At 71.1% G+C, this 57,671-nt stretch carries 44 protein-coding genes and 1 pseudogene (2 of these 45 cut by a window edge); 29 read left to right on the forward strand and 16 right to left on the reverse strand.

The genetic code is table 11. The features are described 5' to 3' along the window. The 4 genes from rlmN to MMA15_RS21625 all read left to right on the forward strand — a co-directional run. Positions 1 to 10: the end of a dual-specificity RNA methyltransferase RlmN gene (gene rlmN / locus MMA15_RS21610; RefSeq protein WP_241061769.1), read on the forward strand. The gene continues 1,124 nt to the left of window position 1, outside the view; the window shows 10 of its 1,134 coding nt (coding positions 1,125-1,134); its start codon lies beyond the left edge, outside the window; it ends in the stop codon at positions 8 to 10. A gap of 308 nt (positions 11 to 318) precedes the next feature. Then, positions 319 to 1,398 carry a thiamine ABC transporter substrate-binding protein gene (locus MMA15_RS21615; protein ID WP_241061770.1) on the forward strand — a complete coding sequence of 360 codons (1,080 nt, stop codon included), beginning with the start codon at positions 319 to 321 and terminating at the stop codon, positions 1,396 to 1,398. Between the two features lie 128 nt (positions 1,399 to 1,526). Continuing rightward, positions 1,527 to 3,215 carry an ABC transporter permease gene (locus MMA15_RS21620; RefSeq protein ID WP_241063349.1) on the forward strand — a complete coding sequence of 563 codons (1,689 nt, stop codon included), beginning with the start codon at positions 1,527 to 1,529 and terminating at the stop codon, positions 3,213 to 3,215. Then, positions 3,216 to 4,382 carry an ABC transporter ATP-binding protein gene (locus MMA15_RS21625; RefSeq protein ID WP_241061771.1) on the forward strand — a complete coding sequence of 389 codons (1,167 nt, stop codon included), beginning with the start codon at positions 3,216 to 3,218 and terminating at the stop codon, positions 4,380 to 4,382. Between the two features lie 299 nt (positions 4,383 to 4,681). Here MMA15_RS21625 and MMA15_RS21630 read toward each other — a convergent pair whose 3' ends face one another. The 5 genes and pseudogenes from MMA15_RS21630 to MMA15_RS21650 all read right to left on the reverse strand — a co-directional run bounded on the left by MMA15_RS21630 (position 4,682) and on the right by MMA15_RS21650 (position 11,834). Then, on the reverse strand, positions 4,682 to 5,791 hold the full coding sequence (locus tag MMA15_RS21630) for an LOG family protein (protein WP_241061772.1): 1,110 nt from the start codon (positions 5,789 to 5,791) through the stop codon (positions 4,682 to 4,684). Positions 5,792 to 5,962: 171 nt separating this feature from the next. Further along, the gene (locus MMA15_RS21635) at positions 5,963 to 7,252 is read right to left on the reverse strand and encodes a hypothetical protein (RefSeq protein ID WP_241061773.1); all 1,290 of its coding nucleotides are present in this window, start codon (positions 7,250 to 7,252) and stop codon (positions 5,963 to 5,965) included. Then, positions 7,234 to 8,127: an ABC transporter ATP-binding protein gene (locus tag MMA15_RS21640; RefSeq protein WP_241061774.1), complete on the reverse strand. Its 894-nt coding sequence runs from the start codon at positions 8,125 to 8,127 to the stop codon at positions 7,234 to 7,236. The genes MMA15_RS21635 and MMA15_RS21640 overlap by 19 nt, the downstream gene beginning before the upstream one ends. Before the next feature lie 352 nt (positions 8,128 to 8,479). After that, a pseudogene (locus MMA15_RS21645) lies at positions 8,480 to 10,145 on the reverse strand (thiamine pyrophosphate-binding protein). A 123-nt stretch (positions 10,146 to 10,268) separates the two neighbouring features. Next, positions 10,269 to 11,834, reverse strand: a complete 1,566-nt coding sequence (locus tag MMA15_RS21650) for a sodium:solute symporter family protein (RefSeq protein ID WP_241061775.1) — start codon at positions 11,832 to 11,834, stop codon at positions 10,269 to 10,271. A 224-nt stretch (positions 11,835 to 12,058) separates the two neighbouring features. On the opposite strand from MMA15_RS21650, the gene MMA15_RS21655 reads away from it, so the two are divergent. Continuing rightward, the gene (locus tag MMA15_RS21655; RefSeq protein WP_241063350.1) at positions 12,059 to 13,780 is read left to right on the forward strand and encodes a PucR family transcriptional regulator; all 1,722 of its coding nucleotides are present in this window, start codon (positions 12,059 to 12,061) and stop codon (positions 13,778 to 13,780) included. A 78-nt stretch (positions 13,781 to 13,858) separates the two neighbouring features. On the opposite strand, the gene MMA15_RS21660 is transcribed toward MMA15_RS21655, so the two are convergent. Both MMA15_RS21660 and MMA15_RS21665 read right to left on the reverse strand, forming a co-directional pair. Next, positions 13,859 to 15,220, reverse strand: a complete 1,362-nt coding sequence (locus MMA15_RS21660; protein WP_241063351.1) for an aspartate aminotransferase family protein — start codon at positions 15,218 to 15,220, stop codon at positions 13,859 to 13,861. 2 nt (positions 15,221 to 15,222) lie between these two features. Further along, on the reverse strand, positions 15,223 to 15,711 hold the full coding sequence (locus MMA15_RS21665) for an Lrp/AsnC family transcriptional regulator (protein WP_241061776.1): 489 nt from the start codon (positions 15,709 to 15,711) through the stop codon (positions 15,223 to 15,225). A 177-nt stretch (positions 15,712 to 15,888) separates the two neighbouring features. On the opposite strand from MMA15_RS21665, the gene MMA15_RS21670 reads away from it, so the two are divergent. Further along, complete coding sequence (locus MMA15_RS21670; RefSeq protein WP_241061777.1) at positions 15,889 to 17,322, forward strand: gamma-aminobutyraldehyde dehydrogenase; 1,434 nt, start codon at positions 15,889 to 15,891, stop codon at positions 17,320 to 17,322. Positions 17,323 to 17,600: 278 nt separating this feature from the next. Continuing rightward, positions 17,601 to 17,999 (forward strand): zinc ribbon domain-containing protein, encoded by a 399-nt coding sequence (locus MMA15_RS21675; RefSeq protein WP_241061778.1) that lies wholly within the window; start codon positions 17,601 to 17,603, stop codon positions 17,997 to 17,999. A 163-nt stretch (positions 18,000 to 18,162) separates the two neighbouring features. On the opposite strand, the gene MMA15_RS21680 is transcribed toward MMA15_RS21675, so the two are convergent. Then, positions 18,163 to 19,212 (reverse strand): adenosine deaminase, encoded by a 1,050-nt coding sequence (locus MMA15_RS21680; RefSeq protein WP_241061779.1) that lies wholly within the window; start codon positions 19,210 to 19,212, stop codon positions 18,163 to 18,165. Between the two features lie 98 nt (positions 19,213 to 19,310). Here MMA15_RS21680 and MMA15_RS21685 point away from each other — a divergent pair, with 98 nt between their 5' ends. The 9 genes from MMA15_RS21685 to MMA15_RS21725 all read left to right on the forward strand — a co-directional run bounded on the left by MMA15_RS21685 (position 19,311) and on the right by MMA15_RS21725 (position 30,709). Next, positions 19,311 to 20,186: a DUF4190 domain-containing protein gene (locus MMA15_RS21685; RefSeq protein WP_241061780.1), complete on the forward strand. Its 876-nt coding sequence runs from the start codon at positions 19,311 to 19,313 to the stop codon at positions 20,184 to 20,186. Between the two features lie 157 nt (positions 20,187 to 20,343). Further along, entirely contained in the window at positions 20,344 to 21,858 is a 1,515-nt protein-coding gene (locus MMA15_RS21690) for a gamma-aminobutyraldehyde dehydrogenase (RefSeq protein ID WP_241061781.1), read from the forward strand. Positions 21,859 to 22,037: 179 nt separating this feature from the next. Beyond that, complete coding sequence (locus MMA15_RS21695) at positions 22,038 to 23,291, forward strand: polyamine ABC transporter substrate-binding protein (RefSeq protein ID WP_241061782.1); 1,254 nt, start codon at positions 22,038 to 22,040, stop codon at positions 23,289 to 23,291. Positions 23,292 to 23,308: 17 nt separating this feature from the next. Further along, positions 23,309 to 24,463, forward strand: coding sequence for an ABC transporter ATP-binding protein (locus MMA15_RS21700; RefSeq protein ID WP_241061783.1), 1,155 nt, complete (start codon positions 23,309 to 23,311; stop codon positions 24,461 to 24,463). Further along, the gene (locus MMA15_RS21705; RefSeq protein ID WP_241061784.1) at positions 24,460 to 25,473 is read left to right on the forward strand and encodes an ABC transporter permease; all 1,014 of its coding nucleotides are present in this window, start codon (positions 24,460 to 24,462) and stop codon (positions 25,471 to 25,473) included. The genes MMA15_RS21700 and MMA15_RS21705 overlap by 4 nt, the downstream gene beginning before the upstream one ends. Then, positions 25,473 to 26,300: an ABC transporter permease gene (locus MMA15_RS21710; RefSeq protein ID WP_241061785.1), complete on the forward strand. Its 828-nt coding sequence runs from the start codon at positions 25,473 to 25,475 to the stop codon at positions 26,298 to 26,300. Before MMA15_RS21705 ends, MMA15_RS21710 begins: the two co-directional genes overlap by 1 nt. Positions 26,301 to 26,458: 158 nt before the next feature. Continuing rightward, complete coding sequence (locus MMA15_RS21715) at positions 26,459 to 27,826, forward strand: NAD(P)/FAD-dependent oxidoreductase (protein WP_241063352.1); 1,368 nt, start codon at positions 26,459 to 26,461, stop codon at positions 27,824 to 27,826. A 234-nt stretch (positions 27,827 to 28,060) separates the two neighbouring features. Continuing rightward, a complete protein-coding gene (locus tag MMA15_RS21720; protein WP_241061786.1) occupies positions 28,061 to 28,768 on the forward strand; it encodes a C39 family peptidase in 708 nt (235 codons plus the stop codon). 408 nt (positions 28,769 to 29,176) lie between these two features. Next, on the forward strand, positions 29,177 to 30,709 hold the full coding sequence (locus tag MMA15_RS21725; RefSeq protein WP_241061787.1) for a peroxidase family protein: 1,533 nt from the start codon (positions 29,177 to 29,179) through the stop codon (positions 30,707 to 30,709). Here the strand turns inward: MMA15_RS21725 and MMA15_RS21730 are convergent. Together MMA15_RS21730 and gabT are read right to left on the reverse strand one after the other, a co-directional pair. Beyond that, the gene (locus MMA15_RS21730; protein ID WP_241061788.1) at positions 30,646 to 31,266 is read right to left on the reverse strand and encodes a phosphatase PAP2 family protein; all 621 of its coding nucleotides are present in this window, start codon (positions 31,264 to 31,266) and stop codon (positions 30,646 to 30,648) included. The genes MMA15_RS21725 and MMA15_RS21730 overlap by 64 nt on opposite strands. A 333-nt stretch (positions 31,267 to 31,599) precedes the next feature. Continuing rightward, complete coding sequence (gene gabT / locus MMA15_RS21735) at positions 31,600 to 32,949, reverse strand: 4-aminobutyrate--2-oxoglutarate transaminase (RefSeq protein WP_241063353.1); 1,350 nt, start codon at positions 32,947 to 32,949, stop codon at positions 31,600 to 31,602. Positions 32,950 to 33,352: 403 nt separating this feature from the next. Here gabT and MMA15_RS21740 point away from each other — a divergent pair, with 403 nt between their 5' ends. From MMA15_RS21740 to MMA15_RS21750, 3 genes are all read left to right on the forward strand, one after another. Then, positions 33,353 to 35,704, forward strand: coding sequence for a type IV secretory system conjugative DNA transfer family protein (locus MMA15_RS21740; protein WP_241061789.1), 2,352 nt, complete (start codon positions 33,353 to 33,355; stop codon positions 35,702 to 35,704). A gap of 72 nt (positions 35,705 to 35,776) precedes the next feature. Further along, the gene (locus MMA15_RS21745; RefSeq protein ID WP_241061790.1) at positions 35,777 to 37,564 is read left to right on the forward strand and encodes a PucR family transcriptional regulator; all 1,788 of its coding nucleotides are present in this window, start codon (positions 35,777 to 35,779) and stop codon (positions 37,562 to 37,564) included. A 345-nt stretch (positions 37,565 to 37,909) separates the two neighbouring features. Next, on the forward strand, positions 37,910 to 39,364 hold the full coding sequence (locus MMA15_RS21750) for an aldehyde dehydrogenase family protein (protein WP_241061791.1): 1,455 nt from the start codon (positions 37,910 to 37,912) through the stop codon (positions 39,362 to 39,364). A gap of 155 nt (positions 39,365 to 39,519) precedes the next feature. On the opposite strand, the gene MMA15_RS21755 is transcribed toward MMA15_RS21750, so the two are convergent. From MMA15_RS21755 to MMA15_RS21765, 3 genes are all read right to left on the reverse strand, one after another. Then, positions 39,520 to 40,113, reverse strand: coding sequence for a hypothetical protein (locus MMA15_RS21755; RefSeq protein ID WP_308290575.1), 594 nt, complete (start codon positions 40,111 to 40,113; stop codon positions 39,520 to 39,522). Positions 40,114 to 40,233: 120 nt separating this feature from the next. Then, positions 40,234 to 40,824, reverse strand: a complete 591-nt coding sequence (locus MMA15_RS21760; RefSeq protein ID WP_241061792.1) for a hemerythrin domain-containing protein — start codon at positions 40,822 to 40,824, stop codon at positions 40,234 to 40,236. Between the two features lie 46 nt (positions 40,825 to 40,870). Continuing rightward, positions 40,871 to 42,094, reverse strand: a complete 1,224-nt coding sequence (locus MMA15_RS21765) for a hypothetical protein (RefSeq protein ID WP_241061793.1) — start codon at positions 42,092 to 42,094, stop codon at positions 40,871 to 40,873. Between the two features lie 252 nt (positions 42,095 to 42,346). On the opposite strand from MMA15_RS21765, the gene MMA15_RS21770 reads away from it, so the two are divergent. The 8 genes from MMA15_RS21770 (at position 42,347) to MMA15_RS21805 (ending at position 53,335) form a co-directional block, all read left to right on the forward strand. Beyond that, on the forward strand, positions 42,347 to 43,114 hold the full coding sequence (locus MMA15_RS21770; RefSeq protein ID WP_241061794.1) for a metallophosphoesterase: 768 nt from the start codon (positions 42,347 to 42,349) through the stop codon (positions 43,112 to 43,114). Between the two features lie 213 nt (positions 43,115 to 43,327). Next, positions 43,328 to 45,241, forward strand: coding sequence for an acyl-CoA dehydrogenase family protein (locus tag MMA15_RS21775; protein WP_241063355.1), 1,914 nt, complete (start codon positions 43,328 to 43,330; stop codon positions 45,239 to 45,241). A gap of 347 nt (positions 45,242 to 45,588) precedes the next feature. Next, positions 45,589 to 46,842, forward strand: a complete 1,254-nt coding sequence (gene dxr, locus MMA15_RS21780) for a 1-deoxy-D-xylulose-5-phosphate reductoisomerase (protein WP_241061795.1) — start codon at positions 45,589 to 45,591, stop codon at positions 46,840 to 46,842. Beyond that, a complete protein-coding gene (locus MMA15_RS21785; protein ID WP_241061796.1) occupies positions 46,839 to 48,143 on the forward strand; it encodes a M50 family metallopeptidase in 1,305 nt (434 codons plus the stop codon). Before dxr ends, MMA15_RS21785 begins: the two co-directional genes overlap by 4 nt. A gap of 246 nt (positions 48,144 to 48,389) precedes the next feature. Next, positions 48,390 to 49,553: a flavodoxin-dependent (E)-4-hydroxy-3-methylbut-2-enyl-diphosphate synthase gene (ispG, locus tag MMA15_RS21790; protein WP_241061797.1), complete on the forward strand. Its 1,164-nt coding sequence runs from the start codon at positions 48,390 to 48,392 to the stop codon at positions 49,551 to 49,553. 325 nt (positions 49,554 to 49,878) lie between these two features. Beyond that, the gene (locus tag MMA15_RS21795; protein WP_241061798.1) at positions 49,879 to 50,724 is read left to right on the forward strand and encodes a GNAT family N-acetyltransferase; all 846 of its coding nucleotides are present in this window, start codon (positions 49,879 to 49,881) and stop codon (positions 50,722 to 50,724) included. A gap of 129 nt (positions 50,725 to 50,853) precedes the next feature. Beyond that, a complete protein-coding gene (locus MMA15_RS21800; protein ID WP_241061799.1) occupies positions 50,854 to 51,426 on the forward strand; it encodes a GNAT family N-acetyltransferase in 573 nt (190 codons plus the stop codon). A gap of 196 nt (positions 51,427 to 51,622) precedes the next feature. Then, entirely contained in the window at positions 51,623 to 53,335 is a 1,713-nt protein-coding gene (locus tag MMA15_RS21805; RefSeq protein ID WP_241061800.1) for a proline--tRNA ligase, read from the forward strand. Between the two features lie 83 nt (positions 53,336 to 53,418). Here MMA15_RS21805 and MMA15_RS21810 read toward each other — a convergent pair whose 3' ends face one another. The 3 genes from MMA15_RS21810 to MMA15_RS21820 form a co-directional block, all read right to left on the reverse strand. Beyond that, complete coding sequence (locus tag MMA15_RS21810) at positions 53,419 to 54,435, reverse strand: aminoglycoside phosphotransferase family protein (RefSeq protein ID WP_241061801.1); 1,017 nt, start codon at positions 54,433 to 54,435, stop codon at positions 53,419 to 53,421. A gap of 291 nt (positions 54,436 to 54,726) precedes the next feature. Continuing rightward, entirely contained in the window at positions 54,727 to 55,209 is a 483-nt protein-coding gene (locus tag MMA15_RS21815; protein ID WP_241061802.1) for a ferritin-like domain-containing protein, read from the reverse strand. After that, the gene (locus MMA15_RS21820; protein ID WP_241061803.1) at positions 55,206 to 55,871 is read right to left on the reverse strand and encodes a hypothetical protein; all 666 of its coding nucleotides are present in this window, start codon (positions 55,869 to 55,871) and stop codon (positions 55,206 to 55,208) included. The genes MMA15_RS21815 and MMA15_RS21820 overlap by 4 nt, the downstream gene beginning before the upstream one ends. 278 nt (positions 55,872 to 56,149) lie before the next feature. Between MMA15_RS21820 and rimP the strand changes: the two genes are divergently transcribed. Continuing rightward, positions 56,150 to 56,698 (forward strand): ribosome maturation factor RimP, encoded by a 549-nt coding sequence (gene rimP, locus MMA15_RS21825; RefSeq protein WP_241061804.1) that lies wholly within the window; start codon positions 56,150 to 56,152, stop codon positions 56,696 to 56,698. Positions 56,699 to 56,700: 2 nt separating this feature from the next. Then, positions 56,701 to 57,671 carry the 5' portion of a transcription termination factor NusA gene (gene nusA / locus MMA15_RS21830; RefSeq protein WP_241061805.1) on the forward strand. It continues 67 nt past the right edge of the window, so 971 of the gene's 1,038 nt are visible here — the first part of the coding sequence; it begins with the start codon at positions 56,701 to 56,703; its stop codon lies off the right edge, out of view.

The following is a 57,671-nucleotide window of genomic DNA, read 5'->3' on the forward strand; positions in this document are numbered from 1 at the left end:
GGAGCGCTGACACTCCCCGCACCAGGCCCCGTACAGGTGGCTGATAATCTTCGCCGCAAGGTCTCTTGTCGCAGGCACATCAACCAGCGCAGGTTTCCCCGACCGGCGACGAACACCAGCCGGACAGCTGCGACAAGCAACCGCAACACCGCGACAACTGACAACTGCAAAACCGCGACAACTGAACAGACCAAGACCGACAGGGGAGCGCACACAGCGCTGAGAGTGCGGCCGTAAGCACGCGAACACACGCGGAGAACGGCCCGCAGACCCTCGAACCTCGCCCGGGTCATGCCGGGTAGGAAGTCGATGAGCCATATGAGCAAGCACGTGCTGCGCGCGGGCGCCGCCGCCACGACCGTCATCGCCCTCGCCGGCGTACTCACCGCCTGCGGAACGGGCCAGGGAGGCGGCGAGGACAGCAAGACCGTCACCCTCGTCACCCACGACTCCTTCGCCGTCTCCAAGCCCGTACTGAAGAAGTTCACCCAGCGCACCGGCTACAAGGTGAAGGTGCTGCGCGGCGGCGACGCCGGTGCCGCCGTCAACCAGGCCGTGCTCAACAAGGGCAACCCGCAGGGCGACGTCTTCTTCGGCGTCGACAACACCCTGCTGTCCAGGGCCCTCGGCAAGGGCGTCTTCGCCCCGTACAAGGCCGACGGCCTCGCCCACGTACCGGAGAAGCTGCAACTCGACGGGAAGCGGCACCGCGTCACTCCCGTCGACTCCGGCGAGATATGCGTCAACTACGACCGCGAATGGTTCGACAAGCACGGTCAGGCGCCGCCCCGGTCGCTGGACGACCTCGCCGACCCCCAGTACAAGGACCTCCTCGTCACCCCCAACGCCGCGACGTCCTCGCCCGGCCTGGGATTCCTGCTGGCCACCGTGGAGAAGTACGGCGCAGGCGGCTGGAAGGACTACTGGAAGAAGCTGCGCGCCAACGGAGTCGAAGTCGTCGACGGCTGGGAGCAGGCGTACAACGACCGCTTCTCCGGCTCCAACGCGGGCAAGGGCAAGGGAGACCGGCCCCTCGTCGTCTCCTACGCCACCAGCCCGCCCGCCGAGGTACTCGGCAAGAAGCCGCTGCCCGCGAAGGCCCCCACGGGCATCGCCGAGCGGACCTGCTTCCAGCAGACCGAGTTCGCCGGGCTGCTGGACGGCGCACGCAACGCCAAGGGCGGAAAGGCCCTGCTCGACTACATGCTGAGCAAGACCTTCCAGGAGGATCTGCCGCTCCAGATGTTCGTCGATCCCGCCCGTGACGACGCCGAACTGCCCGAAGTGTTCACGAAGTACGGGGAGTCGGCGGACGGTGCGGCCACCATGGACCCCGCGAGGATCGACGCCCACCGCGAAGAGTGGATCAAGTCGTGGACGTCGCTCGTCGTGAAGTAGACGGCGTGGGGCGGGGAGCCGGCACCGCACGCGGCGGGGCGACGGAGCAACGGGCAGACGCCGAAGGGGAGTCGGCGACTTCCGCACGGCGCGACGCGCGCGGCGGAACTGTGGTGCGGCTCGCGCTGATGGCGCTCCCCCTCGCCTTCTTCGGGATCTTCTTCGCCTACCCCGTCGCCGCGATCGTCGCCCGCGGCCTGCGTACATCCGCCGGAGACTGGAGGTCGGAGCGCCTCACCCAGGTCCTCTCCGACGCCGACACCCTGCACGTGCTGTGGTTCACGGTGTGGCAGGCCGCCGCCTCGACAGCGTGCACGCTCGCGCTGGCGCTGCCCGCCGCGTACGTCTTCGCACGGTTCGACTTCCCCGGCAAGCAGGTGCTGCGCGCCGTCGTCACCGTGCCCTTCGTGCTGCCGACGGTCGTCGTCGGCTCCGCGTTCCTTGCGCTGCTGGGGCGCGGCGGCGTGCTGGAGGAGTGGGCCGGGCTACGGCTCGACACCGGGGTGTGGGCGATCCTCCTCGCCCACGTCTTCATCAACTACGCCGTCGTCGTACGGACCGTAGGCGGCCTGTGGGCCCAACTCGACCCGCGCCAGGAGGAGGCGGCGCGTGTGCTCGGTGCGAGCCGGTTCACCGCGTGGCGCCGCGTCACGCTGCCCGCGCTCGCACCGTCCGTCGCGGCAGCCGCGCTGATCGTCTTCCTCTTCACCTTCACCAGCTTCGGCGTGATCCAGGTGCTGGGCGGCCCCCGCTACGCCACCCTCGAAGTGGAGATCTACCGGCAGACCGCCGCACTGCTCGACCTGCCGACCGCGGCCGTGCTGACCTTGATCCAGTTCGCGACGGTCATCGCGCTGCTCGCCGTGCACGCCCGCACCGTACGGAAGCGGCAGTCCGCGCTCAGCATGGTCCCCGCGGAGCAGACCGCCCGCCGGCCACGCGGCCGGGCCCAGTGGGCGCTGCTGACGGCCGTACTGACGGTGACCGCGCTGCTGATCCTGGTGCCGCTGACCGTGCTGGCGCTGCGCTCCCTCGACGGGCCCGACGGCTACGGCCTCGCCAACTACCGTGCGCTCGGCCGTACTTCGGACACCGCCACGACCGCCGCCACCTTCACGGTGCCGCCCGTCGACGCCATCGGGAACTCCCTCGCATACGCCGCCGTCGCGACCCTCCTCGCGCTCGTCACGGGGGGCTCCGCCGCACTGGGCCTGACCGTACGGAACGGGACCCGTGACGGGGCCGAAGCTTCGGGGACGGGGGCCGGTTCCGGTACGGGCAGGGGGGCCGGGCGCCTGGTGCGGAGCTTCGACTCCATGCTGATGCTTCCGCTCGGCACCTCCGCGGTGACCGTCGGCTTCGGCTTCCTCGTAGCGCTCGACGAACCGCCCCTGGACCTGCGTTCGTCGTGGATGATCGTCCCCGTCGCGCAGGCGCTGGTCGGCGTCCCGTTCGTCATACGGACGATGCTGCCGGTGCTGCGCGCCGTGGACCCACGGCTGCGCGAGGCCGCGGCGGTGCTGGGTGCCCCGCCGCTGCGGGTGTGGCGGGAGGTGGACCTGCCGATGGTCGGCCGTGCGCTGCTGGTGGCCGCGGGGTTCGCCTTCGCGGTGTCGCTGGGGGAGTTCGGCGCCACGGTCTTCATCGCCAGGCCCGACGCCCCGACACTGCCGGTCGCCGTGGCCCGCTTCCTGGGCCGCGCGGGCGAGGTCAACTACGGGCAGGCGATGGCGATGAGCACCGTACTGATGCTCGTGTGCGCGGCGACGCTCCTCGCGCTGGAACGCATACGCACCCACCCCTCGGGAGAGTTCTAGATGCTGCGACTCGACGGTGTGACGGCCGGCTTCGGCGCCGGACACCGCGCACTGGACGGAGTGGACCTGGAAGTTGCCGACCACGAGACGGTGTGCGTCCTCGGCCCCAGCGGTAGCGGCAAGTCGACGCTGCTGCGCGTCGTCGCGGGACTGCACGAGCCGGACTCGGGGCGGGTGCTGCTCTCCGGCCGCGACCAGTCGGGGGTGCCGCCCCATCGGCGCGGCGTGGGGCTGATGTTCCAGGACCACCAGCTCTTCCCACAGCGCGACGTGGGCGGCAACGTCGCCTTCGGCCTGCGCATGCGCGGCACGGGCGGTTCGGACAGTACGGATGGGACGGGCAGTACGGGTGGGGCGGCTAGGACGAGCGGTACGGGTCGAACGGGCCGTAGCGGCACGGGAGTTCGCCGTGGCCGTGGCGCCGGGCGGCGCGAAGTGGACGCCCGCGTCGACGAACTGCTCGACCTCGTCGGCCTGCCCGGCGCCCGTGGCCGCGCCGTCAACTCGCTCTCCGGCGGCGAACAGCAACGCGTCGCCCTCGCCCGAGCGCTCGCACCGCAGCCGCGCCTGCTGATGCTGGACGAGCCACTCGGCCAGCTCGACCGGGGCCTGCGCGAACGCCTCGTCGTCGAACTCCGCGCGCTCTTCCGCCGGTTGCGTACGACCGTCCTCGCGGTCACACACGACCAGGCCGAGGCGTTCGTGCTCGCCGACCGCGTCGTGGTGATGAAGGAGGGCCGCATCGCACAGGCGGGTACGCCGCTGGAGGTGTGGCTGCGGCCCGCTTCGGAGTTCGTCGCCCGCTTCCTCGGCTTCGACAACGTGGTCGACGCTACGGTCCACGGCGCCGCCGCCGAAACGCCGTGGGGCAAACTCCCCGTGGAGGACGGCACACCCGAGGGCCGCTGCCGACTGCTCGTACGTCCCGGCGCCGTGCGGCTGACCGAACCGGAGGACGGACTGCCCTGCACCGTGGAGGCGCGTACCTTCCGCGGTGGCGACGCCGCGGCGGTGACACTGCTGCTCAGCCCTGACAACGGCCCGCGTCTGGAAGCCACTTGCGCCCTGCGCGAGGCCCCGGAGCCCGGGGATCGCGTCGGGGTGACCTTTCCCGACGGGAGGGATGTGGTGCGGCTGGGGGCGGGCGGGGTGACGGATGACGGCTGACAAATGCCGTCATCTGTTATCTGTCATCCATCAGCCGTTATCCGTCAGTCGTCAGCTGATAGTCGTCAACTGATCGCTGTTAACTGAAAGTCGTCACCGGGAATTGGATAGCTGATAGCCGTCAGCCGTCAGCCGTCAGCCGTCAGCCGTCAGCCGTCAGCCGTCAGCCGTCAGCCGTCAGCCGTCAGCCGTCAGCCGTCATCTGACATCCGTCAACTGCTGTCTGTCCTCCGCCGGTTGTCATCCGACACCCGTCACCATCCAGCCGCGACACGGCAACGCCCGACGCCCGACGCCCGTCAGCCCCCGTCCCCACCACCCGCCAGCCGTGCCAGCGTCTGCGGCACCTCATCGACCGAGGCGGCCAGGGCGATACGCGAGGCCATCGGCCGCTCGCCCGCCAGCGCCTTCAGCAGCGGCCAGCACGGCAGCGTCCGCGTCCAGTGCTCCTCGTCCACCAGCACCATCGGGGTGGGAGCGCCGCGCGACTGGTAGTAGTTCGGCGTCGCGTTGTCGAAGATCTCCTGCACGGTGCCCGCGGCGCCCGGGAGGAAGACCACGCCCGCGTTCGAGCGTGCCAACAGCCCGTCCTCGCGCACCGCGTTGACGAAGTACTTCGCGATGTGCTGGGCGAACGCGTTCGGCGGCTCGTGCCCGTAGAACCAGGTAGGGATTCCCACGGACGCCCCGCCTCCGGGCCAGCCCTCCCGCACGGCGAAGGCAGCACGCGCCCACTCGCTCACCGACGCCTCGAAGTCCGGAGCCGTCGACAGCATCTCAAGCGCCTTCTCCAGCATGCCGTCGTGGAACGGCGCCGCGTACGCACCGAGGTTCGCCGCCTCCATCGCACCGGGGCCCCCGCCCGTCGCGACGGTGTGCCCGGCGCGGGCGAGGGCGCGTCCGAGCCGGGCCGCGCCCGCGTAGGCGTCGCTGCCGCGTGCGAGTCTGTGCCCGCCCATGACGCCGACCACCCTTGCGCCGACGAGCTGTTCGTCGAGGGCGTCGGAGATCGCGTCGTCGTGCACGGCGCGGAGCATCGAGGAGAAGACGTCGCCGTCGTTCTTCGTCCGCTGGAACCAGTGGTACGAGTGGGCGTCCGGCGTCCGCTCGTAGTCGCCGGCGGTGAGCCCGTCGAAGAGTTCGTCGGGAGAGTAGAGCCGTCCGCGGTACGGGTCGAACGGCAGGCCCGGCACGGGCGGAAAGACCAGCCCGCCGCTCTGCTGCACCCGCACGACCGACTCCGGGTCCATCGCACACCCGAGGAAGACGGCGCCCTCGGTCTCCGCCGAGGCGAGCGCCGTACCGCGTTCCCGCAGGTCCACCGACTGCACACGCCAGCCGCTGAGGCAGCCGGTCGCCTCCACGACGTCGTCGAACTCTTCGAGCGTCTCTATCTCGTGGTCGAGCATCCCCTCAGCCTAGGCGCCGCACAGCGAAGGGCGGCCCGCTTACGGAAAGCGGACCGCCCTTCGAGCCGGAGGGGCCGAGCCAGGCCACGGAGGACGACGCCCGATCAGGAGTAGCAGGATGCGCCCCGCAGCCCGACCGCCCGCCCGCCGAGTCGCCCGCCCGTCAGGACGTCACGACGTCAGCGGCAGCGCCGCGAGTTGACTCACCGCCCAGGTCAGCGCCCCCATCACGGCACACACGACAACCGCACGCACCACCGCCGCCCCCCGCAGCAGCCGCCGCGGAGCGCCCAGCCTGACCAGTGCCGCGTTCGCCGGTCTGCGGGCCGCACGCGACTCCGCTGCCGCCGTCAGCGCGCTCGCGGTGACGCACACGACCACCAGCGCCGCGCCCAGCAGCGTCAACGGCCCGAACATGCGCGGCCCGTCCTGCGGGGAGGCGCCGTAGAGTTCGGCCGCCGCCAGCCCGGCGGCGGCCACCGCGCACAGCACGCCCAACGGCCTGCCGATGCGTGCGGACTCCTGCTGAAGCACCCGGCCCGCGAGCAGCCGTACGGCCCCCGGCCTGCCGACCGCCAGCAGCCGGCCGCAGAGCTGGGTGATCCCTGGGCCCGCCAGTACGAGACCGAGCGCGGCCAGCAGCCAGCCGCCCAGCACGCCGGGTGCGCTGTTGGACAGCACGGCCGACAGCGAGAGCGGCTTCGGCGAACGGCTCGCATACGTCTCCGTGGCCAGTCCGGCGGCCAGGCACGCGGCGCCCCAGGGAAGCGTGACCGATGCGGGCAGCGGTCCCGGAAGCACCCGGAACGGCTGGCCTTCACCGGAGCCGTCGGCGTGGCCGTGCCGGACATCGGCACCGTTCGGCGGGGCTGCGTGCATGCCGCCTCCGCCTCCGCCTGCCGCCCCGGTACCGGCCGGAGCGCCCGCCGTGGCTCCGGCCACTGCGGGCAGCGCCGCCGGACGGGTCGCGACCGCCGCACCGCAAGCGGCCGTCAGCGGCGGTACGGCCAGCAGCACCACCGTCGCCGCCACCGGCAGCGGACGGTCCCCGGCGAGCATGCCCACCGCGGCCCCGTCGAACGGTGCCGCCGCCAACTGCCCGCGCAGATGCAGATAGATCACCAGCGCCACGGCACTGCCCAGCAGCGCCGACATCGCGGTCGACACGGCCGCCAGCAGCGGGACACGTGCCGGGCCCACCCCGGCGGCGTCCAGCGCGGAACGCGACCGCGAACCCGGGTCGGTACGGGCGACCGCCGCCGCGAACTGCACGGTAGCCGCGAGAGGTACGAGACACCACACGAGCTGGACGAGCGAACCACCGGACCGGTGCGGATGAGCGAGGGCATGACTCAGCGCGGCGAGCAGAAGGAATCCCACGACGGACGTCGCGCACGCGACCAGCAGACGGCGCAGCAGGGTCAGGGGGTGGCCCCCGCGGATCAGACGGAGAGCGAGCACGCGGCACCCTTGGAGTCTTCGCCGTCCGAGTCGCCGTCGCCCGTGGCCATGCCCTTGCCACCGGCTGCGCCGCCCTCGCCGTCGCCTTCGGTTCCGTTGGGGCCGCTGCCTGGGCTGCCTGTGGCGCCGGGCCCGGCAGCGATCAGGCCGCCGCTCAGCCGTCCGTCGACGAGCGTGAGATTGCGGTCCGCGAGCGTCGGTCCTGCCGCGTCGGGCGACTGCGGGTCTCCCGGTGTCACCTTCGGCAGCATCACCGCCGGGTCGTGGGTGGTGAGCACCACCGTGATGTCGTGCGTACGGGCGGCGGTCGTCAACGTCCGCAGCACCTGGGCTCGTTCGGCCTGGTGCAGGGGAGCGGTGGGTTCGTCGGCGAAGACGATCGCGGGAGCGGGCGCGAGCGCGCGGGCGATGGCGACGCGCTGGCGCTGCGACTGCCGCAGCGCCGAAGGCCGTTTACGTGCGCACTCGCCCACGTCGAGCCGCTCCAGCCATTCGACGGCTGCCTTGCGGGCGGCGCGGGAGCCGGTGCCGTTCAGCAGCATCGGCAGCGCGGCGTTCTCCCACGCGGTGAGTTCGGGGATGAGCTGCGGCTTGCTGCCGACCCAGCCGAAGCGGTCGCGGCGCATCCGCTCGCGCGATGTGCGGGAGAGGGTGTGCACCGGCACGCTGTTGAACCAGATCTCGCCGTCGTGCGGGGCGAGTTGACCCGACAGGCAGCTCAGCAAGGTCGTCTTGCCGCTGCCGCGGGGTCCGGTGACGGAGACGATCTCTCCGGCGCGTACGCCGATCGATACGTCTTGCAGGGCGGGGGAACCGCCGTACGAGTAATGCAGTCCGCGTGCCCATAGCACGTCGTTGTCCGGGGGTGCTGCCACTGAGGGCACCTCCACTCACCTCTGCTGGTCCCTGCCGGGCCCTGTCCCACCAAAGGGTGAACAAGGGCCCGGGGCGGTCGGTCACAGGAACCGTAAGGAGAGCGGGGCGGCCATCGAGTGCCATCCGCCGGGGCGCGGCGCAGATTCCACCGAACGGGCCTCGCAGATGGCCCCGCCCGTTCGGCGCCCCGTTCGGTGCCCACTTCAGCGCCCTGCGAGGGGCCGCGTTCGCGTCCTGCCCGCGTCCTGCCGAGTCCTGTCCGGGTCCAGCGTGTGGTCTGGCCGTGGCCCGTTCGGGGGCCCCTACGAGATCCGCCCGCTGCTTCGTAAGGGGCGCCTCGCAGTCGGTGGTTCAGCCGTCGTCGCCCAGGTGTGTGGGGGCGAACATCCGTAGTTCCGCCGGGAGGACCACCACGGACGGCCCCGGTGCGGCGAGCGCCGAGGAGAGGTCGTCGCGCAGCCGTTCCGGGCAGGTGCGCACCGCGGGGACGCCGAACGACTCGGCGAGCGCGGCGAAGTCGGGCCGGGACAGTTCGGTGCCGGTCGTCTCGCCGAAGGACTCCGTCATGTACGTACGGAGGATGCCGTAGCCGCCGTCGTCGACGATGAGCCAGGTCACGGGCAGGTCGTACTGGCGGGCGGTGGCGAGTTCGGCGATGGAGTACATCGCGCCGCCGTCGCCGGAGACCGCGAGGACCGGGGTGCTGCGCGCGGGGTCCGCGGCGGCGGCGCCGAGCGCGGGCGGGGAAGCCGTAGCCGAGGCCGCCCGCGCCCTGGGCGGAGTGCATGGCGCCCTCGCGGGGGTCGAAGGCCGACCACGCCCAGTACGCGAGGATCGTCATGTCCCAGAAGCTGGGCGAGGTGTCGGGGAGGGCGTCGCGCACAGAGCGGAGCAGGCGCTGTTCGAGATCCAGGCCCTGGGCGTCGATACGGGCCTTCACGCGTGCCAGCAGTGCCGCGGCCTCCTGCTCGGCGCGGCCCGCGGGGCGTGGCGTGACCGCGGCGGTGAGCGCTTCGAGTGCGGCGCGGGCGTCGGCGTGTATGCCCAGCGCGGGGTGGTTGGCCTCCAGTTTGCCCAGGTCGGCCTCGATATGGACGACCCGGCCGCGCGGCGCCAACGTGTAGTAGTTGGTGGACAGTTCGCCGAGTCCGGAGCCCACGACGAGCAGTACGTCGGCGTCGGAGAGGAAGTCGGTGGTGTGCCGGTCCTCGACCCAGGAGCCGAGGGAGAGGCGGTGGCCGCAGGGGAAGGCGCCCTTGCCGCCGAAGGTGGTGGCGACGGGTGCGTCCAGGCGTTCCGCGAGGGCGAGGAGCTGTGACCGGGCGCCGGAGCGTACGACTCCGCCTCCGGCGAGCACCGCGGGTCGCTCCGCGGCATCGAGCAACCGGGCGGCGCGGGCGGTCAGTTCGGGACGCGGGGGCAGCGGACGTGGAGCGGCGGGGCCGTCGGCAGCGCCGAGCGACTCGGGCACGGGCGCGTCCGTGTGCGCGAGGAGTACGTCCTGCGGGATCTCGACCCAGACGGGGCCGCTGGGCGCCTCCAGCGCCGCCGCCCATGCCGCCGCGAGCGCCGAGGGGATCTGCGAGACCGCCCGTACCGTGTGGACGGACTTCACGATGTCGCGGAACGAGCCTTGCTGGTCGCGGAGTTCGTGGAGATAACCCTTGCGTCCGCCGCCGAGGCCGGCGAGGGGCACCTGGCTGCTGATGCCCAGCACCGGCGCCGACGCCGCCGCGGACTCCTGGAGAGCGGCCAGCGACATCAGCGCGCCGGGTCCGGTGGAGACCAGCAGCGGTGTGACGGTGCCGGTGACGCGGGCGCAGGCGTCGGCGGCGAAGCCCGCGTTGTTCTCCATACGCAGTCCCACGTACGACAGGGGGGAGCGGCGTACGGCGTCGAAGGCACCCAGAGCGTGCTGGCCCGGCAGTCCGAAGACGGTGCGGGCACCGAGGGCGGTGAGGGATTCGGCGACGAGGTCTCCACCGGTGCGGGCTGCGGGTGCGGAAGCGGGAGCCATGCGGTAGGTCGCGCCTTTCGACGTGGTGGGCAGGGAACGTGAAGGTACTGGGAGTTGCAGCGGTACCGGGAATTGCTGAGGTTCTGGGACTCGCGCCGGGAGCGGCGGGTGCGGGGGCGTCCGTCAGACTCCGGCGGGAGCGCCCGTGCCCGGCTTGCCGCCCGCAGGGCCCGTGCCGTCCGCGCCGCCGGACCCTTCGCCGCTCGCGCCGACGCCCGGACCCGCGTCGGTGTGGCCCTCGCCCGCGAGCCGGGCACGCCATTCGGCCAGTACCGCCGGATCCGTCGGCTTCCCGGCGAGGCTCACCGCGACATACGTCAGCAGCGACGCCAACAGCCCGTAGTAGATGGCCTCGTTGGCGAGCACGCCCTTCCAGGCCATCATCGCCACGACCGTGGCGCCGCCCGCGGCCACGGCTCCGAGCGCGCCGTGCGCCGTGCCGCGCTTCCACACCAGGCCGCCGAGGATGGGCACCAGCAGCCCGCCGACGAGCAGGTTGTACGCCACGGTCAGGGCCTCCACGACGTCGTTGAGCGCGATGGATATCGCCACGACGGCCGCACCCATGACGAGGATGAACAGTCGGTTGCCGCGCACCTCGTCATGGCCTCCGTCACCGGTCGCGGACTCCGTTCCGGCCGATGACTCCGGCTTGGCGGGGGTGCGGCGCAGCCGCTTCCAGATGTCGTTGTTGGCGACGGTCGCGCAGGCGATCAGCGCGCCCGACGAGGTCGACATCACCGCGGAGAGGGCCGCCGCGAGCACGAGGCCCTTCACCCCGATCGGCAGCGCCTCGCCGACGATCGTGGCGAACGCCGCGTCGGGGCTGTCCAGTTTCGGGAAGAGCGCCTTGGCACTGGTGCCGATCACGGCGCCCGCTATCGCGTAGACGAGGCAGTAGACACCGGCGACCGCGCCGCCGTTGCGGGCGACGGTGTCGCTGCGCGCGGTGAACACCCGCTGCCAGATGTCCTGTCCGATCAGCATGCCGAACGAGTAGATCAGCACGTAGGTGAAGACCGTCTGCACGCCGATGTTCATGGGCGAGAAGTACTCGTCCGGAAGCTGCTCCCGCATTCCGTCGATGCCGCCGGCCTTCCACACGGCGATCGGCAGCAGCAGAAGCAGCACGCCCACGGACTTCACCACGAACTGCGCCATGTCCGTCAGCGTGATCGACCACATCCCGCCGAGCGTCGAGTACGCGATGACGATGCCGCCGCCCAGCATGATCGCCAGCGTGCGGTCCAGGCCGAAGATGACGTCGAAGATGGTCGCGTAGGCGATGGTCGAGGTGACGGCGAGCATCAGCGTGTACGACCACATCACCGCGCCCGAGATCACCGATGACGAGCCGCCGTAGCGCAGGTCGAGCATCTGGCTGACCGTGTAGACCTTCAGCCGCGAGATGCGGGCGGAGAAGAACAGGCTCAGGGCCAGCAGTCCGAAGCCGATCGTGAACACCAGCCAGGCGCCGGAGAGTCCGTACTGGTAGCCCAGGCCGACCCCGCCGATGGTCGAGGCGCCGCCGAGCACGATGGCGGCCATCGTGCCGGAGTAGAGGACGGGCCCCAGGCGGCGGCCCGCGACGAGGAAGTCGCTCTTGGACTTGGCGCGGCGCATGCCCCACCAGCCCACGGCGAGCATGCCCACGAGATAGACGATGATCACTGCGTAGTCGACGGCCATGAGCGCTCCTCGGGCCGGGCGTAGGGGAGAAGGAGGGGAGGGGGAGGGGAGGGGGAGCGGGTGGGTGTGAACACGGGGGACGGGGGTGTGCCCGAAAGCTGTGTGTGCTGGGGATCGAGCTGGAGCCTAGGTGCCGTCAAGGCGGCCGGGAAGTGTACGTTTCCTCCACCGCCACGGCCTCTGCTGTGGGAATCGTCCATCGTCCAGGAGCTTCGGGGGTGGCCGTGCAGGAACTGGTGCCGCCGGCCGTACCGGTCCCGCTGTCCGTGCTGACCGGGGACCCCGCGCTGGGGCTGCGGCAGCTCGCAGGGCCTGACGGCTCGCGCGAGACTCCCGTGTACTCCGTGCACACCAGCGAGATGGCCGATCCGCTGCCCTATCTGCTCGGCGGCGAGCTGCTGTTGAGCGCCGGTGTGCACTGCCCGCCGGGGCCGGACCACGGCGAGCACTGGGAGCGCTATGTGCTGCGCTCGATGGAGGCAGGTGCGGCGGCGCTCGGCTTCGGAGTCGCGCCCGTGCACGAGGAGGTCCCGGCGCAGCTCGCCGACGCCTGCGAACGGCACGGTCTGCCGCTCGTGGAGGTGCCGAGGGACACGCCGTTCACGGCGGTGGCGCGGGCCCTGTGGCAGGCCGTCACCCAGCGCCGCCACCAGGCGCTGCGCAGGCTCAGCGAGGCACAGCAGACGCTGGCAGCGGCGGCGGCCGGGCCGCATCCCGTACCGGCGGTGCTCGGACAGCTCGCACAGCGCCTGGACGCGTGGGCCGTGCTGCTCGGCCGGGACGGACGTGAACTGGCGTCCGCCGGAGCCGCGCCCCCCGAGGAGGCGCGGGCCGAACTCGCCTCGCTCACCGGCCTGTTGCGGCAGGGGCCGTCCTCCGCGGCCGGGACGTACGGAGAGCTGCGCCTGAGCGTTTACGGGCTGGGAAGCGGCGGCGGGGGAGGCGCAGCGGGAGGGGGCGGAGGGGGAGGCGGAGGGAAACCGCTCGCGCTGGGCCTGTGCGCCCCACACCGCGACGGCATCGACGGCGCCATCGCCTCGGTGGCGGTGGTGCTGCTCGCGCTGCTCACCGAACGCCGCGCCGCCGAGACCGAGGAGCAGCGCTCGGCCGCGCTCGTACGGCTGATGCTGGGAGCGTCACCTCAGGAGGCGGCGACGCTGCTGAGCGGTGACGCGCGGCGGTGGGCCGTGGTGCGCGGACAGCGGCGGCACGGCACGGTGCACGGGAGCGACCCGTTCGCGACTTCCGCCCTCGCGGCGGGACTCGGCACCACGCTCATCGACCTTGCGGACGGGGAGCTGCGTGCCCTCGTACCTGTCACGGACAGCGATACGGATACGGGTACGGATACCGGCACGGCCACGGATGCCGGTACGGGTACGGCCACGGATACCGGCACGGGCGCGGCCACGGATACCGGTACGGGCACGAACGGCGAAGGCGACGCAGTCCCCGGCGCGGGCGGTCGGTCGGGCGCGGCCACGCGAACCGGCACCCCGGCCGGCGGGAGCGGAACCCCAGCCATCGAGCCGCAGCCGGGCTGGACGCTGGGCGTCAGCGGGCCGGTCCCCGCCGCTCAACTGGCCCGCGCGGACGGCCAGGCGGCACGCGCGCTGCGCCGGGCCCTCGCCGAGCGCCGCCCCCTCGTACGGCAGCGGGGCGACGCCGCGGGGGAGGCCGCCGATGTGGCCTCGCTCGTGGAGCCGGCGGAGGCACGCGAGATGGCCGGGGCGCGGCTGGCACCTCTGGACGGGCGCCCGTATCTCGTGGAGACGCTGCGCATGTGGCTGTCGCTGAACGGCAGTTGGGACCGTACGGCGGTGGCCCTGGAGGTACACCGCAACACGGTGCGGCAACGCGTCGCCCGTGCCGCCGCCCTGCTGGGCGAGGACCTGGCCGATCCCGATGTACGGATGGAGCTGTGGTTCGCGCTCAAGTGGCGCTGAGCGGCCCCGGCATGGAGCCAGGCCGGGGCTCAACCCCCCCACGTACACGCCGAGTTGTCCATTCAGCGCACGCGCCCGTCAGAGCTTCGTCCACGCCTCCGTCAGCACCGAGCGCAGGATGCCCTCGGCCTCGTCGAAGATGCTCTGGTCGGAGATGAGCGGCGGTGCGAGCTGCACCACGGGGTCGCCGCGGTCGTCGGCCCGGCAGTAGAGCCCGGCCTCGAAGAGCGCCTTGGAGAGGAATCCGTAGAGGACCCGCTCGGACTCCTCCTCGGTGAAGGTCTCCTTGGTGGCCTTGTCCTTGACGAGTTCGATGCCGTAGAAGAAGCCGTCGCCGCGTACGTCGCCGACGATGGGAAGGTCGAGCAGCTTGCGCAGCGTGGCACGGAACGCGGGCTCGTTGTCGAGGACGTGCTGGTTGAGTCCCTCGCGTTCGAAGATGTCGAGGTTGGCGAGCGCCACGGCCGCCGAGACCGGGTGGCCGCCGAAGGTGTAGCCGTGCAGGAAGGTGTTGTCGCCCTTCCAGAAGGGCTCGGCGATGCGGTCGGAGATGATCGCGGCGCCGATCGGCGAGTAGCCGGAGGTCATGCCCTTGGCACAGGTGATGATGTCCGGCACGTAGCCGAACTTGTCGCAGCCGAAGAGCGTCCCCAGCCGTCCGAAGGCGCAGATGACCTCGTCGGAGACGAGCAGCACGTCGTGCCGGTCGCAGATCTCGCGGACGCGCTGGAAGTAGCCCGGGGGCGGGGGGAAGCAGCCGCCCGCGTTCTGCACGGGTTCGAGGAAGACCGCCGCGACCGTCTCCGGGCCCTCGAAGAGGATCTGCTGCTCGATCTGGTCGGCGGCCCAGCGTCCGAACGCCTCGGGGTCGTCGCCGTGCGCCGGTGCCCGGTAGATGTTGGTGTTGGGCACCTTGTGCGCGCCCGGCACCAGCGGCTCGAACGGGGCCTTCAGGCCCGGGAGTCCGGTGATCGAGAGGGCGCCGTGGGGGGTGCCGTGGTAGGCGACGTTGCGCGAGATCACCTTGTACTTGCCGGGGTTGCCGGTCAGCTTGTGGAACTGCTTGGCGAGCTTCCACGCGGTCTCCACGGCCTCGCCGCCGCCCGTGGTGAAGAAGACCTTGTTGAGGTCGCCGGGGGCGTGGTGCGCCAGGCGCTCGGCGAGTTCGACGGCCTTGGGGTGCGCGTAGGACCAGATGGGGAAGAAACCGAGGTCCTGCGCCTGCTTGTTGGCGGCCTCGGCCAGCTCCGCGCGGCCGTGACCGGCCTGTACCACGAAGAGCCCGGCGAGGCCGTCGAGGTAGCGCTTGCCGTCGGTGTCGTAGATGTGGGTGCCCTCGCCGCGGACGATCGTGGGGACGGGCGTCCGCTCGTACGACGACATGCGGGTGAAGTGCATCCACAGGTGGTCGTGGGCGGTCTTCGACAGATCCTTTGTCACGGTCATCGTGTCCCCCACGTGTAGGTCTGCTTTCGCAGCTTGAGGTAGACGAAGCTCTCGGTGGTGCGCACCCCCGGAAGGGAACGGATCCGCTTGGTGATCATCTCCAGCAGGTGCTCGTCGTCCTGGCAGACGATCTCCACGAGCAGGTCGAACGAGCCGGCCGTGACGACCACGTAGTCGACCTCGTCGATCTCGGCGAGGGCGTCCGCCACGGACTCGAGATCGCCCTCGATGTTGATGCCGACCATCGCCTGCCGCAGGAAGCCCACCGTGAGGGGGTCGGTGACGGCGACGATCTGCATGACACCCTGGTCCTGGAGCTTCTGGACGCGCTGCCGTACGGCCGCTTCCGACAGGCCGACGGCCTTGCCGATGGCGGCGTAGGGCCGCCTGCCGTCCTCCTGGAGCTGCTCGATGATCGCAAGCGACACATCGTCGAGCGAGCGGATGCCGTTCGTCTTCTTCGCGTCTCGGGCCACGCACGACACTGTGCATGAGACCTCCTCCGAATCGCAACCCGTAAGCAATGCAATTCGAAGCAATACATGGCTGCGAGAACCGAATCCGTCGTAGGCGGTGTGGTGGTGTATCGAAAGCGTTGCAGTGCTGGTTAGGGTGGCGGTCTCACCCAATGGACATGGACAACGGAGCAGGAGGGGTGCGAAGTGACCACCGAGCTGCGTCGGCTGCGCAACTACATCGACGGTGAGTTCCGGGACGCCGCTGACGGCCGGACCACCGACGTGGTGAATCCCGCCACGGGCGACGTGTACGCCACCGCGCCGCTTTCCGCCGCCGCCGATGTCGACGCCGCGATGGCCGCGGCCGAGCGGGCCTTTCCGGGCTGGCGCGACACCACTCCGGCCGAGAGGCAGAAGGCGATCTTGAAGATCGCGGACGCGCTGGAGGCCCGCGCGGACGAGTTCCTGGCCGTCGAATGCGAGAACTGCGGCAAGCCGCTGGAGCTGACCAGGCAGGAAGAACTGCCCATGATGCTCGACCAGATCCGCTTCTTCGCCGGTGCCGCCCGCATGCTGGAGGGCAAGTCCGCCGGCGAGTACATGGAGGGGCTCACCTCCTATGTACGGCGTGAGCCGGTGGGCGTATGCGCACAGGTCGCACCGTGGAACTACCCCGCGATGATGGCCGTCTGGAAGTTCGCACCGGCGCTGGCCGCGGGCAACACCGTCGTGCTCAAGCCGTCCGACACCACCCCCGCCTCCGCTGTCTTCATGGCCGAGGTGATGGGCGAGATCCTGCCCAAGGGCGTCTTCAACGTCCTCTGCGGCGACCGCGACACCGGCCGCCTCATGGTCGAGCACAAGACGCCCGCGATGGCCTCGATCACCGGGTCGGTGCGTGCCGGTACGGAGGTCGCGGGCAGCGCGGCCAAGGACCTCAAGCGCGTACATCTGGAGCTGGGCGGCAAGGCGCCGTGCGTGGTCTTCGACGACGCCGACGTGCAGGCCGCGGTCGAGGGCATCCGCGACGGCGGCTTCTTCAACGCCGGTCAGGACTGCACCGCGGCGACGCGTGTCCTCGTACAGGAAGGCGTCTACGAGCAGTTCGTCACCGCGCTGGCCAAGGCCGCGGGCGAGGTGAAGACCGGCGACCTCAGCGACCCCGACTGCTTCTACGGGCCCCTCAACAACCCGACGCACCTGGAGAAGGTCAGCGGCTTCATCGACCGGCTGCCCGCGCACGCCAAGGTCGAGTCCGGCGGTGAACGCGTAGGCGACAAGGGCTGGTTCTACGCGCCGACGGTCGTCTCGGGGCTGCGCCAGGACGACGAGATCATCCAGAACGAGGTCTTCGGTCCGGTCATCACAGTCCAGAAGTTCACCGACGAGAACCAGGCCGTGACCTGGGCCAACGACGTCGAGTACGCGCTGGCGTCCTCGGTGTGGACCACCGACCACGGCCGTGCCATGCGGATGTCGAAGTCGCTGGACTTCGGCTGCGTATGGATCAACACCCATATCCCGCTGGTCGCGGAGATGCCGCACGGCGGCTTCAAGAAGTCCGGCTACGGCAAGGACCTCTCGGCGTACGGGCTGGAGGACTACACGCGCGTCAAGCATGTGATGACGGCGCTGTGAGCGTGAGCCGCAAGGCCCGGTGACCCGGTCCTCAAGCGGCTGCTTCGCAGGCCCCGGGCGGTGGGCGTTCCCCCTCCGCCCGGGGCCTCCTCGCGTCACGGGCGCCGCCGTCGGTCGTGTGGACGCGTTCGGTTGGAGCCGTCTCGTTACGTGAACGGCTTGACTGCCGGTATGTGCAGGGTGGTTGGCTGCCACGGAAACCTCTGGCCGGGAAGCAGACCCGGAAAGACACCGACGCAGAATCCCTCCGCGAACACACACTGAGAAACGGGGCTCTCGTGCTCATCTTCGGCACCTCGACCAAGATGCATCAGCTTGCGATGCTGAACCTGCTGTGCGCCTTCTGCGGCAATCCTTCGGCGCACTCGCTGCGTAAGCGGGTCACGAAGTTCTCCCTCTTCTTCATCCCGCTCTTCCCGATCGCCCCCGCGAAGCACTACCTCCAGTGCACCTTCTGCGGCGGCGCGAGCGAGGTGACGAAGGAGAACGCCGAGCAGCTCCTCGCCCAGGGCGGCGCCCCCGCGCCGCAGTCCGGCTACGGAGCCGCACAGCCCGGAGGGCAGCAGCCGTACGCCGGGCAGGGCCACCCCGGGCAGGGCCAGATGCCGCCGCAGGGCAATCCGTTCGCCGGCCAGCAGCCGCAGGGGCAGCCCCCGCAGAACCCGTACCAGTCCTGACGCGCTCGGCGGCCGGCGCAGCCCTCGCGCGGGCGGACGGGCATGTGAAGGGGCCGAAGTCCACGCGGACTTCGGCCCCTTCCCTGTCCTACGCCGGGTCCGGGTCCGTCACCCGGTCCGGTCTCCGCGTCCTTTCTGCGACTGCTTCCGTGTGCGCGGACGGTCAGTCGGCGGCGCTCCGCTGCCGCTTCCAGGAGGCGAGGTAGGCGTCGATCTCAGCGTTCAGCCGCTTCCTGGTGGGCTCGTCCATGAAGGAGGCCCGTACGGCGTTGCGTGCGAGGGCGGCGACGCCCGCCGCGTCCAGGCCGAGCAGCCGTGCGGCGATCCCGTACTCGGTGTTGAGGTCCGTGCCGAACATCGGGGGGTCGTCGCTGTTGATCGTCACCAGGACGCCCGCCTCGGCCAGTTGCGGCAGCGGGTGCTCGTCCAGCGTCTCCACGGCACGGGTCGCGATGTTGGAGGTAGGGCAGACCTCCAGCGGGATCTGCCGCTCGGCGAGATGCTCCAGCAGCCGCGGGTCCTGGACGGCGCTCGTGCCGTGCCCGATGCGCTCCGCACGCAGCGAGGTGAGGGCGTCCCAGATCGTCTCCGGACCCGTGGTCTCGCCCGCGTGCGGCACGCTGCGCAGCCCCGCCGCGATCGCACGGTCGAAGTACGGCTTGAACTGCGAGCGCGGAACGCCGATTTCGGGGCCGCCGAGACCGAACGAGAGCAGGCCGTCAGGGCCCATCTCCGTGGCGATCCTCGCGGTCTCCTCGGCCGCCGCGAGGCCCGCCTCGCCGGGGATGTCGAAGGTCCAGCGCAGCGTGACGTCCAGCTCCTTCTCGGCGGCGGTCCGGGCGTCCTCGATGGCCTCCAGGAACTCCTCGGCGGCTATCCCGCGCTTGGTCGAGCTGAAGGGCGTGACGGTCAGCTCGGCGTAGCGCACCTGCTGGCGGGCCATGTCGCGGGCGATCTCGTAGGTGAGCAGCCGGATGTCCTCGGCGTCCCGCAGCATGTCGACGACCGAGAGATAGATCTCGATGAAGTGCGCGAAGTCGGTGAAGGTGAAGTACTCCCGCAGTGCCTCCGGGTCCTGTGGAACGCCGAACTCCGGGTGGCGGGCCGCGAGTTCGGCGACGATGCGGGGCGAGGCCGAGCCGACGTGATGGACGTGCAGCTCGGCCTTGGGCAGCCCGGCGATGAACTCGTCGAGGCCGGAGAACTCGGACAACGGGGCCTCCAGAGGGGAGAGGGAACCGGATCATCGTATGCGGGGCGTCACAGCGGACGAATAGCATGGGCCGCCGACGAGGAACCCCGGGAGGGGCCATGGAAGACGACACCGGACGGCCGGCGCCCTCCGGCGGCGCACGGCACGATCCCTGGGCGCCTCCTCGCGACGGGGCCGCAACCGGCAGGGGGAACATGGACCACAACGAAGAGGACCGGAAGCGGCGTTCGGTCGCGGAGCAGCCGACGATCACCTCGGGGCAGGGCGCGAGCCCGGGGGCGGGGCCGCCTCCCGTTCCGCCCGCGCCAGGGGCGCCTTCGGGCCCGTCTCGGGGTGCTGCTCCCGCCGGTGCAGGGGGTGCACCTGGTTCCGGTTACGGAGCGTCGCCTTACGGTGCGCCGTCGCCGTACGGGCAGCAGCCACAGCCGCCGCAACAGCCCCAGCAGCCACAGCCGTACGTCAACGGCGGTGCCGCGTACGGCTATCCGGCACAGGCGCCCGCGCCGCAGCCGTACGGATACGGAGCGGGACCGGGTCCGGGCGGCCCCGGCGGGTACGGCTGGCACGCTCCGCCGCAGCCCGGCGGCAAGGCGGTCGCCGCGATGGTGGTCGGCATCCTCGGCCTGCTCGCCGTCTCGACCTGCTGGGGGAGCTTCCTGGGGATCTTCCTCAGCCCGGTCGCGCTCGGCCTGGGCCTCTCCGCGAAGCGCGCCGCCGACCGGGGCGAGACCGGCGGGCGCGGCCAGGCCGTGTCCGGCTTCGTGATGGGGATCATCGGCACGGTCCTGTCGGTGCTCTTCATCGCGTTCCTCGTGGTGATGCTGACCGTCTACAACGAGGAGTTCGGCGAGTACGACTCCGACCCGGGCGGCGACGGCTCCTCGCTCGACGCCCGCGAGCGCGCCGCCGTACTCGTGGTCTCCGGAGCGGGCACCGGCGCCGACGCGGTGACCCGCACAACCGTCGGCGGCTGAACCGGCATTGCGGATCGTGGGGTCCGAGTACGGGCAACATTGCAGATTCCGTAGCGCAATCAAACGGTGACGACGGAATCCCTTGTTGAATCGGGATCGTCCTGTCAGGATCGGCGTCCAACAAAAGCTGACGCCCCGCCCCAGGCAGGAGAGCCCGATGGTCCAGCGCTTCGACGTGTCCTCACGCTTCGCAGCGGGTGCGCAGTTCACCGGTGGACGGCTCGGATCGGGCGCTTCGGGCCGTACGCACACCGTCGTCGACCCGGCCACGGGCGAGAGCGTCCTCGGCTATGAACTCGCCGACCCCGCCGATGTGGGCGCGGCCGTCGAGGCCGCGGGGCGCGCGCTGCCCGAGTGGGCGGGCGCCACACCCGCCGAGCGCTCCGACGCGATGCACCGCTGGGCGGCCGTACTGCGCGAGCGCACGGGCGAGTTCGTGTATGCGGAGTCGCTTCAGTGCGGCAAACCGCTGAAGCTGTCCGAGGAGTTCGACGTTCCGGGCTCCTTCGACAACGTCGCGTTCTTCGCGGGGGCCGCCCGGCAGCTTCCAGGGGTCGCCGCGGCCGAGTACAGCGGCGACCACACCTCATTCGTACGGCGTGAACCGCTCGGTGTGATCGGCTCCATCGCCCCCTGGAACTACCCGCTCCAGATGGCCGCCTGGAAGATCCTCCCTGCGGTCGCCGCGGGCAACACCATCGTCCTCAAGCCCAGCGAACTCACCCCGCTGACCTCGCTGATGTTCGCGGAGGCGGCCTGCGATGCGGGCATCCCCGACGGCGTGGTCAACGTCGTCTCCGGCACCGGACCGGACGTGGGGGAGGCGCTGGTCGGGCACCCCGACGTCGCCATGACCTCCTTCACCGGGTCGACCGAGGTCGGCAAGCGCGTCGCCCAGATCGCCACGGCAGGCGTCAAGCGTCTCCACCTCGAACTCGGCGGCAAGGCGCCCTTCGTGGTCTTCGACGACGCCGATCTGGAGGCCGCCGTGCACGGCGCGGTGGCCGGTGCGCTGATCAACTCCGGTCAGGACTGCACAGCCGCGACCCGTGCGTATGTACAGCGCCCGCTCTACGACCGGTTCGTCTCCGGCGTCGCGGACCTGATGCGCGAGGTACGCCTCGGCGACCCCTTCGCACCCGGCACCGACCTCGGCCCTCTCGTCTCCCACGCGCACCGCGACCGCGTCGCCGGGTTCGTGGAACGGGCACGCTCGTACGCCACCGTCGTCACCGGCGGCGAGGCCCCCGGCGGTGAACTCGCCCACGGCGCCTACTATCCGCCCACGCTGATCACCGACGCGCCGCAGGACAGCGAGATCGTGCAGCAGGAGGTCTTCGGGCCCGTGCTGACCGTGCTGCCCTTCGACGCGGACGACCAGGGCATCGCCCTGGCCAACGACACCCCGTACGGACTGGCCGCCTCCGCCTGGAGCCGCGACGTCTTCCGTACGGGCACCGCCGCCCGGCGCATACGGGCGGGCTGCGTATGGATCAACGACCACATCCCGATCATCAGCGAGATGCCGCACGGGGGCTACAAGGCCTCCGGCTACGGCAAGGACATGTCCGCGTACTCCTTCGAGGAGTACACACAGGTCAAGCACGTCATGCAGGACGTCACCGGGGAAGCGCGAAAGGACTGGCACCGCACGGTCTTCGGCGACCGCTGACGCCCGCGGACGCGGACACGACCGCGGAGGCGGCAACCCCGGGCCGCGCACCGATGCCGTAAGTCCCCGAGCACGTGAGCACCAGAGAACGCGAACCGCCGAGCCACCACCGACACGGCCTCAACAGCCCCTGATCCGCCCGCACTTCCTTCCCCGCCCTTCAACCGGAAGGCAGCCCGATGGACCTGGACCCGCAGCTTTACGAAGGTCTGCCCGACCCCGTGCGCGACGCCTGGGAACGCAGCCTCACCCAGGGACGCGCCGCCGTCAGCCGCCGCCGGCTGCTGCGCCTCGGCGCCCTCGCCGCGGGCGGCGCCGCCCTCGCGGCGTGCGGCATCCCGCCCGCTCAGGGCAGCCGCGGCGGCAACGACCCCGAGGACACCCCCGACTGGTCGAAGAAGGAGCGGGTCCTCAACTTCGCGAACTGGCCCCTCTACATCGACGTCGACGACAAGAACAAGAAGAAGCGCCCCACGCTCGACCGCTTCGAGCGGCAGAGCGGAATCAAGGTCAAGTACGTCGAGGACATCAACGACAACAGCGAGTTCTACGGGAAGATCAAGCCGCAGCTCGCCGCCGGGCAGGACACGGGCCGCGACCTGATATGCCTCTCCGACTGGATGGCAGGCCGCATCATCCGCCAGGGCTGGGCCCAGCGCCTCGACCCGGCCCGTCTGCCGCACGCCGTCGCCAACCTGGAAGACCGCTTCCGTACGGCGCCGCACGACCCCGGCCGCCAGTACAGCTACCCGTGGGCGGGCACCGCCTGCGTCGTCGCGTACAACAAGAAGGCCACGGGCGGCAAGAAGGTCACCAGCGTCTCCCAACTGCTGGAGGACGACTCCCTCAAGGGCAGGGTGTCGATGCTGACGGAGATGACCGACACCATGGGCCTGGCCATGCTCGACGGCGGCATCAACCCGGAGAAGTTCACGGCGGGCGACTTCGACAAGACCCTCGCCCGCCTCCAGAAGGCCGTCGACGCGAAGCAGTTGCGCCGCTTCAGCGGCAACGACTACCTCGACGAACTCAACTCCGGTGACATCGCGGCCTGTCTGGCGTGGGCGGGAGACGTCGTACAGCTCAAGTTCGACAACCCGGACGTCGAATTCGCCCTGCCCGAGAGCGGCTACCTCTTCGGCACCGACGACCTCCTCGTCCCAGCGAAGGCCAGGCACCAGGCCAACGCCGAGGCCCTGATCGACCACTACTACCAGCCCAAGGAGGCCGCCGAGCTGGCCGCCTGGGTCAACTACATCTGCCCGGTCACCGGCGCCAAGGCCGAGATGGAGAAGATCGACAAGGAGCTCGCCGAGGACCCGCTGATCTTCCCCGACGCGAAGACCATCGAGCTGGGCAAGAACTTCCGGCCCATGTCCACCGGTGAACACGCCCGCTACGAGAACAAGTTCGCCAAGCTCATCGGCGCATAGGCGAGGAAGAGCAGACCATGACGATCACTCTTTCCGGTGTCAGCAAGGTCTTCGGCGACTTCACCGCCGTACACCCGCTGGACCTCACCATCCCCGAGGGCTCCTTCTTCGCCCTCCTCGGCGCGTCCGGCTGCGGCAAGACCACCACCCTCCGCATGATCGCGGGACTGGAGGAGCCGACCGGCGGGCGGATACTCCTCGGCGAGGACGACATCACCGCCCTGCCGCCGCACAAGCGCCCCGTGAACACCGTCTTCCAGAACTACGCCCTCTTCCCGCACCTCGACGTGGCGGAGAACGTCGCCTTCGGACTGCGGCGGCGCGGCATCACCTCCGTACGCAAACAGGTCGAGGAGATGCTGGAACTCGTCGAGCTGGGACCGCTGGCGAAGCGCAAGCCACGGCAGCTCTCCGGCGGGCAGCAGCAACGCGTCGCGCTCGCCCGCGCGTTGATCAACCGGCCGCAGGTGCTGCTGCTCGACGAGCCGCTGGGCGCCCTCGACCTCAAGCTGCGCCGCCAGATGCAGCTCGAACTCAAGCGCATCCAGACGGAGGTGGGCATCACCTTCGTCCATGTCACACACGACCAGGAGGAGGCCATGACGATGGCCGACACCGTGGCCGTGATGAACGCGGGACGCGTCGAGCAACTGGGCGCCCCCGACGAGCTGTACGAGCGGCCCCGCTCCACCTTCGTCGCCAACTTCCTCGGCACCTCCAACCTCATCGAGGCGGAGATCACCGAGGCGAACGACGACGAGCTGCTGCTGAAGGCCGTGGGCACACAGACGCGGCTGCGGCTGCCCGCCGAACGCTGCGCGGTCGACGGCCCCCAGGCGGGCGGCAAGGTGCTCGTGGGCGTACGTCCGGAGAAGATCTCCCTCAGCCACGCCGACGACACGGACGCCGAGGACGCCTCGCGCGGTGACGCCGACGGCGCCGACAACCTCCTCACCGGCCGCATACGCGACGCCGGCTACCTCGGCGTCTCCCTCCAGTACGTCGTCGACAGCCCCGTCTGCCCCGAGTTCAGCGTCTACGAGCAGAACGTCGAGCGGGACGCACGGCTTACGCCGGGCACCGAGGTCGTACTGCGCTGGCGGCCCGCGCACACCTTCGCGCTGGACGCCGCGCAGGACGCCGACGCGGGGACCGTGGAGGAGGCGCTGTGACGAGCCCGGCCGCATCCGCATCCGCATCCGCCGGTTCCCCGGCCGGTGCCTCCGGCTCCGCGTCCGCCTCCGCGGGTGCCGCGACGCCGCCCGCCTCCGGCGACGCCCCCGGCGGCGGCCCCGGCACGTCCGCACGGTCCGCACGCCGCCGGGTCCGCCTCACCCCGTACTGGCTGCTGCTGCCTGCCGGGCTGTGGCTCGCGCTCTTCTTCGTCGCGCCGTTCTTCTACCAGGCGTCGACGTCCGTGCAGAGCGGCTCCCTCGAAGAGGGCTTCCGCGTCACCTGGGACTTCACCAACTACACCGACGCGCTGGCCACTTACGCGCCGCACTTCCTGCGCTCGTTCCTCTACGCCGCCACCGCCACGCTGCTTTGCCTGCTCATCGGCTACCCCCTCGCTTACATGATCGCCTTCCGCGCGGGGCGCTGGCGGGGCCTGCTGCTGGTGATGGTGATCGCCCCGTTCTTCACCAGCTTCCTCATCCGCACGCTCGCGTGGAAGACGATCCTCTCCGACGGCGGCCCGGTCGTCGGCGTACTGAAATCGGTCCATCTCCTGGACTTCACAAGCCAGTTGGGGCTGACCGGCGACGACAGGCTGCTGGCGACGCCGCTGGCGGTGGTGTGCGGGCTGACGTACAACTTCCTGCCGTTCATGATCCTTCCGCTCTACAGCTCGCTGGAGCGGATCGACGCCTCGCTGCACGAGGCGGCACGCGACCTGTACGCCAAGCCCGCGACCGTCTTCCGCAAGGTGACCTTCCCGCTCTCCCTGCCGGGCGTCGTCGCCGGGACGCTGCTCACGTTCATCCCGGCCTCCGGCGACTACATCAACGCACAGCTTCTCGGCTCCCCGAACACGCAGATGGTCGGCAACGCCATCCAGAAGCAGTTCCTCAACGTCCTCGACTACCCGGCAGCCGCCGCCATGTCGTTCATCCTCATGGCGATCATCCTGATCGTGGTGAGTGTCTATATGCGCAAGGCCGGAACGGAGGAACTCGTGTGATGGCCGCCGCAACCCGCTCCCGGACCCTCGCGCCGCTGCACTGGCTGCGCCGCAACGCGGTCGTACTCGCCGGTGCGGCCTCCCTGCTGTATCTGCTGCTGCCGAACGTGGTGGTGATGCTCTTCTCCTTCAACAAGCCCGCGGGCCGCTTCAATTACGAGTGGCGGGCCTTCTCCACCGACGCGTGGACCGATCCGTGCGGCGTCGCCGACATGTGCGGATCGCTCGGGCTCAGCCTTCAGATCGCGGTGCTGTCGACGCTGTTCGCCACGGCCTTCGGCACGTTCGCCGCCTTCGCGCTCGCCCGCTACCGCTTCCGCGGCAAGGGCACGGGCAACGCGCTGATCTTCCTGCCGATGGCCATGCCCGAGGTCGTCATGGGCGCCTCGCTCGGCACGCTCTTCCTCAACACCCGAGTCGCCTTCGGCTTCGTGACGATCCTCATCGCCCACATCATGTTCTGTCTGAGCTTCGTGGTCGTAGCGGTGAAGGCACGCGTGATGAGCATGGACCCGCGGCTGGAGGAGGCGGCACGCGATCTGTACGCGGGGCCGGTTCAGACGTTCCTGCGGGTCACGCTGCCCCTGGCGGCACCCGGGATCGCGGCGGGCGCCATGCTCAGCTTCGCGCTCTCCTTCGACGACTTCATCATCACGCAGTTCAACGCGGGCCCCTCCACGGTCACCTTCCCGATGTTCGTCTGGGGCGCGGCGCAGCGGGGTGTGCCCGTGCAGGTCAACGTCATCGGTACGGCCATGTTCCTCATCGCCGTGGCCGTCGTCTTCGGCGGGCAGATCGCGACCGCGCGCCGCCGGAGGCGGTCGTGACGGCCCCCGAGGCGGACGGCGGCACCGGCGATGCGCACCCGGGAACGGGCCAAGTCGCGGACTCGGGGCCGGACTTCCGGCCGGACTCCGAACCGGACTCCGAACCGGACTCCGGGCCGGAGTCCGAGGCCGCACGGGCCCTCGCGGGGGCGCGCCCCGTGCCCTTCTGGCTCGACGACCCGGCCGTCCGGCCCGCGGCACTGCCCGCCCTGGCGGGCGAGACCCGCTGCGACCTGCTCGTCGTAGGCGGCGGCTACAGCGGACTGTGGACGGCGCTCATCGCGAAGGAGCGCGACCCGTCCCGCGACGTGGTGCTGCTGGAGGGCAAGGAGACCGGATGGGCCGCCTCCGGCCGCAACGGAGGCTTCTGCGACTCCTCCCTCACCCATGGCTTCGCCAACGGCCTCGCCCGCTGGCCCGGCGAGATCGAGAAGCTGGAGCGCCTCGGTCTCGCCAATCTCGACGCCATCGAGGAGGCCGTCCGACACCACGGCATCGACTGCGACTTCGAACGCACCGGAGAGATCGAACTGGCGACCCGGCCCCATCAGGTCGCCGAGCTGCGGGAGACAGCCGAGGAGGCCGCGCGGCACGGGCTCGGCGACCGCGTGACGTTCCTGGACCGCGAGGCCGTGGCCGGGCAGGTCTCCTCGCCCTCCTTCCTCGCCGGGCTCTGGTTCCGCCACAGCGTCGCCATGCTTCACCCTGCGAAGCTCGCCTGGGGCCTCAAACGCGCTTGCCTCGAAGCAGGCGTACGCATCTACGAGCACACTCCGGCACGGGGGTTGAGCAGCGACGACACCGTGGTGACCGTGGGCACCCCTTACGGTCGGGTACGCGCACGGCAGGCGGCGCTCGCCACGAACGCCTTCCCCTCGCTGCTGCGGCGCCTGCGCCCGTACATCGTCCCCGTCTACGACTACGCGCTGATGACCGAGCCGCTGAACCGGCAGCAGCGCGAAGCCCTCGGCTGGCAGGGACGTCAGGGACTCGCGGACAGCGCCAACCACTTCCACTACTTCCGGCTGACCGCGGACGACCGCGTCCTGTGGGGCGGTTACGACGTCCTGTACCACTACGGCAGCCGCATCTCGGCCGAGTACGACCAGCGGCCGGAGACGTTCCGCAAGCTGGCGGCCCACTTCTTCGACACCTTCCCGCAGTTGAGAGGCGTGCGCTTCAGCCACACCTGGGGCGGGGTCATCGACACCTGCTCACGCTTCTCGCCGTTCTTCGGTACGGCGCACAGCGGCCGGGTCGCATACGCGGCGGGCTATACGGGGCTGGGCGTGGGCGCGACCCGCTTCGGAGCCGAGGTGATGCTCGACCTGCTCGGCGGCGAGCCCACGGAACGCACGGAGCTGGAACTGGTGCGTAAGAAGCCGCTGCCGTTCCCGCCGGAGCCGGTGCGCTGGGCGGGCATCGCCATGACCCAGTGGTCGCTCACGCGGGCGGACGCACGCGGCGGGCGCCGCAATCTGTGGCTGAAGGCGATGGACGCGGCGGGGATGGGGTTCGACAGCTGACCCACGGCTGAGCGACGGCCGGCCGCTGCCCCGGTTGTTCCGAACTGCCCTTCGGCCCCGGGGACTTCGCCGTCCGCCCCGGGGACTTCGCCGTCCCCTGCGCCGGGCCGGGCGCGGCGCGCTCCGCTCCCGTCGTCACTGGTGGGCCCGGTGAAAGCTTGAGTAGACCTCTGCCGGGGTCCGGTGGCGTGGTGGCATGCTCCACTCAAGTACCCCCCACCGAGGAGCAGTTGAATGCGTATCAGACCCATGGCGGTGACCGTGGCCCTGACGGCCGCGGGGCTGCTGGCCGCGCCGGGCACGGCGCTGGCGGACGAGTCCCACGAGACCGCGGTGTCGCGGATCGCCGCCGAACCGGGAGCGTCGGCGGACCCCGTCGAGGTGAGCCGCGACGGCGCGCACATACGCACGGAGGCGAGCGAGTCCAAGGCCGCCAAGACCCTCGAAGTGGACTACCAGGTCCAGGAGACCGGCTACTGGTGCGGCCCCGCGGCGACCCGCATCGCCCTCTCCGCCCGCATGGCACCCCCCAGCCAGGCGGACCTCGCGGCGCAGCTCGGCACCACCGAGAACGGCACCGACGACATACGCCAGGTCACCGACGTGCTCAACGCCAACCTCGGCGGCAGCGACTACGAGTCGAAGTACATGCCCGACGACCCGCCCTCGCAGGAGCAGAAGGACGTGCTGTGGCAGGACATCGTCGGTGACATCGACGGTGGCCTGCCGCTCGTCACCAACATCGTGGCCCCGCCCGGCAACCAGCCCCCCGGCTATCCGTCGGACCAGACGATCTACCACTACTTCACGGTCATCGGCTACGACGACGCCAACAAGTCCGTGCTGATAGCCGACCCCGCCTCTTTCTCCGGCAACCAGATCTACTGGCTCTCCTTCGACCAGCTCGCGTCGCTGATCCCGCCGAAGGGCTACGCCGCGTAAGACGCGTCTGAGATCCGGGCCCGAACCTGCCGTCGGCGGCCCGGCCCCCCAGGTCCCGTACGCCGGGCGGCCCTCCCGACCGGCCGCTCACCCCCCCTGCGGCCGGGCTCTCCGCCCTGCGTACGGCCGCCGCGCCGCGGTCCCCGTTCACCGGGGGCCGCGGCGCGTGCCTCCCTGGGGCGGCCCGCTCGCCGCCTCCGAGCGCAACTCCCGTACCACGCACGCCCGTTAACGGTCCGCGAGCGTCCGCTTGTCATGGAATCAGGCGGATGCGGTGGATGTTCCCATGACTCCTCCCAACATCCGTCCCATGCCGGTCTGTCCTGTTAGCGTTCCTGGCTGTCAGAAGTGAGCGGGTCCAGGGGGACGACGGCGCTCGCTCACGGGGGATTCGACAGGGGGAGACTCATGTCCGTCATGCACGGCTCTTCTTCGCGTGTGATCAACAGCAGCAGCGGCAGCTTCGGGCGGATGTTCCCCGACCTGCCGGCCCGCCGCCCCACCGGGCTGGAGAGGGCCAAGGAGTTCGGACTGCCCGGCGGAAAGATGGACGGCGGCCAGACCACGGAGGAGCAGGAGAATCCGAACTTCCCCGCGGGCTTCACATATCTGGGGCAGTTCATCGACCACGACCTCACGCTCGACGCGCTCTCCGAGCTGGGCCAGCACAGCGATCCCTCCACGCTGGCCGACGCCCGCACGCCCAGGCTCGACATGGACAACCTCTACGGCGCGGGCCCCGTCGTCAGCGACCACCTCTACGACCGCGACTCGTATCAGACGAAGCTCCTGCACTCCGCGGACGGCGTCGACTTCGCCCGTACGGAACAGGGCACGGCACTCATCGGCGACCCTCGCAACGACGAGAACATGCTGCTCGGGCAGTTCCATCTGGCGCTGATCAAGTTCCACAACGCGGTCGTCGACGCGCTGCGCGCGGGCCGCATCACCGACGCCCTCGGCCAGAAGCTCGCGCCGAAGCCGCCGGACGAGCCCGGCGACGTGCAGCCCGGGGTGCCGCTGGAGCAGCTCCTCGACGTGGAGAACTACTACAACACCGTCTTCGCCAAGGCCCAGCAGCTCGTGCGGTGGCACTACCAGTGGATCGTCGTGCACGAGTTCCTGATGCGCGCGGGCGATCCGGAGCTGGTGCGCGACGTGGAGAAGAACGGGCCGCAGTTCTTCAAGCCGGGCGAATCGGTCGTCATGCCGGTCGAGTTCGCGGCGGCGGCGTTCCGCTTCGGGCACCCGACGATCCGCTCCAGCTACCGCGTCAACGAGGACTTCACCGGCAAGATCTTCCCCGACGACCCGGAGGCGGACCCCGAGCCCCGCACCGATCTGCGCGGCGGCCCGGTGCTGCCCCGACACGCCGTGGACTGGCGGTACTTCTTCCCGGTGCCCGGCCGTGTCCGACCCCAGAACGGCAAGCGGATCGACGCCGTGCTCAACAGCCAGCTCCTCGACCTGCCGGTCAGCGCCGTGCCCGGAGCGAAGGAGGGCGCGCTCGCCCGTCCTGTCGCCTCCCTCGTCGTACGGAACCTGCTGCGCAGCGAGACGCTGGGGCTGCCCTCCGGCCAGGACGTGGCCCGCAAGGTGGGCGAGACGCCGCTGACCGACGAGGAGCTGGAGAGCAGCGGGCCCGCGTATCTGTGGTACTACGTGCTGAAGGAGGCCGAAGTCCGCGCGGGCGGGCTGCACTTGGGCCCGGTGGGCACGCGGATCGTCGCGGAGGTGCTGATCGGCCTGCTCGACGCCGATCCCACCTCCTACCGCTCGGCCTATCCGGACTGGCGTCCGACGCTGGCCGACGGCTACGGCCGGTTCACCCCGTCCGATCTGCTCCGCTTCGCGGGCGTCGTGGAGGCGGACGGCGACTACGGCGCCGCCGGATTCGACGACGACTTCGACGACGACGATGACGATGAGGACGACGACTGACGGCGGAGCCCGCGCACCGCGACGGCCGTCGCCGATGTGAGCACCACCCAGCTCAGGCACCAACTGGCCACCACATCCAGCGGCCAGTGGTAGCCGCGCCACACCAGGCCCGCGCTGCACGCGAGAGTGAGCAGCGCGGCCGTGGCCGGCAGCGGCCAGTACGGAGGCCGCCGGACCGTCAGTGAGAACAGCAGCGCCGCACCGCCGAAGGCGACCGCAGCCGTGGCGGTGTGGCCAGACGGGTAGTAGTTGGTGCCGCCGGGCGGCCCCGGCCTGGCCAGCCACACCTTGACGAGGGTGACGGCCAGCGCGGTGGCCGCCAGCGCCAGTGCCGCGCACAACGGCGGCAGCCAGCGGCGCACGCCCCCGGTCACCACCGCGTACGTCATCGCGGCGGCGAGCACCGGCAGTGCGACCGCCAAGTTCCCCAGATCCGCGCAGACTTCGGCGACGGAGGCGGACGGTGAGGTGCGTTGCAGCGCGTTCCCCAGCTCCATGTCGAGGGCCACCAGCGGCCCGCCGACGGCGATCTGCCAGGTGATGAACGCGAAGAGCACGCAGCACAGCGTGCAGAGAGCCCAATGAAAAACCGACCGCCCCGGAACAGGGGGGAAAGTTCCGGAGCGGTCGTATCGACCGGCATTCCGCAAGCCCCGGGGGGTGTGGAGCGGGCGGTCCCCCGATCGGTGAGGAGCGTGCGCCAGGGCACTACCGGGCTCGTCTTGGGGAGAGACGGACCCGGGCCGGGAGTCCGGAGTGGAGTTCCGAAGTACCCGAGTACGGAAACCGTACGGCAGCTCAGCGGGGCCGGACAGCCGGATTACGTAGCGGCCATCGGCCTCGCACACATTCTTCACGCCGAACGGTTTCCGCACTCTCTTCGGCCCTGCTCACAGACCGGCCAGGGCGCCTTCCAGCACGTCCAGACCCTCTTCCAGCAGGGCCTCGCCGATCACCATGGGCGGCAGGAAACGCATCACGTTTCCGTAGGTGCCCGTCGTCAGCACCAGCAGCCCGTTCTCGTGGCACGCCTTGGCGAGCGCGGCCGTCGTCTGCGGGTCGGGCTCCTTGCCGCCGGGCTTGACCAGCTCGATCGCCAGCATGGCGCCCCGTCCGCGTACGTCGCCGATCACGTCGTACTGCTCGGCCAGCTTCCGCAGCCGGGGCTTCATGATCTCCTCGATCCGCTTGGCCCTGGCCGCCAGGTCCATCTCCCGCATCGTCTCGATGGAGCCGAGCGCGGCCGCGCAGGCCACCGGGTTGCCGCCGTAGGTGCCGCCGAGGCCGCCCACGTGCGGGGCGTCCATGATCTCGGCGCGTCCGGTCACCGCGGCCAGCGGCATGCCCCCGGCGATGCCCTTCGCGGTGGTGATCAGGTCCGGGACGATGCCCTCGTCCTCGCAGGCGAACCACTGGCCGGTACGGCAGAAGCCGGACTGGATCTCGTCCGCGACGAAGACGATGCCGTTGTCCTTCGCGAACTGCGCGAGCCGCGGCAGGAAGCCCTTCGCCGGCTCGATGAACCCGCCCTCGCCGAGCAGCGGTTCGATCAGGATCGCCGCTACGTTCTCCGCGCCGACCTGCTTGCTGATCTGGTCGATCGCCTGGGCCGCGGCCTCCTCCGCGCAGTTCTCGGGGCCGGTCAGCCAGCGGAAGGGATAGGCGACGGGCACCCGGTAGACCTCGGGCGCGAACGGACCGAAGCTGTGCTTGTACGGCATGTTCTTCGACGTCAGCGCCATCGTCAGGTTCGTACGGCCGTGGTAGCCGTGGTCGAAGACGACGACGGCCTGGCGGCGGGTGTAGGCGCGGGCGATCTTCACCGCGTTCTCCACCGCCTCAGCACCGGAGTTGAACAGCGCGCTCTTCTTGGCGTGGTCGCCGGGGGTGAGCCGTGCCAGCTCCTCGCAGACCTCCACGTACGGCTCGTAGGGCGTCACCATCACACAGGTGTGGGTGTACTTGGCGAGCTGGTCGGTCGCACGGCGCACCACGGCCTCGGCGCTGTTGCCCACGCCGGTCACGGCGATGCCGGAACCGAAGTCGATGAAGGAGTTGCCGTCGACGTCCTCCAGGACGCCGCCGCCGGCGCGGGCCGCGAAGACGGGCATCACGGTGCCGATGCCGTCGGCCACCGCGGCCTGCTTACGGGCCATCAGCTCCTGGGACTTGGGCCCCGGGACGGACGTGACGACGCGGCGCTCCTGGGGGAGGGCGGGGCCACCGGACAGTTCCGTCATCGTGCTCATATCGCTCTCTCTCAGGACGAAGGGGTCTGCGTTCCTCGCAGGCTAGAGCCCACGGGGAGGCCGTGACATGCACCGCTGCGGAGAAGTCCCCGTGTCGTGTTGGCCGTCACGGCTATAGGCACGGGGCGCATCGGTCACGGCCGTACCGTCGGTGCGGTGCGGTGCGGTGCGGTGCGAGCGCTGTGCTGTGAGCGTGCACGGGGTCCGAATGCGGGACGTGCGCGGGCGAGCCGGTGCGGGTGCCCGGCACCGTCGCCCCTGTGTGGTTCAACTCCCCTCCGCGGCGGCTAGATTGGGACCGGGGCGGGGCCAGGACCCCGGGCCGGGCCCGGCGAACGGGATCCGGCCGCGACGCGGCGCGTAGGCACAGGCCGGGCAAGGGTAGAGGCAGCAGATGGACATGGAGTCTCCGCACCGGGGGCAGGGCACGGACGGCACGCACGGTTCCAAGGCGGGGCCGGGCGGAGAACTGCCCCGCCAGGGGAGCGACCGGGACCTTACAGACCGCGGTACGGCGGGCCGCACGGACGTCGGGCAGGCGCCCAAGTCCCCCCAGCCGTCCGGTGGTTCACGGACCCCGAAGACCGTGCCGCAGACCACCCCACCGCCCAGGCCCACCCACGCGCCGGTGGCGGAGCCCTCCACGGGGGCCGGTGCGGGCACCTGGCTCACCGACTGGCTGCGTACCCCGCGGCCCGAGGCCGAGCCCGGCATCTGGCGCCACGGATACCGGCCGCTGCCCCCGCGCGACCCCGACCGCACGCCCACCCGCCAACTGCTCGGCGGCGCCCTGGTCGCCTTCCTCATCGGCTGGCTCGTCTGGTCGCTGCTGTGGAACGGCTACCTGGGCGACTACTGGCTCTGGCCGCTGCTCGCCCTCACACCCGAGTCCTGGCGTTCGGCAGGCGGCGAGAAGATGGTCTACGTCTGGCTGACGTACTTCTACTACGCCATGGTCATCGCCGCCCTCGCCGTGATCTTCGGACGCCTGGGCCACTGGCCCGAACTCGCCCGCCGCGCACGCACGCGCATCACCGGCGGCGCCGCACGGGACGCGGCCGGACGCGGGGGAGCAGGCCGCGAACACACCGTCGAGGACGGGCCCCCCGCGGCGGCTCCGCCCCCTCTTTCCGACCCCGTCGAGTGGCCCGAACTGCGCGGCCACGGCGCCTCCCAGGCCGCCGACCTGCTCGCCTCCGAGCTGCGCGGCGGCCGTATGAACGACGTCGACCACGCGCGTATCCGCCGCGCCTGGGAGTCGGTGAAGGCGCGCCCCGCCCGCCTCTCCGCCTTCGTCGACACCGTCCTCGCACACGGCGCCGCAGCCTGCGTGCACCCCTCGGGACGGCGCGACCTCCCGCACGGCCGTGCCGCGCGGCACGACCTGAGCGTCGGGCAGGTCCGCATCGGCACCGCCGCCGACAGCGAACGCAATCCACACCCCTACCGCGGCGCCGGCATGGCACTCGAACCGGAGCTGCTGGGCACCTCGGCGCTCGCCGTAGGACCGCCCGGCTCCGGCAAGACCACGCGCCTCGCCCGTCCCGTGACCGAGTCGCTGTGCCTACAGGCGCTCGCGGGACAGGCCGCCGTCGTCGTCGCCACCGCACGCGGCGAACGGCTCGCGCCCGACGAGTGCTTCGACGTCGTCGTACGCCCCGGCGACCCCGGCTCCTCACACGACCTCGACCTCTACGGCGGCACCGCCGACCCCGACGAGGCCGCCGGAATGCTCGCCGAAGCACTCGTCGGCGATCTGACCGAGGCACTGCCGGGAGGCGACAGCCGCCGGGCCGCGACCGCGCTGGCACAGCTCATCGGCCCCTTCCGCGCCGTGCACGGCCGCTTCCCCGGCGTACCGGAGCTGCGCGAGCTGCTGGACGTCCCCAGCCCCGCACTCGTCAGGCTGCGAGGCGCCCTGGAGGAGGCGGGACTCGGCGCACAGCTCCGTGAACTCGACGCCTACGAACGGCAGTCGGGCCGGCCCGGCGACGCGCCCGCGCTACTCGCAGACCGGGTCGCACTGCTCGACCGGCCCGCGTTCTCCGGCTTCTTCGTGCCCGCAGGCGCGGAGGAAGCCCCCGGAAACGCCCCGGGCACACCGGCGCCCAGGCCCTTCTCGCTGCGTGCGCTGGAGAAGCCGCTCCGCGTCCGCGTCGACCTGCCGGAGCGCGGTCACGCCGAGGCGTCACGCATCCTCGCCCGGCTCGTGCTCGCACAGTTCACCGAGTGCGCCACGGCACGCGAGGACCAGTCGCTCTTCGCCGGTCTCGTACTGGACGACGCCGCGCAGACCGTCACCCCGCAGTCGCTGCGCTGCCTCCAGCGGGTGCGCTCCGCACACGGCGGTGTGCTGCTCACGCTGCGCGCCCTGGACGAGGTGCCGGAGCAGCTTCGCGGCCCGCTGCTGGGCGCGGTCGGCTGCCGGATGGTCTGCGCGGGCGTGACGCCCTGGGACGCCGAGCACTTCGCCGAGGTGTGGGGCACCGAGTGGGTCGAGACGCGTGACGTCACCAACCGCCAGCTCGTCTCCGACGAACCGTTCACCAAGGTGATGCACGCGGTACGCAGGCTCGCCACGGGCAGACACGTCACCGCCGAGTCCGTGACCGTACGCAGGGAACGCCGGGAACGCTGGTCCGCCTCCGACCTCGCCAACGATCTCCCGCCCGGGCACGCGGTGTTGTCGCTGACGACCGTACGAGGGGAGCGGACGCCTCCGATTCTGGCGGAGCTGGGGAAGTGACCGCCGGACCTGGTTCGGGACGACTTCGGGAATGACCGAAATGAGCCGGGCGCCTGTACGGTGAGGCTTGTTATGCCACCGACACTCGCCTCGCTCGTCCAGCACTCCGCACTCCGGCTCTCCGTGCTCACCGGGCAGGACCGGCTGGACACCGACGTCCGCTGGGCACACGCCAGCGAACTCGCGGACCCCACCCCCTATCTGGAGGGCGGCGAGCTGCTCCTCGTCACGGCCTTAAAGCTGGACGCCGAGGACCCGGACGCCATGCGTTCCTACGTACGGCGCCTGACCGGAAACGGCGTGGTCGGACTGGGCTTCGCGGCCGGAGTCAACTACGAGAAGGTGCCGGACGCACTCGTCGAGGCATGCCGCGAGGCGGACCTGCCGCTGATCGAAGTCCCGCGCCGCACGCCGTTCATCGCCATCAGCAAGGCGGTCTCCGCGGCCATAGCCGCCGAGCAGTACCGCGCGGTCACGGCCGGCTTCGAGGCGCAGCGCGAGATGACCCGCGCTGCCCTCTCCCATGAGGGCCCTTCGGCTCTGCTCGCCAAACTCGCCTCGCAGGTGGACGGTTGGGCCGCGCTGTACGACGCGTCCGGCGCCGTGGTCGCCACCGCACCGACGTGGGCGGTGCGCCGTGCCGCCCGCTTCGTCGCGGACGCCGAACGGCTGCGTGACAGACCGGCACCGGCGAGCGCGGTCGTAAGCGGCTCGGACGCGGGGGACGACCGCGTCGAGTTGCAGTCGGTCGGCGGCGGACGTCGCGCCAAGGCCGTCCTCGCCGTGGGCACCGCCGCTCCGCTGGGCACGGCGGAGCGCTATGCCGTGCACTCCGCGATCGCGCTGCTGACCCTCACCATGGAGCGTTCCCGCGCCCTTCAGGAGGCCGAACAGCGCCTGGGCGCCGCGGTGATGAGGATGCTGCTGTCCGGCGAGGCCGACCATGCGCGTGCCGTCGCGGGCAGCCTGTACGGGGGGCTGCTGGACGCACCGATGAGGGTGCTGGTGGCCGAGCCCGCGGCGGGCGCCGGAGTCCGCTCGCGCGGAGGCGCGGGCGGTCGGCACGTGAACGGGAGCGGCCCCTCGGGCGGCGGCGCGGGCGGCGGCACCTCCGGTGGTGCGGGAGCCTCGGGTTCCGGGATGCCGCCCGGCAATCTGCCCGTCGTGACCGTCACCGAGGACTCGGCCGTGTCCGTACCCGTACCGGAGGGCATCTCCGGGAACGTGCCCGGACCCCTCGGTCAGCTCGCCGACCTCATCGAGACCGCCGCCGCACGCAACGGAGAGGCGGTCCTCGTCGTCCCGGACGGCAGCCGCCTGGTGGTGCTCGCCTCCGACGGGGGCGCGGCCGTCGCCGCGTGCGCCCAGTACGCGGCGGCCTGCGCCGAGGCACTGGAGTCTTCCGGCTCCGGCGGGCCGGGCCGGGCGGGGCCCGTCCCCGACGACGCCCTCGTCATCGGCGTCTCCGCGCCCACCGGACTCGCCGCCGCCGTCGCGTTCAAGCAGGCCGACCAGGCGCTTTCGGTCGCCCGCCGTCGCGGCACGCCGCTCGTGGAGCACGAGGACGTGGCCGCCGGATCGGTGCTTCCGCTGCTCGCCGACGACGCGGTACGGGCGTTCGCCGACGGCCTGCTGCGCTCGCTGCGCGAGCACGACGCCAACGGCAGAGGCGACCTCGTGGCGTCCCTGCGTGCCTGGCTCTCACGGCACGGCCAGTGGGACGCGGCCGCAGCCGACCTCGGCGTGCACCGGCACACGCTGCGCTACCGGATGCGCCGCGTAGAGGAGATCCTCGGCCGTTCCCTCGACGATCCGGACGTACGGATGGAGCTGTGGCTCGCCTTGAAGGCGACAGGCTGACGAGACCTGAAGGGCGACCGGCCGACGGGATGCGTCCCATACGTCGCACCCCCGGCGCCTGAAGGACCGTCCCTCGCACGAGGCCCGTGCGCGGCCACCCGCCCGGCCATACGGAAGCAGCCCCGCGCGTAGTGGCATCCGCCCCCGAAGTGCCCGTGACAATCCGGCGTGTGCCGCCTCGCGACTGCGCCGTGCCGGACAAGAAATGCGTCTCCGCGCAGGCCCTACGGTTGGGAGGGGAGAGCACGGCGGGTACGCCCGGCACCGTCCGGACCGGCCTCCTCCGGTATCGGTATCCCGCTCCACCCATTCCACTGACAGCACCACCTCGGAAGGCGGACCGCAGTGACGACAGCGACCTCCCCGCACGCGTTCTGGCTCGCCGGCCGTCAGGCCACCGGCGAAGCCACGCTCGATGTCACCTCGCCCTGGGACGGACGGCACGTGGGAAGCATCAGCCTCCCCACCGCCTCCCAGGTCGAGGAGGCCGTGGCCGCCGCTGCCGGCGTGGCCGACGAGTTCGCGGCCACACCCGCGCACGTTCGTGCCGCCGCCCTCGACCATGTGACGGCCCGGGTCCGCGAACGCTCCGAGGAGATCGCCGAACTCATCTCGGCGGAGAACGGCAAGCCGATGAAGTGGGCGCGCGGCGAGGTCGGCCGCTGCGTCTCCGTATTCCGCTGGGCCGCCGACGAGGCACGCCGCTTCAACGGCGGCGACGCCCAGCGGCTCGACTCCGACGCCGGAGGCACGGGACGCCTCGCCTACACCCGGCGCTTTCCCTACGGACCGGTGCTGGGCATCGCGCCCTTCAACTTCCCGCTCAACCTGTGCGCACACAAGGTCGCCCCCGCGATCGCCGTGGGCACGCCGATCATCCTCAAGCCCGCGCCCGCCACGCCGCTGTCCGGGCTGCTCATCGGCGAACTGCTCGCCGAGACGGACCTTCCCGCCGGTTCGTGGTCGGTGCTGCCCGTACCCAACGACCGCATGCCCGAACTGGTCCAGGACGAGCGGCTGCCGATCATCTCCTTCACCGGCTCGGCACCCGTCGGCTGGTCCATCCTCGACTCCGCGCCGCGAAAGCGCGTCACCCTCGAACTCGGCGGCAACGGCGCGGCGATCGTCCTCGGCGACTACTCCTCCGAGGCCGACCTCGACTGGGCGGCACAGCGCATCGCCACCTTCTCCAACTACCAGGCCGGCCAGTCCTGCATCTCCGTGCAGCGCGTCATCGCCGACGCCTCGGTCTACGACACCCTCGTGCCCAAGATCGTCACCGCCATCGAGGCACTGCGCACCGGCGACCCGTCCGACCCGGCCACGGACGTCGGCCCGCTGGTGAGCGAGGACGCGGCCAAGCGCGTCGAGTCCTGGGTGGACGAGGCCGTCGCACGCGGCGCGAAGCTGCTCACGGGCGGCAAGCGCGAGGGCGCGACCTACGCCCCGACGGTGCTGGAGAACGTCGCCGCCGACACGCAGATCGGCTGCGAGGAGGTCTTCGGGCCGGTCATGTCGCTGACGAAGGTGGACGGCGAGGAGGAGGCGTTCGCGGCGGCCAACGACTCCAAGTACGGCCTTCAGGCGGGCCTGTTCACCCACGACATCCAGGCCGCGTTCCGCGCGCACCGTGCGCTGGAGATGGGCGGCGTGATCGTCGGCGACGTCCCGTCCTACCGCGCCGACCAGATGCCCTACGGCGGTGCGAAGCAGTCCGGCGTGGGCCGCGAGGGCGTCCGCTTCGCGATGGAGGACTACACGTACGAGCGTGTGATGGTGCTGACGGGACTGGAGCTGTAGCGGCTGCCCTGCCCCCTGTGGCAGCACCCCGCATCCGGGAGACGGGCGGCTGCCGGCGGTGTCGACTCACCGCCGGCAGCCGCCCGTCGGCGTCCCGGTGCTCCACATGACCTCGGACGGTGCCCTGGCGAAGGAGGGCCGCACGGCCAACCTGCTCAGCCCCGCCCCGCTCCGTGCAGCCGCTCTGCCATGACCGCGCGTGGCAGCGGCCCCACATCCGCGTGCCGTCCCGGTGCCATGGCCGCGTGAAGCTGCCCGGGTCCGGGGCCCTCGCGGGCAGCCAGCACGTCGGCGACCACCCCCGTGGCCAGGGCGTAGACGCCCTTGTGCAGCAGGTCGGCGGCCAGCTCGCGGCGCGGCCATGTCCAGGGCGGTGCGCCCACCCCGGTCGCGTTCTCCAGCGTCTGATCGTTGAGCAGCCGCAGCACGCAGTACATCCCCGACGCCCAGGGGCCCCGCAGCCCCGCCCTGGCCATCACTCCGCGCACTCCGCCGAGCAGCACGGCCTGGCCCGTGTGCATCGCCACGTTCCGTGCGAGGGCCGTCGCCCCCGTCGACTCCCGCCAGCCCAGGGCCCGTTCGAGCGTACGGGCGGGAACGTACGAGGAGGGGCGGCCGGTGATGCGCTGTTCCACCTTCTCGCTGAGCGTCATGGCCACGACCCCCGCGAGGCCCGCGGCCATTCCCTGCCCGACGGCCCGGCACCATCCCCGGGCGCTCGCACGGACGTCGCTGCTGTGCACGTTCACCGGAGTGCCTCCGCTCTCTCGCCGATGCGTATGGGGTGTGCCGGGGCGGGCAGTCGCTCTCGTGAGGGGCCGGCGCCGGGGCCCAGGCGGGCCCACGCGTGACGGTCCGGAAAGCCGGGCCTAGTGCCGGCCGTTCCGGCCGCGTGCGGCGCGGACGGCGTCCCGTACCCGGTCGGCGACCGCCGCCAGCGGGCCGACGGCCGCGTTCCTCGCTCCCGTCTCGACGCCCGGATGAGGGTGCGTCGGCGCGGTGGCCTCCGCCGCCCGCACCGCCTTGGCCATCGTCTCCAGCCTCTTCGGGTCCTTCAGCCGCCGAAGGTGGGTGAACTCGTAGCGCTCCTCCGCGCGTGCGTGCTCCATCACGTCCGTGCGCAGTCCGATCAGCGCCGGCAGGAAGGCGGAGTCCTCGACGTCCATGTTCTCCAGGCGGCTGAGGGTCTCCTTGGCCTTGCGTTCCTCCTCCAGCCGGTCCGCGACCACGCCCTCGCCGCCCTTGACGGCACGTCTGACGAAGGGATGTACGACCTCCTCCTCGGCCGTCTCGTGCACCGCGAGCATCCGCACCAGGCGGCGGAACGCGTCGCGGCGGTCGTCGCCGTCGGACTTCTCGACCTCGTCGAAGAGGTTTCTGATCTCTCCGTGCTGCTGGACGAGCAGGGCCACGACGTCCTTGCCGGGGTCCGGTGCTCCTGGCGGTGTTGCTGGACTCACGTCATCCTCCGGTGGCTTCGAGTGGATCGAGCGGGGGCCGCGGCACTCAGCGTTTCCGGCGCTCCCAGTGGTTCCAGTCCTGACGCAGCGCGGGCACCGGGTGCTCGGTGTCCTCGACGCGGTAGTCGCGGCCGAACGTCCGCTGGTGCGCGGTCATGACCTCGTCGCTCGGGGGGAGGCCGTCGCCGCTGACCGCGGCCTGCATCTGCTCGAACCGCTCGTGCGCCTCCCGTACGTAGCCGGTGCCCAGCGTCGTCAAGTCGAGCTGTTCGGCGATCACTTGACGCACGTAGCTCTTGTTGGGCTCGAACGTCAGCACGTTCGGCAGCTCGGGCGCGAGGATCTCGGAGGGCTCCCGCCCGTCGTGGCGGCGCATCAGCTCGCAGGCCTGGTGCAGATGCTCCAGCTCCATGTTGAGATGCAGCTCCCAGAGCTGCTTCACCTTCGGGTCGCTCTCCTGCTCCATGAACGAGTGGTAGAGGTAGCACTCGTTGTACTCGTGGTTGACGAGCTGCTCCCACCAGCTCTCGCCCTGGTCGACGAGGGACTCGTAGTGAGTGACGTGCTCCTCCTCGATCAGCCCGATCTCCTGGTAGAGGCGCCGTGCGATCGGCTCCATGTACGTCGGGCCGACGTTCATGTAGAAGTTCATCGTCTGCTGCTCGGCCGCCATGATCGTCAGGGCGTGCAGCTTCGACAGGGGGTCGGTGCGGGAGGCGTCGTAGGGCTCGCGCAGGTTGTCGACCGGGTTGCGGTGGTGCAGCGGCGTCGGCCTGCCGGGCATCACCTCGGTCAGCCCGTCGACGATCGACTCGGCCTTGCGGTGCTCGATCATCTCGTAGAGGTTGGCGTACCGGTACAGGTGGTCGAAGTCCTCCAGCAGCCCGAACTGGTACGCCTGCGTCAGCCGCGGATCGGGCTCGGCACGCGCCACCCACGCGGTGAGGTCCACGGCGACCTGCTCATAGGCGATGGTCGTCTCCAGCACCGAAGCGACCCCGGGCAGCAGCCAGTTGACCGCCTTCTGCTGCTGTGCCTCGATGTAGCGCACCTGCGCGAGCTGGTCGCGGACGTCCTTGTCGGTGCAGTGGCGGGCGAAGTTGTGGCTGAAGAGGATCGCCTCCACCTCGATGCCGTTCATGGTGATGACGCGGCAGCGGGTGTACGGGTCGCAGCGGTCGGGGTCGATCGGCGTGACGTCGAGTTCACGCCAGTTACGCAACTGCCTGTCCAGCGGGATGCCCCGCTGCTCCAGCGGATTGAACGCCATGGGCATGCTCCAGATCTCGAAGTCCCGGCGACGGCCGGCGGTACACGTGCAGAGGAGATGCGACGGAAGCACCCGGAGTGCCCCCGGCCCGCGGGGGGAATCGGCCCGTTCGGGCTGCGTGCTCACCGGGCGGAGCCGTCCGGTGCGCAGAGCAGCGTACGTAGAGCGGCATGCGCAGTGCCGCGTGCGCGCAGAACGAAAGCCGACGGAAGCGAACGGAAGGCCAACGGAGAGGACGGAGGGGAGAGGCAGATGTTCGTCTTCGCCCACATCAGCGACACCCACATCGGCCAGGACCGCGGCGACGGCGGCGCACGCGCCCGCGAGCGCACCGAGCGGGTGCTGCGCGCACTCGACGAACTGCCCGGCGAACTCGACGCCGTGATCCTCACCGGGGACGTCACCGACCACGGCACCCCCGGCGAGTACACGGACGCCCTGAAGCTGATCGACGGCTCCCGGCACGCCCCGCTGCACTGCCCCGGCAACCACGATGTGCGCGGCCCCTACCGTGCCGCCCTGCTCGGCGGCGACAGCGCGGACACCTCGCCCGTCAACCAGCTCCACACGCTGCCCGGCGCCACCTTCGCCATGTGCGACAGCACCATCCCGGGACGCGGCGACGGATACCTGGACGACGCCACCCTCGCCTGGCTCGACGACGCCCTGGCACGGGCGCCGGGGGACCGGCCCGCGTTCGTCTGCTGCCACCATCCGCCGCTGCCGCTGCACGGCCAGTACGTCGACCCCATCCGGCAGTTCGGGGAGGACCGCCTCGCAGCCGTGCTCGCGCGGCACGGACATGTGGCGGCCCTGCTGTGCGGTCACAGCCACACCCCGGCGGTGACGGTCTTCGCCGGTCTGCCGCTCGTCGCGGCACCGGCCGTCGTCTCGACGCTGAGGATGCCGTGGGAGGGCACGGCGGACGGGCCGATCGACTACGAGCTGCCGCCGGTGCTCGCCTACCACGTGTACGACGACGAGGGCCGTCTGACCACGCACTTCCGCGTCGTCCCATGAGCGGGCCGCCCACTGGCCGCGCACCGGACCACGTCCCCGGGCCGCCTCCGGCCGCCGCCGCGCCGCGCCCGCACCGGGTCCCTACCGCGAAGGGCATGCGCAAACTCTGGTACGCATCGGATGAATCGGGTACATACGAGCGAGTAGCACCGGCCGGTAGTGCACGGCGATACAGAGCGTTCCCTGTCCCTACCACGCGGCGAGATGAGTGACATGACTGTCTCCGAGCGCGAAGCCCGAGAAGTAGCCGAGGCCGCACGCGAACAGGACTGGCGCAAGCCCAGCTTCGCCAAGGAAATGTTCCTGGGCCGCTTCCGGCTGGACCTGATCCACCCCCATCCGGAGCCGAATCCCGAGGACGTACGCCGCGGCGAGGAGTTCCTCGCCACGCTCCGCGAGTTCTGCGAGACGAAGATCGACGGCGCCCGCATCGAACGCGAGGACCGCATCCCCGACGAGGTCGTGGCCGGGCTGAAGCAACTGGGCGCGCTGGGCATGAAGGTCGGCCCCGAGTACGGCGGCCTCGGCCTCACGCAGGTCTACTACAACAAGGCGCTGGCCATGATCAGCAGCGCCAGCCCCGCCGTCGGAGCGCTGCTCTCCGCCCACCAGTCGATCGGCGTCCCGCAGCCGCTGAAGCTCTTCGGCACCAAGGAGCAGAAGGACGCGTTCCTGCCGCGCTGCGCCCGCACCGACATCTCGGCGTTCCTGCTCACCGAGCCCGACGTCGGCTCCGACCCGGCACGGCTCGCGACCACGGCCGTACCCGACGGCGACGACTACGTACTCGACGGCGTCAAGCTGTGGACGACGAACGGCGTCGTCGCCGACCTCCTCGTCGTCATGGCACGCGTCCCCAAGTCCGATGGCCACCGCGGCGGCATCACGGCCTTCGTCGTCGAGGGCGGCTCCGAGGGCGTCACCGTGGAGAACCGCAACACCTTCATGGGCCTGCGCGGCCTGGAGAACGGCGTCACCCGCCTCCACCAGGTCCGCGTCCCGGCGGCCAACCGCATCGGCAAGGAGGGCGAAGGGCTCAAGATCGCCCTCACCACCCTCAACACCGGACGGCTCTCCCTCCCGGCCACCTGCGTGGGTGCGGGCAAGTGGTGCCTGAAGGTGGCCCGCGAGTGGGGCGAGGCACGGGTGCAGTGGGGCCGCCCCGTGGCGAAGCACGAGTCGGTCGGCAGCAAGATGTCCTTCATCGCCGCGACGACGTTCGCACTGGAGGCCGTACTCGACCTCGCCAGCCAGATGGCCGACGAGGAGCGCAACGACATCCGCATCGAGGCCGCACTGGCCAAGCTCTACGGCAGCGAGATGGCGTGGCTGATGGCCGACGAACTCGTCCAGATCCGCGGCGGCCGGGGCTTCGAGACCGCCGAGTCCCTCGCGGCACGCGGCGAACGCGGCGTACCCGCCGAGCAGTTGCTGCGCGATCTGCGCATCAACCGCATCTTCGAGGGCTCCACCGAGATCATGCACCTCCTCATCGCACGCGAGGCCGTGGACGCCCATCTGTCCGTGGCGGGCGATCTGATCGACCCGGACAAGACGCTCTCCGACAAGTCCCGCGCCGCCGTGGCCGCGGGCGGCTTCTACGCCCGCTGGCTGCCCAAGCTCGTCGCGGGACCCGGCCAGCTCCCCGGCACCTACGCCGACTTCGGCGAACTCGCCGTGCATCTGCGGTACGTGGAGCGCACCTCGCGCAAGCTGGCACGCTCCACCTTCTACGCCATGTCGCGCTGGCAGGGCCGCATGGAGACCAAGCAGGGCTTCCTCTCCCGCATCGTCGACATCGGCGCGGAGCTGTTCGCGATGAGCGCGGCATGCGTGCGGGCGGACAAGCTCCGCCGGGACGCGCTCAGCAGCGGGCCCGACGGCACGTATCCGTACCAGCTCGCCGACGCGTTCTGCCGTCAGTCGAAGATCCGCGTCGAGGAGCTGTTCGGCAGGCTGTGGAACAACACCGACGACCTGGACCGGAAGGTCGTGAAGGGCATCCTCGGCGGCTCCTACACATGGCTGGAGGAGGGCGTCGTGGACCCCTCGTCCGACGGGCCGTGGATCGCGGAGGCGGCGCCGGGACCGTCCAAGAAGAAGAACGTGCACAGGCGAATCGGCTAGGCGTATCGGCTAGGCGTATCGGCCGGGGCCCCAACTCGCGCCTCCGGCTTGAGAGTTCCGCCGTGCGGTCCTGACCGCGCACGGCCGCGTGGGAGGGGGTGGACGCCCGGTGTACGGCCGCCGTGCGCCGGGCGTCCGCATGCGCGGCCCCGTGGTGTCACTTGATGCGTAAGGGGTCTGCGTGCGCCGGTCCTCTCCTCCGCGCGCCGGTTCCTACGTCCGTACGCGGGCGGCGCCTTTCGGCGGCCACGGACGGCCTGTCACCCCGCTCCCGTACCCGCGAGCCCGCCCGGGAGGGGCACGGAGGCGGTGAACACGGCAGGCCGAGGAGCCGTCAGAATGGGGTCATGACCGAATCCCTCGCTGATCCGCACCTACGGCCCTCCGCCGGCCCGCCCGATGTGCCGGAAGGCCCGCGCGACATCGTGATCCTCGGCTCCACCGGCTCCATCGGCACCCAGGCGGTCGATGTCGTACTGAGCAATCCGGGCCGCTTCCGGGTCACGGGACTGTCCGCCGCGGGGGGCCGGGTGGAACTGCTGGCCGGGCAGGCGCACCGGCTCCAGGTGCGGACCGTGGCCGTGGCTCGCGAGGACAAGGTCGGACAGCTCCGCCAGGCCCTGCGCGCGGAGTACGGACCGGGCGAGCCCATCCCCGAAGTGCTCGCCGGGCCGGACGCGGCGACCGAACTGGCGGGGAGCGAGTGCCACACCGTACTCAACGGCATCACGGGCTCCATCGGCCTCGCGCCCACCCTCGCCGCTCTCGAGGCGGGCAGGATGCTGGCGCTCGCGAACAAGGAGTCGCTGATCGTCGGCGGCCCCCTGGTGCGGGCGCTGGCGGCGCCCGGACAGATCGTGCCCGTCGACTCCGAGCACTCGGCGCTCTTCCAGGCGCTGATGAGCGGCACGCACTCCGAGGTGCGCAAGCTGCTGATCACCGCCTCGGGCGGACCGTTCCGCGGGCGCAGCAAGGCAGCGCTCGCCGACGTCACGCCGAAGGAGGCGCTGGCCCATCCGACCTGGGACATGGGCCCGGTCATCACCGTCAACTCGGCGACTCTCGTCAACAAGGGCCTGGAGGTCATCGAGGCCCATCTCCTCTACGGCGTCCCCTTCGACCGGATCGAGGTCGTGGTGCACCCGCAGTCGGCGGTGCACTCGATGGTGGAGTTCAGCGACGGCTCGACCCTCGCCCAGTGCGGGCCGCCCGACATGCGGCTGCCGATCGCGCTGGGCATCGGCTGGCCGGAGCGGGTGCCGGACGCCGGGCCGGTCTTCGACTGGTCCCGCGCCATGTCGTGGGACTTCTTCCCGCTGGACGCCGACGCGTTCCCCTCGGTGCCCCTCGCCTTCCAGGTCGGCAGCGCGGGAGGCACCGCTCCGGCCGTCTACAACGCCGCGAACGAGGAGTGCGTAGAGGCGTTCTTGAGCGGAAGGCTGCCGTTCCCCGGCATCGTGGATACGGTTGCCGCTGTGGTCGAGGAGCACGGGACGCCCCGCGCGGCGGCGCTGACGCTCGACGATGTCCTCGACGCGGAGAACTGGGCGCGCGAGCGCGCCCGTGAACTGGCGACGGCAGCAGCGGAGGCCCGCGCATGACGACCCTCATGACCATCCTCGGCATAGTCGTCTTCATCGTCGGTCTGCTCTTCTCCATCGCCTGGCACGAGTTGGGGCATCTGTCGACGGCGAAGATGTTCGGCATCAGGGTGCCGCAGTACATGGTCGGCTTCGGCCCGACGATCTTCTCCCGGCGCAGGGGAGACACGGAGTACGGCGTCAAGGCGGTGCCCCTCGGCGGCTACATCCGCATGATCGGCATGTTCCCGCCCGGCGAGGACGGCACCCTGCGAAAGCGTTCGACGTCGCCGTTCCGCGGCATGATCGAGGACGCGAGGGCCGCGGCCTTCGAGGAGCTGCAACCAGGCGACGAGAAGCGCCTCTTCTACACGCGGGCCCCCTGGAAGCGCGTCATCGTGATGTTCGCCGGGCCGTTCATGAACCTGATCCTCGCGGTCGTGATCTTCCTCGTGGTGCTGATGTCCTTCGGCATCAACACCCAGACCACCACGGTCTCCTCCGTCTCCAAGTGCGTCATCCCGGCCTCCGCGAAGACCGACAAGTGCCCCGCGGGGGCGAAGGACTCACCGGCGAAGGCCGCCGGGCTGCTGCCGGGCGACAAGATCGTCGCCTTCGACGGCAAGAGCGTCTCCGAGTGGAGCACCCTCCAGCAGTCGATCCGTGACACCACCGGCCAGGCCACCATCACCGTCCAGCGCGACGGCGCCCGCAAGACGCTCCAGGCCGATCTGATCCCCAACAAGGTCGCCAAGTCCGACGGCCGCGGCGGCTACGTCGAGGGCGAGTACGTGACGGCCGGGTTCCTCGGCTTCACCCCGGCCAGCGGCGTGATCCAGCAGTCGTTCCCGCAGTCCGTCGACCGCATGAGCGACATGATGGCCTCGGGCGTGCAGGCGCTGATCGCCCTTCCGTCGAAGGTCCCCGACCTGTGGAACGCCGCGTTCGACGGCGCCGAGCGCAAGCAGGACTCCCCGATGGGCGTCGTGGGCGCGGCCCGCGTGGGCGGCGAGGTCTTCTCGCTCGACATCCCGCCGACGCAGCGGGTGGCGACGATGCTCTTCCTCGTCGCGGGCTTCAATCTGTCGCTCTTCCTGTTCAACATGCTTCCGTTGCTGCCCCTGGACGGCGGCCACATCGCGGGCGCCCTTTGGGAGTCGGTACGAAGGGCCTTCGCCAAGGTCTTCCGGCGCCCCGACCCCGGCCCGTTCGACGTAGCGAAGCTGATGCCCGTCGCCTACGTCGTCGCCGGGATATTCATCTGCTTCACGCTGCTGGTGCTCGTCGCCGACGTCGTCAATCCCGTACGGCTCGCAGGTTGACCCATATGAGCGGACCGGGTGTGCGCAGTCACCGCGCACGCCGGGTCCGGTCGTGGACGGCCGCCCGCGGAGGGCCCCGGTAGATCACGCTGATGCCGTCCGCGAGGGGTTCCGGTCGGTGTGCACGCTTCGCCCCGCTATCGGATCGCCGATGTGCTCGCAGCGGTGACCGTGCCGTAATCTCGGGTGCCGGAGCCCGCCGATCTCCCGGGACCTCTCCATCCAGACCTTGGGGTTGCACGCCTGATGACAGGGACAGCGATTTCGCTCGGAATGCCGGACGTACCGACGAAGCTCACCGATCGCCGCAAGAGCCGGCAGATCCACGTGGGGCCGGTGGCCGTCGGCGGTGACGCACCGGTGTCCGTACAGTCGATGACCACGACGCGCACGGCCGACATCGGCTCGACGCTCCAGCAGATCGCCGAACTGACGGCGTCCGGCTGCCAGATCGTACGAGTGGCCTGCCCCACGCAGGAGGACGCCGACGCGCTGCCCACCATCGCGCGGAAGTCGCAGATCCCCGTGATCGCGGACATCCACTTCCAGCCGAAGTACGTCTTCGCGGCGATCGACGCGGGCTGCGCTGCCGTACGCGTCAACCCGGGCAACATCAAGCAGTTCGACGACAAGGTCAGGGAGATCGCCCAGGCCGCCTCCGCCGCGGGCACCCCCATCCGCATCGGCGTCAACGCCGGCTCCCTCGACAAGCGGCTGCTGAAGAAGTACGGCAAGGCCACCCCGGAGGCGCTCGTCGAGTCCGCGCTGTGGGAGTGCTCCCTCTTCGAGGAGCACGGCTTCCGCGACATCAAGATCTCGGTCAAGCACAACGACCCCGTGGTCATGATCAACGCCTACCGGCAGCTCGCCGCGCAGTGCGACTATCCGCTGCACCTCGGCGTCACCGAGGCCGGCCCCGCCTTCCAGGGCACCATCAAGTCCTCCGTGGCCTTCGGCGCGCTGCTGGCCGAGGGCATCGGCGACACCATCCGCGTCTCCCTCTCGGCGCCGCCCGCCGAGGAGTGCAAGGTCGGCATCTCGATCCTGGAGTCGCTCGGGCTGCGCCAGCGCCGTCTGGAGATCGTCTCCTGCCCGTCCTGCGGACGCGCCCAGGTGGACGTCTACAAGCTGGCCGACGAGGTCACCGCCGGGCTCGACGGCATGGAGGTCCCGCTGCGCGTCGCCGTCATGGGCTGCGTCGTCAACGGCCCCGGCGAGGCACGCGAGGCGGACCTCGGCGTCGCCTCCGGCAACGGCAAGGGGCAGATCTTCGTCAAGGGCGAGGTCATCAAGACCGTCCCCGAGTCCAAGATCGTCGAGACGCTGATCGAAGAGGCGATGAAGATCGCCGAGCAGATGGAGAAGGACGGCGTCGCCTCCGGCGAACCGCAGGTCGCGGTCGGCGGCTGAGCGGCGGCGCGAGCCACGCACCGGCACGGACAGAGGCGAGGCGCGAGGACGGCCCCGGTAGTCCTGACGCGGCCCCCGGCACGGGGCCTCCGCGGCAACGGACTCCGGGGCCGCCGCATGCCCGGGAACCCGCCGCCGTCCTCACCGGAACCGGTCTCCGCGTGCATCGGATACGCCCAAGAGCCCGTCCGCGCAGGCCGCGAGAGCCCCTGCCGTACGCCCAGAGGCCCACAGGTGAGCACCGCTGCCTGCGGGGTACAGTCGGAAGAGCGCCTTCCCCATCTCCTCCGTCCCCAGGGCATGTCACGGTGAGGCAGCCGACACGTTGTTGACCACCACCTCCACCCGCGTCGTCGAGCCGGACGAACTCGACGACGTGCTCGCGGTGCTGAACCGCGAGCCCGTCAACAACGCCTTCATCGCCTCCCGCGTACACACCGCCGGCCTCGACGCGCTGCGCCTCGGCGGCGAGATGTGGGGCTGGTACCAGCGGGGCCGGCTGAAGTCCCTGTGCTACGCGGGAGCCAATCTCGTACCGCTGTGCGCCGGGCCGGAGGCCGTACGCGCCTTCGCCGAGCGTGCACGGCGGCAGGGGCGGCGCTGCTCGTCCATCGTCGGCCCGGCCGAGCCGACCGCCGCCCTGTGGTCCTGTCTCGAACCGCACTGGGGACCCGCACGCGAGGTCCGCCACCGGCAGCCACTCATGATCACCGACGAGATCCCGAGGAACGTGCGCCCCGACCCCCTGGTGCGCCGCATCCGCAAGGACGAGATGGAGGTCGTGCTGCCCGCCTGCGTGGAGATGTTCACCGAGGAGGTCGGCGTCTCGCCGCTCGCGGGCGACGGCGGCCTGGTCTACCAGTCACGGGTCGCCGAACTCGTAGGCTCAGGACGCTCGTTCGCCCGCGTCGAGAACGGCCGGATCGTCTTCAAGGCCGAGATCGGCGCGGCCACACCGCGTGCCTGCCAGATCCAGGGCGTGTGGGTCGCACCGGATCGTCGTGGCGAGGGGCTGTCGGTCTCCGGGATGGCGGCGGTGCTGCGCTACGCGCTGACCGAGTTCGCGCCGCTGGTCAGCCTGTACGTCAACGACTACAACGACGCCGCGCGGGCCTCGTACAGGAGGGTCGGCTTCCGCGAGGTCGGCTCGTTCATGAGCGTCCTGTTCTGAACCCGCTTGAATCCACTGAACCCCTCCTGACCCACTGCCCGTCCCCAGCCCCGTCGTTCCGGCGGTGGCTTCGCCGGCCGTGGGTGCCATGGCGCGCCACCGTCCCATGACTCCCTGTAGCCTCCCGGCATGCTGCATTCCGCCGGGGGTCCGCCGCCCCAGGACCCCCGCGAGCCCGTCGTAGGTCCGCTCGATCTCGAAGCACACGTGGACGACGCGCTCGCCGTACAGGCCGTGGCCTTCGGACTGAGCGACGACGAGATCGGAGTGCGGCGCCATATCGTCCTGCGCCATCTGAAGTCGCCGGGGGCGCGGGCACTGGGCGCGCGCACTCCCGAGGGCAGGCTCGTCGGTTTCGTCTACGGAATGCCCAACGACCGTTCGCAGTGGTGGTCCACGGTCGTCGCGGGCCCGCTGCGCGCCGCCGGCTACGAGGACTGGCTGGACGACTCCTTCGTCATCACCGAACTCCATGTGCTGCCGCAGTACCAGCGGCGCGGCATCGGGCGGCGGCTGATCACCATGCTCACCGACACCGCCGACGAACCGCGCTCGCTGCTCTCCGCGATCGACACCGACAGCCCCGCCCGCTCCCTGTACCACCGCCTCGGCTACCGGGACCTCGCACGCGACGTGCACTTTCCGAGCGCGCCGAGCCCGTACGCCGTCATGGGCGCCTGGCTGCCGCTGCCCCGACCCTGAGGCGGAAAGCCCCCTGGCCCGGCCGGGGGCGGTGGACAGTGGGGCCCGTCGGTAAGGAATCGCATTTCCTTGCCGTGTGCGGAGCCGGATAGTCTCGTCTCCAGTCCTCAGTCCTCAGTCCTCATGCGGCAGTTCCGTCCGCTCAGGCACCGCATCCTTCAAACCCGCATCTTTCGATCACCGCACGGAGAATTCCATGGCAGCCCGAGTCCAGCGTTTGTCCCGTTCGATGCTGAAGACGCTGCGCGATGCCCCGGCCGATGCCGAGACCGTCAGTCACAAGCTGCTGGTCCGCGCCGGATATGTGCGCCGCGCCGCCGCCGGTATCTGGACGTGGCTGCCGCTGGGCCTGACCGTCCTGGAGAACGTCACCCGGGTCGTACGCGAGGAGATGGACGCCATCGGCGCTCAGGAGGTGCTGCTCCCCGCGCTGCTGCCGAAGGAGCCCTACGAGATCTCCGGGCGCTACGAGGAGTACGGCGACCTGCTCTTCCGCCTGGAGGACCGCAAGGGCGCCGCGTATCTGCTCGGCCCCACGCACGAGGAGATCTTCACCCAGGTCGTCAAGGACCAGTGCACGTCCTACAAGGACCTGCCGGTGACGCTCTACCAGATCCAGACGAAGTACCGCGACGAGGCCCGTCCCCGCTCCGGCATCCTCCGCGGCCGCGAGTTCACCATGAAGGACGCCTACTCCTTCGACCTCAGCGACGAGGGCCTCGCCGAGTCGTACGCCCAGGAACGCAAGGCCTACCAGCGCATCTTCGAGCGTCTCGGCCTCGACTACCGCATCGTCTCCGCGGTCTCGGGCGCGATGGGCGGCTCGGCCTCCGAGGAGTTCCTGGCACCCGCCGCGGCGGGCGAGGACACGTACGCGCAGTGCCCGTCATGCGGCTTCGCGGCCAACACCGAGGCCATGACCGTGCCCGTCGTGCCCGTGGAGTCCTCCGGCCACCCGCCCGCTGAGGACCTCGACACCCCGGACACCCCGACCATCGAGACGCTCGCCGGATATCTGGGCGTGCCCGCCTCGGCCACGCTGAAGAACCTGCTGGTGAAGATCGACGGCGAGATCGCCGCGGTCGGCGTCCCCGGCGACCGCGACGTGGACCTCGGCAAGCTCGCGGAGCATCTCGCGCCCGCCGAGGTCGAGTTGGTCACCGCCGAGGACTTCACCGACCGTCCCGACCTCGTACGCGGCTACGTCGGCCCGCAGAACGGCATGGCGGGCAAGGCGTTCCGCTACATCGCCGACCCCCGCGTCGCACCCGGCACCGAGTGGGTCACCGGCGCCAACAAGCCCGACAAGCACGCCCGTCACGTGGTGTGCGGCCGTGACTTCGAGGTCGACGACTATCTCGACGTGGTCGTGGTCCAGCCCGGCGACCCCTGCCCGCGCTGCGGCTCGGGCATCGAGCTCGACAGGGCGATCGAAATCGGCCACATTTTCCAGCTCGGCCGCAAGTACGCCGACGCCTTCGAGCTGGACGTACTCGGCCAGGACGGCAAGCCCGTGCGCGTGACGATGGGTTCGTACGGGATCGGCGTCACGCGTGCGGTGGCGGCGCTGGCCGAGCAGACCGCGGACGAGCAGGGCCTGTGCTGGCCGAGGGAGATCGCACCGGCCGACGTCCATGTCGTCGCGGCGGGCAAGGCGTTGCAGACGGAGACGGCCCTGGAGGTCGCCGACAAGCTGGGCGCCGCCGGGGTGCGGGTGATCGTGGACGACCGCGCCGGCGTCTCGCCCGGTGTGAAGTTCACGGACGCGGAACTGATCGGCGTCCCCACCATCCTGATCGTGGGCCGTGGCGCGAAGGACGGCATCGTGGAGCTGAAGGACCGCCGCAGCGGCGAGCGCGAGGAACTGACGGTGGCCGACGCGGTCGCGCGGCTGTCGGCCGCAGGCTGAGGACGGCGGAAGGCGAACGCGCCCGGTCCGCGCCGCGGGGCGGGGCCCTGGCCTCCGTCAGACCTCGTCCTCGTCGGCGCGGATCACAGCCAGCCCGCGAACTCCAGCAGCAGCTCGCCGTCTTGGCGGCTGCCGCCGCTGATGTGCCGCACCCCGGACTCCACCGCACGGTAGAGCGACCAGCCACGCAGCCGCTCACGGTCCACTTCCAGGGAGTCGGCGAGCTTGTGCAGCCGGCGCCGCGTCGCCGAGGCGGCGCCGGGCGAGGCCACCAGATCGTGCAGCCGGTCCCGTACGAGCCGCGCCAGGTCGTACGTACGCTCGCCCAGCAGCGGGTCCGGCCCTGTCGCCAGCCACGGGGCGCGTCCGGAGTCGGCCGCGAGAACGGCGCCCTGACGGAAGTCGCCGTGCAGCAGCACCAGTTCGGGAGGGTCCGCCAGCAGGGCGTCCCGCAGCTCCAGCGCCTCGTCGCGCAGCGGACGCACCTCCTCCGGCGTCGCTGACGAACGCAGGAACGCGCTGCTCGCCTCCGTGTGCTCGGCGACGGTCGGCAGACCTGCCGCCGCCGGACCCGTCACGGCGGGCGGACCGCCTCCCCGGCCGTCGTCGCCGTCGGCCGAGGGCCCGCCCGGAGGCGAGATCCACAGCCGCCGCACCGCCGAGGCCGCCTCCAGCATGGCCTTCGCCTCCGGCAGCGAACGCAGCGACATCTCGCCGTGCAGCCGCTCCAGCAGCAGCGCGCCCTCACCGGCGTCCGAGCGCAGCAGCCGTACGGCGCCACGGCCGTCCCAGTGCGTGAGCGCGGCGGCCTCCCGCTCGGTACGCTCCCGTGTGCCGGAGACGTAGGGGGCGAGCAGCTTGAGCGCCGCCGGTCCGCCGTCGGCCTGCCTCACGAGCATCACGAGGCTGCTGCGGCCCCCGGGCGAGACCACCCGCTCCGCCATCAGCTCCCACTCCTCCAGCACCCGCTTCAGCAGCGACGGCAGCTCCGCGAGCCACGCCTCACCGGCCTCGCCCATCGCCTCGCCCGCGTGCCCGCGCTGCGAGCCGAGGGTGCGCACAAGCCGCTGCGGAGGATCGAGAGGCAGTGCAGAAGGCATGCGGTGAAGGGGACCTTTCCGTACGGCGGACAGCGGACGTGGACCGCGCTGGGGGACGTGCGGTGCGGTGCGATGCGTGCGGTCATGTGGTGCGGATCGGTGTGGAACTGTGCTGCTGCCCTGAGGGCGGGCGCCGCGAAGCGCTGTGGGCGTCGTGCGTTGCTGCGGTGCAGTGCGGTGCAGTGCGGTGCGGTGCGGTGCGGTGTCTGCGGATGTTGCTGGCGGTGCGTTACGAACGCGCTCGCCGGTCCGCTCCTGGGGACGGTTGCTCGGGACGGTTCCTGGGACAGGTCAGAGCGAACCGGACGTCGTCTCACCCGGCGTCGGCGACCCCGAGGCCGCCGGACCGTCCGAGGCGGAGTGCTCGGAGAGACCAGGGAAGGCTACGCTCCCGCCCCGCCAGCGCGCCGACCGGACCGCCGCCTCGCGCAGCGCCCCCGCCGCCTCGCGCCTGCGGGCGCCCTGCCCGGCACGTACGAGATCCGCGTAGACCCCGGCCAGACGGTCCTCCAACTCCGCCGCGAGCCGCACCGCGGCGGCGCTGTCCGGCACCGCGAACGGCAGGGCGTAGGCGGCGGCGGCCGGTTCCGGTTCGCCGCCCAGGTCGCGTACTTCGCGGCGCAGCGCGTCACGGCGGGCACGGTGCGCGTCGTAGGCGTCACGTGCCTCGTCCTGACGTGAGGACTCGATACGGCCGCCGACCACCCCGTAGCCGTAGACCGCCGCGTGCTCCGCGGCGAGGGCCGCCTGCACGGCGTCGACCAGCTTCCTCATGTGCCGTCGCCCTCTCCGTCCTCGCCGTCCGCGTCAGGCACGTCCCCTGCGCCGAGCAGATACGCGTGTGCGGCGCCCGCCGCTGCGAGGGACGCCAGCAGACGTGCCGTCTCCGGCGGCGCCTTCATCAGCGCCGCGGTACGGGCCGCGGCCGTACGCCGTTCCGCGTCGCCCAGCGAGGCGAGCGCCGCCTTCTCGTCGCCGGGCACCCGCGGCCTTCGCTGCTCGCCGTGCTTGTCGGCCGTGCCGCCGTCGCCGCGACCGCCGCCGTCGCTTCCCCGTCCGTGCCTGCCCCTGCCGGCGCCGTGGTTCTTCTCGTCGTCGCCGCTGAGGACCTCCGCGTGCCGCATCGTGGCCTCGCGCAGCGGGCGGATCCGGTCGGCGAGGGAGGAGTGGGTGTCGGCTGTGGCGTCGTATCGGGCCAGCAGATCGAGGCTCTGCCGGGTCGCCTCCCGGCGAAGCCGCTTGTCCGCGGCGGTCGCCTGCGCGGCGTCCGCGTCGCTGCCGTCGGCCGAGCAGCCCGTGAGCACCGCGCCCACCGGCACCGCGGTCGTCGCCGCCGCGGCGATACGGCCCACCGCCGCGAAGGGCCCCAGCGCGCCCAGCGTCCCGGCGACCATCGACCGTCTGCGCGGGCCCGGCGGCGACGGCGTGAGCGGCATGGGGGCTCCCTGATCAGCGTGGGGATCGCGGGGTACAGCGCGGCGGGCACCGCGTGCGGTGATCACCGCCCCGTGAGGGTACCCGCGTGCCTTCGAACGCCTCGACGGGCCACCCTCACTGGCCCATCAATACCCGTACGTCCCCGACATCCCGCCCGGATCGCCCGTCTGGTCGGCGGTGCACGCGGCAGACGTTAGGCTTGGACCGGTACACGCCCACGTCAACTCCCCAGTGCAGGCACCCCTACAACAGCACACGCGGCCGAGGAGTCACCCGGATGAGCACCACCCAGAACGAGAGGCTGCGCGAACTGCTGGAGCCGCTCGTGAGCGACAAGGGGCTGGATCTCGAAGAGATCGAGGTGACCCCCGCCGGCAAGAGGCGGGTGCTCCGCGTCGTGGTCGACTCCGACGAAGGAGTCCTGCTGGACACCTGCGCCGAGTTGAGCCGCACGCTCTCCGAAGTCCTCGACGAGTCGGACACCATGGGCGGCGCCCCGTACGTGCTGGAAGTGACCTCACCCGGAGCCGACCGGCCCCTGACCGAACCGCGCCACTTCCGCCGCGCCCGCGGACGGCTGGTGAAGGCCGACCTCACCGAGACCGCCGGCGGCGGCGAGGTGACGGCGCGCATCGCGGGCGTGGACGCCACGGGGATCGACCTGGAGGTCCCCGGCGTGAAGGGCCGCAGGCCCACATCCCGGAGGCTCGGCTTCGAGGACATCGCGAAGGCCCGGGTGGAGATCGAGTTCAATCGCAAGGCCGCCGAGAAGCGAGCACAGGACGAGTCCGCGGCCGCTGACGACGAAGGCAAGGAGGAGGCGTAGCCGTGGACATCGACATGAGCGCCCTGCGCGGGCTGGTGAGGGAGAAGGAGATCTCGCTCGATCTGCTGGTCGAGGCGATCGAGTCCGCCCTCCTCATCGCCTACCACCGCACCGAGGGCAGCCGACGCGACGCCCGCGTCGAGCTGGACCGCAAGACCGGCCATGTGACGGTCTGGGCGAAGGAGAGCCCGTCCGAACTCGAAGAGGGCGCCGAGCCGCGGGAGTTCGACGACACACCCTCCGGCTTCGGCCGCATCGCCGCCACCACCGCGAAGCAGGTCATCCTCCAGCGGCTGCGTGACGCCGAGGAGGAGGTCACCTTCGGCGAGTACGCGGGCCGTGAGGGCGACGTCGTCGCCGGAGTGGTCCAGCAGGGCAAGGACCCCAAGAGCGTGCTCGTCGACATCGGCAAGCTGGAGGCGATCCTTCCGCCGCAGGAGCAGGTCCCGGGCGAGGACTACTCGCACGGCACCCGGCTGCGTACCTACGTCGTACGTGTGGCGAAGGGCGTGCGCGGGCCTTCGGTGACCCTGTCGCGTACCCATCCGAACCTGGTCAAGAAGCTCTTCGAGCTGGAGGTCCCGGAGATCGCGGACGGTTCGGTCGAGATCGCCGCCATCGCTCGCGAGGCAGGCCACCGTACGAAGATCGCGGTGCGCTCCACACGTTCCGGACTGAACGCCAAGGGCGCGTGCATCGGCCCGATGGGCGGCCGGGTGCGCAACGTCATGGCCGAACTGCACGGCGAGAAGATCGACATCGTCGACTGGTCCGAGGACCCCGCGGATCTGGTCGCCCACGCGCTCTCCCCGGCGCGTGTGAACCAGGTCGAGATCATCGATCTGGCGGCACGGTCGGCGCGCGTGACGGTGCCCGACTACCAGCTCTCGCTCGCCATCGGCAAGGAAGGCCAGAACGCCCGTCTCGCCGCACGGCTCACCGGCTGGCGCATCGACATCCGCCCGGACACCGC

The organism is Streptomyces marispadix, from assembly GCF_022524345.1.
In the GTDB taxonomy this organism is placed as follows: domain Bacteria; phylum Actinomycetota; class Actinomycetes; order Streptomycetales; family Streptomycetaceae; genus Streptomyces; species Streptomyces marispadix.

What these genes read in the sequence shown, in the direction of transcription:
- MMA15_RS21785 (WP_241061796.1), top strand. Translation starts at nt 46,839, where the DNA reads ATGACGACCCTCATGACCATCCTCGGCATAGTCGTCTTCATCGTCGGT.
- MMA15_RS21685 (WP_241061780.1), top strand. Translation starts at nt 19,311, where the DNA reads ATGGAAGACGACACCGGACGGCCGGCGCCCTCCGGCGGCGCACGGCAC.
- MMA15_RS21625 (WP_241061771.1), top strand. Translation starts at nt 3,216, where the DNA reads ATGCTGCGACTCGACGGTGTGACGGCCGGCTTCGGCGCCGGACACCGC.
- MMA15_RS21690 (WP_241061781.1), top strand. Translation starts at nt 20,344, where the DNA reads ATGGTCCAGCGCTTCGACGTGTCCTCACGCTTCGCAGCGGGTGCGCAG.
- MMA15_RS21775 (WP_241063355.1), top strand. Translation starts at nt 43,328, where the DNA reads ATGACTGTCTCCGAGCGCGAAGCCCGAGAAGTAGCCGAGGCCGCACGC.
- MMA15_RS21695 (WP_241061782.1), top strand. Translation starts at nt 22,038, where the DNA reads ATGGACCTGGACCCGCAGCTTTACGAAGGTCTGCCCGACCCCGTGCGC.
- MMA15_RS21815 (WP_241061802.1), bottom strand. Translation starts at nt 55,209, where the DNA reads ATGAGGAAGCTGGTCGACGCCGTGCAGGCGGCCCTCGCCGCGGAGCAC.
- MMA15_RS21745 (WP_241061790.1), top strand. Translation starts at nt 35,777, where the DNA reads ATGCCACCGACACTCGCCTCGCTCGTCCAGCACTCCGCACTCCGGCTC.
- MMA15_RS21720 (WP_241061786.1), top strand. Translation starts at nt 28,061, where the DNA reads ATGCGTATCAGACCCATGGCGGTGACCGTGGCCCTGACGGCCGCGGGG.
- MMA15_RS21700 (WP_241061783.1), top strand. Translation starts at nt 23,309, where the DNA reads ATGACGATCACTCTTTCCGGTGTCAGCAAGGTCTTCGGCGACTTCACC.
- dxr (WP_241061795.1), top strand. Translation starts at nt 45,589, where the DNA reads ATGACCGAATCCCTCGCTGATCCGCACCTACGGCCCTCCGCCGGCCCG.
- rimP (WP_241061804.1), top strand. Translation starts at nt 56,150, where the DNA reads ATGAGCACCACCCAGAACGAGAGGCTGCGCGAACTGCTGGAGCCGCTC.
- MMA15_RS21800 (WP_241061799.1), top strand. Translation starts at nt 50,854, where the DNA reads ATGCTGCATTCCGCCGGGGGTCCGCCGCCCCAGGACCCCCGCGAGCCC.
- MMA15_RS21725 (WP_241061787.1), top strand. Translation starts at nt 29,177, where the DNA reads ATGTCCGTCATGCACGGCTCTTCTTCGCGTGTGATCAACAGCAGCAGC.
- gabT (WP_241063353.1), bottom strand. Translation starts at nt 32,949, where the DNA reads ATGACGGAACTGTCCGGTGGCCCCGCCCTCCCCCAGGAGCGCCGCGTC.
- MMA15_RS21620 (WP_241063349.1), top strand. Translation starts at nt 1,527, where the DNA reads ATGGCGCTCCCCCTCGCCTTCTTCGGGATCTTCTTCGCCTACCCCGTC.
- MMA15_RS21650 (WP_241061775.1), bottom strand. Translation starts at nt 11,834, where the DNA reads ATGGCCGTCGACTACGCAGTGATCATCGTCTATCTCGTGGGCATGCTC.
- MMA15_RS21805 (WP_241061800.1), top strand. Translation starts at nt 51,623, where the DNA reads ATGGCAGCCCGAGTCCAGCGTTTGTCCCGTTCGATGCTGAAGACGCTG.
- MMA15_RS21765 (WP_241061793.1), bottom strand. Translation starts at nt 42,094, where the DNA reads ATGGCGTTCAATCCGCTGGAGCAGCGGGGCATCCCGCTGGACAGGCAG.
- MMA15_RS21810 (WP_241061801.1), bottom strand. Translation starts at nt 54,435, where the DNA reads ATGCCTTCTGCACTGCCTCTCGATCCTCCGCAGCGGCTTGTGCGCACC.
- MMA15_RS21710 (WP_241061785.1), top strand. Translation starts at nt 25,473, where the DNA reads ATGGCCGCCGCAACCCGCTCCCGGACCCTCGCGCCGCTGCACTGGCTG.
- ispG (WP_241061797.1), top strand. Translation starts at nt 48,390, where the DNA reads ATGACAGGGACAGCGATTTCGCTCGGAATGCCGGACGTACCGACGAAG.
- MMA15_RS21820 (WP_241061803.1), bottom strand. Translation starts at nt 55,871, where the DNA reads ATGCCGCTCACGCCGTCGCCGCCGGGCCCGCGCAGACGGTCGATGGTC.
- MMA15_RS21770 (WP_241061794.1), top strand. Translation starts at nt 42,347, where the DNA reads ATGTTCGTCTTCGCCCACATCAGCGACACCCACATCGGCCAGGACCGC.
- MMA15_RS21615 (WP_241061770.1), top strand. Translation starts at nt 319, where the DNA reads ATGAGCAAGCACGTGCTGCGCGCGGGCGCCGCCGCCACGACCGTCATC.
- MMA15_RS21630 (WP_241061772.1), bottom strand. Translation starts at nt 5,791, where the DNA reads ATGCTCGACCACGAGATAGAGACGCTCGAAGAGTTCGACGACGTCGTG.
- MMA15_RS21740 (WP_241061789.1), top strand. Translation starts at nt 33,353, where the DNA reads ATGGACATGGAGTCTCCGCACCGGGGGCAGGGCACGGACGGCACGCAC.